The 56,123-nt window shown below is 66.2% G+C and carries 49 protein-coding genes and 6 tRNA genes (2 of these 55 running past the window's edge); 33 read left to right on the top strand and 22 right to left on the bottom strand.

Going from position 1 to position 56,123, the window contains the following annotated elements; translation table 11 throughout:
* Positions 1-679, bottom strand: partial view of a sensor histidine kinase gene (locus N4261_RS19285; RefSeq protein WP_261756887.1) — the beginning only. Its footprint begins 1,262 nt before the window's first position; the window shows 679 of its 1,941 coding nt (coding positions 1-679); its start codon is at positions 677-679; its stop codon lies beyond the left edge, outside the window.
* Positions 680-820: 141 nt separating this feature from the next.
* Here N4261_RS19285 and N4261_RS19280 point away from each other — a divergent pair, with 141 nt between their 5' ends.
* From N4261_RS19280 to N4261_RS19265, 4 genes are all read left to right on the top strand, one after another.
* On the top strand, positions 821-1,564 hold the full coding sequence (locus tag N4261_RS19280; protein ID WP_261756886.1) for a DUF4166 domain-containing protein: 744 nt from the start codon (positions 821-823) through the stop codon (positions 1,562-1,564).
* 1 nt (position 1,565) lies between these two features.
* Positions 1,566-3,125 (top strand): TIGR01777 family oxidoreductase, encoded by a 1,560-nt coding sequence (locus N4261_RS19275; RefSeq protein ID WP_261756885.1) that lies wholly within the window; start codon positions 1,566-1,568, stop codon positions 3,123-3,125.
* The gene (locus N4261_RS19270; RefSeq protein WP_261756884.1) at positions 3,122-4,192 is read left to right on the top strand and encodes a DUF1440 domain-containing protein; all 1,071 of its coding nucleotides are present in this window, start codon (positions 3,122-3,124) and stop codon (positions 4,190-4,192) included. Before N4261_RS19275 ends, N4261_RS19270 begins: the two co-directional genes overlap by 4 nt.
* Positions 4,193-4,739: 547 nt before the next feature.
* On the top strand, positions 4,740-6,389 hold the full coding sequence (locus tag N4261_RS19265) for a lectin (RefSeq protein ID WP_261756883.1): 1,650 nt from the start codon (positions 4,740-4,742) through the stop codon (positions 6,387-6,389).
* 87 nt (positions 6,390-6,476) lie between these two features.
* Here the strand turns inward: N4261_RS19265 and N4261_RS19260 are convergent, their stop codons facing one another.
* From N4261_RS19260 to N4261_RS19245, 4 genes are all read right to left on the bottom strand, one after another.
* A complete protein-coding gene (locus N4261_RS19260) occupies positions 6,477-7,046 on the bottom strand; it encodes a type II TA system antitoxin MqsA family protein (RefSeq protein ID WP_261756882.1) in 570 nt (189 codons plus the stop codon).
* A 21-nt stretch (positions 7,047-7,067) separates the two neighbouring features.
* Positions 7,068-7,526 (bottom strand): type II toxin-antitoxin system MqsR family toxin, encoded by a 459-nt coding sequence (locus N4261_RS19255; protein ID WP_261756881.1) that lies wholly within the window; start codon positions 7,524-7,526, stop codon positions 7,068-7,070.
* A gap of 292 nt (positions 7,527-7,818) precedes the next feature.
* Positions 7,819-8,253: a response regulator gene (locus N4261_RS19250; protein ID WP_261756880.1), complete on the bottom strand. Its 435-nt coding sequence runs from the start codon at positions 8,251-8,253 to the stop codon at positions 7,819-7,821.
* A 109-nt stretch (positions 8,254-8,362) separates the two neighbouring features.
* The gene (locus N4261_RS19245; protein WP_261756879.1) at positions 8,363-8,629 is read right to left on the bottom strand and encodes a MerR family transcriptional regulator; all 267 of its coding nucleotides are present in this window, start codon (positions 8,627-8,629) and stop codon (positions 8,363-8,365) included.
* A 266-nt stretch (positions 8,630-8,895) separates the two neighbouring features.
* Between N4261_RS19245 and N4261_RS19240 the strand changes: the two genes are divergently transcribed.
* Positions 8,896-9,297, top strand: coding sequence for a hypothetical protein (locus N4261_RS19240; protein ID WP_261756878.1), 402 nt, complete (start codon positions 8,896-8,898; stop codon positions 9,295-9,297).
* Positions 9,298-9,458: 161 nt separating this feature from the next.
* On the opposite strand, the gene N4261_RS19235 is transcribed toward N4261_RS19240, so the two are convergent.
* Together N4261_RS19235 and N4261_RS19230 are read right to left on the bottom strand one after the other, a co-directional pair.
* Positions 9,459-9,728: a VF530 family protein gene (locus N4261_RS19235; protein WP_261756877.1), complete on the bottom strand. Its 270-nt coding sequence runs from the start codon at positions 9,726-9,728 to the stop codon at positions 9,459-9,461.
* A 180-nt stretch (positions 9,729-9,908) separates the two neighbouring features.
* Positions 9,909-10,373, bottom strand: coding sequence for a hypothetical protein (locus N4261_RS19230; protein WP_261756876.1), 465 nt, complete (start codon positions 10,371-10,373; stop codon positions 9,909-9,911).
* Positions 10,374-10,628: 255 nt separating this feature from the next.
* Between N4261_RS19230 and N4261_RS19225 the strand changes: the two genes are divergently transcribed.
* On the top strand, positions 10,629-11,918 hold the full coding sequence (locus N4261_RS19225; protein ID WP_261756875.1) for a glycosyltransferase: 1,290 nt from the start codon (positions 10,629-10,631) through the stop codon (positions 11,916-11,918).
* 38 nt (positions 11,919-11,956) lie between these two features.
* On the opposite strand, the gene N4261_RS19220 is transcribed toward N4261_RS19225, so the two are convergent.
* On the bottom strand, positions 11,957-12,559 hold the full coding sequence (locus N4261_RS19220) for an ATP-dependent Clp protease proteolytic subunit (RefSeq protein WP_261756874.1): 603 nt from the start codon (positions 12,557-12,559) through the stop codon (positions 11,957-11,959).
* Positions 12,560-12,842: 283 nt separating this feature from the next.
* Between N4261_RS19220 and N4261_RS19215 the strand changes: the two genes are divergently transcribed.
* Positions 12,843-13,646, top strand: a complete 804-nt coding sequence (locus N4261_RS19215) for an RNA polymerase sigma factor (protein WP_261756873.1) — start codon at positions 12,843-12,845, stop codon at positions 13,644-13,646.
* A 12-nt stretch (positions 13,647-13,658) separates the two neighbouring features.
* Here the strand turns inward: N4261_RS19215 and N4261_RS19210 are convergent, their stop codons facing one another.
* The 4 genes from N4261_RS19210 to N4261_RS19195 all read right to left on the bottom strand — a co-directional run bounded on the left by N4261_RS19210 (position 13,659) and on the right by N4261_RS19195 (position 16,477).
* Positions 13,659-14,579 carry a M14 family metallopeptidase gene (locus tag N4261_RS19210; protein ID WP_261756872.1) on the bottom strand — a complete coding sequence of 307 codons (921 nt, stop codon included), beginning with the start codon at positions 14,577-14,579 and terminating at the stop codon, positions 13,659-13,661.
* A 202-nt stretch (positions 14,580-14,781) separates the two neighbouring features.
* Positions 14,782-14,967 carry a DUF3606 domain-containing protein gene (locus N4261_RS19205; RefSeq protein WP_261756871.1) on the bottom strand — a complete coding sequence of 62 codons (186 nt, stop codon included), beginning with the start codon at positions 14,965-14,967 and terminating at the stop codon, positions 14,782-14,784.
* A gap of 106 nt (positions 14,968-15,073) precedes the next feature.
* A complete protein-coding gene (locus tag N4261_RS19200) occupies positions 15,074-15,688 on the bottom strand; it encodes a Dps family protein (RefSeq protein WP_261756870.1) in 615 nt (204 codons plus the stop codon).
* A 156-nt stretch (positions 15,689-15,844) separates the two neighbouring features.
* Complete coding sequence (locus tag N4261_RS19195; protein ID WP_261756869.1) at positions 15,845-16,477, bottom strand: TetR/AcrR family transcriptional regulator; 633 nt, start codon at positions 16,475-16,477, stop codon at positions 15,845-15,847.
* A gap of 90 nt (positions 16,478-16,567) precedes the next feature.
* On the opposite strand from N4261_RS19195, the gene N4261_RS19190 reads away from it, so the two are divergent.
* Genes N4261_RS19190 through N4261_RS19180 form a run of 3 tightly spaced genes read left to right on the top strand, consistent with a single transcriptional unit; the run spans position 16,568 to position 18,874 of the window.
* Entirely contained in the window at positions 16,568-17,479 is a 912-nt protein-coding gene (locus N4261_RS19190; RefSeq protein ID WP_261756868.1) for an SDR family oxidoreductase, read from the top strand.
* On the top strand, positions 17,476-18,498 hold the full coding sequence (locus N4261_RS19185) for an alpha/beta hydrolase family protein (RefSeq protein WP_261756867.1): 1,023 nt from the start codon (positions 17,476-17,478) through the stop codon (positions 18,496-18,498). The genes N4261_RS19190 and N4261_RS19185 overlap by 4 nt, the downstream gene beginning before the upstream one ends.
* Before the next feature lie 16 nt (positions 18,499-18,514).
* A complete protein-coding gene (locus N4261_RS19180) occupies positions 18,515-18,874 on the top strand; it encodes a hypothetical protein (RefSeq protein WP_261756866.1) in 360 nt (119 codons plus the stop codon).
* A 338-nt stretch (positions 18,875-19,212) separates the two neighbouring features.
* Here N4261_RS19180 and N4261_RS19175 read toward each other — a convergent pair whose 3' ends face one another.
* Positions 19,213-20,403 carry a GNAT family N-acetyltransferase gene (locus N4261_RS19175; RefSeq protein WP_261756865.1) on the bottom strand — a complete coding sequence of 397 codons (1,191 nt, stop codon included), beginning with the start codon at positions 20,401-20,403 and terminating at the stop codon, positions 19,213-19,215.
* A 101-nt stretch (positions 20,404-20,504) separates the two neighbouring features.
* On the opposite strand from N4261_RS19175, the gene N4261_RS19170 reads away from it, so the two are divergent.
* Together N4261_RS19170 and N4261_RS19165 are read left to right on the top strand one after the other, a co-directional pair.
* On the top strand, positions 20,505-22,601 hold the full coding sequence (locus N4261_RS19170) for an NAD(+) synthase (protein WP_261756864.1): 2,097 nt from the start codon (positions 20,505-20,507) through the stop codon (positions 22,599-22,601).
* Positions 22,602-22,736: 135 nt separating this feature from the next.
* Positions 22,737-23,075, top strand: coding sequence for a P-II family nitrogen regulator (locus tag N4261_RS19165; protein ID WP_261756862.1), 339 nt, complete (start codon positions 22,737-22,739; stop codon positions 23,073-23,075).
* Positions 23,076-23,253: 178 nt separating this feature from the next.
* On the opposite strand, the gene N4261_RS19160 is transcribed toward N4261_RS19165, so the two are convergent.
* The 5 genes from N4261_RS19160 to N4261_RS19140 form a co-directional block, all read right to left on the bottom strand.
* Positions 23,254-23,637, bottom strand: coding sequence for a diacylglycerol kinase (locus tag N4261_RS19160; protein ID WP_261756861.1), 384 nt, complete (start codon positions 23,635-23,637; stop codon positions 23,254-23,256).
* 66 nt (positions 23,638-23,703) lie between these two features.
* Positions 23,704-24,225 (bottom strand): RDD family protein, encoded by a 522-nt coding sequence (locus tag N4261_RS19155; RefSeq protein WP_261756860.1) that lies wholly within the window; start codon positions 24,223-24,225, stop codon positions 23,704-23,706.
* Between the two features lie 9 nt (positions 24,226-24,234).
* Positions 24,235-25,041 (bottom strand): DUF3106 domain-containing protein, encoded by an 807-nt coding sequence (locus tag N4261_RS19150; RefSeq protein WP_261756859.1) that lies wholly within the window; start codon positions 25,039-25,041, stop codon positions 24,235-24,237.
* Complete coding sequence (locus tag N4261_RS19145; RefSeq protein ID WP_261756858.1) at positions 25,038-25,535, bottom strand: DUF3619 family protein; 498 nt, start codon at positions 25,533-25,535, stop codon at positions 25,038-25,040. The genes N4261_RS19150 and N4261_RS19145 overlap by 4 nt, the downstream gene beginning before the upstream one ends.
* A complete protein-coding gene (locus tag N4261_RS19140; protein ID WP_261760776.1) occupies positions 25,532-26,098 on the bottom strand; it encodes an RNA polymerase sigma factor in 567 nt (188 codons plus the stop codon). The genes N4261_RS19145 and N4261_RS19140 overlap by 4 nt, the downstream gene beginning before the upstream one ends.
* Positions 26,099-26,365: 267 nt before the next feature.
* On the opposite strand from N4261_RS19140, the gene N4261_RS19135 reads away from it, so the two are divergent.
* From N4261_RS19135 to pbpG, 7 genes are all read left to right on the top strand, one after another.
* Positions 26,366-28,159 carry an acetolactate synthase 3 catalytic subunit gene (locus N4261_RS19135; protein ID WP_261756857.1) on the top strand — a complete coding sequence of 598 codons (1,794 nt, stop codon included), beginning with the start codon at positions 26,366-26,368 and terminating at the stop codon, positions 28,157-28,159.
* A 188-nt stretch (positions 28,160-28,347) separates the two neighbouring features.
* A complete protein-coding gene (ilvN, locus tag N4261_RS19130; protein WP_261756856.1) occupies positions 28,348-28,839 on the top strand; it encodes an acetolactate synthase small subunit in 492 nt (163 codons plus the stop codon).
* A gap of 137 nt (positions 28,840-28,976) precedes the next feature.
* Entirely contained in the window at positions 28,977-29,993 is a 1,017-nt protein-coding gene (gene ilvC, locus N4261_RS19125; protein ID WP_261756855.1) for a ketol-acid reductoisomerase, read from the top strand.
* A gap of 246 nt (positions 29,994-30,239) precedes the next feature.
* Complete coding sequence (gene pssA / locus N4261_RS19120; RefSeq protein ID WP_261756854.1) at positions 30,240-31,085, top strand: CDP-diacylglycerol--serine O-phosphatidyltransferase; 846 nt, start codon at positions 30,240-30,242, stop codon at positions 31,083-31,085.
* A 248-nt stretch (positions 31,086-31,333) separates the two neighbouring features.
* Positions 31,334-33,019, top strand: coding sequence for a 2-isopropylmalate synthase (gene leuA, locus N4261_RS19115; RefSeq protein ID WP_261756853.1), 1,686 nt, complete (start codon positions 31,334-31,336; stop codon positions 33,017-33,019).
* Positions 33,020-33,214: 195 nt separating this feature from the next.
* Positions 33,215-34,756 (top strand): 2-isopropylmalate synthase, encoded by a 1,542-nt coding sequence (locus tag N4261_RS19110; protein ID WP_261756852.1) that lies wholly within the window; start codon positions 33,215-33,217, stop codon positions 34,754-34,756.
* A 106-nt stretch (positions 34,757-34,862) separates the two neighbouring features.
* Positions 34,863-35,948 carry a D-alanyl-D-alanine endopeptidase gene (gene pbpG / locus N4261_RS19105; protein ID WP_435531953.1) on the top strand — a complete coding sequence of 362 codons (1,086 nt, stop codon included), beginning with the start codon at positions 34,863-34,865 and terminating at the stop codon, positions 35,946-35,948.
* 94 nt (positions 35,949-36,042) lie between these two features.
* Here the strand turns inward: pbpG and N4261_RS19100 are convergent, their stop codons facing one another.
* From N4261_RS19100 to hpnC, 4 genes are all read right to left on the bottom strand, one after another.
* Positions 36,043-36,810 carry an IclR family transcriptional regulator gene (locus N4261_RS19100; protein WP_261756851.1) on the bottom strand — a complete coding sequence of 256 codons (768 nt, stop codon included), beginning with the start codon at positions 36,808-36,810 and terminating at the stop codon, positions 36,043-36,045.
* 95 nt (positions 36,811-36,905) lie between these two features.
* Positions 36,906-38,222 carry a hydroxysqualene dehydroxylase HpnE gene (gene hpnE / locus N4261_RS19095; RefSeq protein ID WP_261756850.1) on the bottom strand — a complete coding sequence of 439 codons (1,317 nt, stop codon included), beginning with the start codon at positions 38,220-38,222 and terminating at the stop codon, positions 36,906-36,908.
* Positions 38,219-39,088 carry a presqualene diphosphate synthase HpnD gene (gene hpnD, locus N4261_RS19090; RefSeq protein ID WP_261756849.1) on the bottom strand — a complete coding sequence of 290 codons (870 nt, stop codon included), beginning with the start codon at positions 39,086-39,088 and terminating at the stop codon, positions 38,219-38,221. The genes hpnE and hpnD overlap by 4 nt, the downstream gene beginning before the upstream one ends.
* Positions 39,085-39,936, bottom strand: coding sequence for a squalene synthase HpnC (gene hpnC, locus N4261_RS19085; protein WP_261756848.1), 852 nt, complete (start codon positions 39,934-39,936; stop codon positions 39,085-39,087). Before hpnC ends, hpnD begins: the two co-directional genes overlap by 4 nt.
* 166 nt (positions 39,937-40,102) lie before the next feature.
* On the opposite strand from hpnC, the gene N4261_RS19080 reads away from it, so the two are divergent.
* The 14 genes from N4261_RS19080 to N4261_RS19015 form a co-directional block, all read left to right on the top strand.
* Positions 40,103-41,290 carry an efflux RND transporter periplasmic adaptor subunit gene (locus N4261_RS19080; protein WP_261756846.1) on the top strand — a complete coding sequence of 396 codons (1,188 nt, stop codon included), beginning with the start codon at positions 40,103-40,105 and terminating at the stop codon, positions 41,288-41,290.
* A 15-nt stretch (positions 41,291-41,305) separates the two neighbouring features.
* Positions 41,306-44,446, top strand: coding sequence for an efflux RND transporter permease subunit (locus N4261_RS19075; protein WP_261756845.1), 3,141 nt, complete (start codon positions 41,306-41,308; stop codon positions 44,444-44,446).
* A 619-nt stretch (positions 44,447-45,065) separates the two neighbouring features.
* Positions 45,066-45,152, top strand: a tRNA-Leu gene (locus tag N4261_RS19070).
* Positions 45,153-45,176: 24 nt separating this feature from the next.
* Complete coding sequence (gene tig / locus N4261_RS19065; protein ID WP_261756844.1) at positions 45,177-46,487, top strand: trigger factor; 1,311 nt, start codon at positions 45,177-45,179, stop codon at positions 46,485-46,487.
* Positions 46,488-46,805: 318 nt separating this feature from the next.
* Entirely contained in the window at positions 46,806-47,414 is a 609-nt protein-coding gene (gene clpP / locus N4261_RS19060; RefSeq protein ID WP_290428831.1) for an ATP-dependent Clp endopeptidase proteolytic subunit ClpP, read from the top strand.
* A 173-nt stretch (positions 47,415-47,587) separates the two neighbouring features.
* Entirely contained in the window at positions 47,588-48,853 is a 1,266-nt protein-coding gene (gene clpX / locus N4261_RS19055; protein WP_261756843.1) for an ATP-dependent Clp protease ATP-binding subunit ClpX, read from the top strand.
* Positions 48,854-48,983: 130 nt separating this feature from the next.
* Entirely contained in the window at positions 48,984-51,410 is a 2,427-nt protein-coding gene (lon, locus tag N4261_RS19050; RefSeq protein ID WP_261756842.1) for an endopeptidase La, read from the top strand.
* 166 nt (positions 51,411-51,576) lie between these two features.
* Positions 51,577-54,072, top strand: a complete 2,496-nt coding sequence (locus N4261_RS19045) for a hypothetical protein (RefSeq protein WP_261756841.1) — start codon at positions 51,577-51,579, stop codon at positions 54,070-54,072.
* Between the two features lie 216 nt (positions 54,073-54,288).
* A tRNA-Gly gene (locus N4261_RS19040) sits at positions 54,289-54,364 on the top strand.
* A 96-nt stretch (positions 54,365-54,460) separates the two neighbouring features.
* Positions 54,461-54,534: transfer RNA gene (locus N4261_RS19035), tRNA-Cys, on the top strand.
* 14 nt (positions 54,535-54,548) lie between these two features.
* Positions 54,549-54,624, top strand: a tRNA-Gly gene (locus tag N4261_RS19030).
* Between the two features lie 49 nt (positions 54,625-54,673).
* Positions 54,674-54,749, top strand: a tRNA-Gly gene (locus N4261_RS19025).
* A 225-nt stretch (positions 54,750-54,974) separates the two neighbouring features.
* Positions 54,975-55,059, top strand: a tRNA-Leu gene (locus N4261_RS19020).
* 250 nt (positions 55,060-55,309) lie between these two features.
* A protein-coding gene (locus tag N4261_RS19015) for a penicillin acylase family protein (RefSeq protein ID WP_261756840.1) crosses the window boundary here: on the top strand, positions 55,310-56,123 show its 5' portion. It continues 1,655 nt past the right edge of the window; only the first 814 of its 2,469 coding nucleotides appear in the window; the start codon lies at positions 55,310-55,312; the stop codon falls past the right edge of the window.

Below are 56,123 nucleotides of genomic sequence, written 5' to 3'. Positions count from 1 at the left end.
TGCCGGCCCAGGCATTCGCCACGAACACGCCGTAGCGCAGGATGCCGTAGACCAGCATCAGCGGATACAGCGGCAGCGCCAGCAGCGGGAACGGATAGATCGGCCAATCCATCAGCGCGATCGCATAACCGGCCAGGCAGACCAGGCCCCACAGGCAGGACGCGGTGACCGCGGCCACCTGCGCGCGCGGTGGGCCCTGGCCGTCGCCACGGGCGCCGAGCAGCGTCCGCACCAGCACCGCCACGCCGGCGATGCCCAGCACCACCCAGGAGACGCTGGTGATGACGGCGGCGGTCTCGGCATAGGCCAGGCGACCGATGTCGGGATGGTCGCTGAACCGCGCGGGCAGCAGCACCTGCGATGCCAGGGCCGCCAGACCCCCGAGCGCATAGCCCGCCCGCACCCAGCCCGTCGACACCGGCGCCCGGCAGAACACCACGCAGAAGTGGAAGAACACCGCGGAGGTCAGCGGCGCGGTCGCGAGCAAATGCAGCGCGAGGGTTTCGACGCCGGGCCCGAACCAGTTCGGCAGCTCATTGCCGGTGATCCAGATCGCGATCGCCGCCAGAAAGGCCGCCAGCAGGCGACCGCCGGCCACCCGGTCCGCCCAGGCCAGCAGCACGCCCGCCAGCAGCAGCGTTTCCACCAGCGACAGTCCCATCGCGACCCGAAGCAGCATCTGTATACGTCGTTGACAGTCAGCAGGAGCGCGACTGTATACGACGGACACAGTCCGCCGGCGCGCCGCCAATCAAATCAAGGACTTGGCGCAGGGTTCGGGCGCCGCCGCCCCTGGCCCGCTTCTCGCAATGAGAGAGGCATGAACACCCTGATCCATCGCCTGCCATTCACCCGCCGCGCTGCTGCGAAGGTGCGGCCCGTCCTTCCTGAAACGATCGATGCGCAACCTGCGATCGATGCCCACCCTGCGCTGGAGGCCCGATCTCCTGAGGCGGGTCATGCGGTCCATGCGCCGGATGCCGCCGTTCTGCATCTCGACCAGTTGATGGGACCCGACGCCTGGGCGAGGCTGCCTGCCGCGGTACGCCGCCGCTTCGATGCCCACGCCGCCGCGGTCTGCTACCGGGGCCGCATGGACCTGCGTTGCTCGCGCCTGGGGCGTCTGCTGGCGTGGCTGGCCTGGCCGCTGCGTGGGCCGCTGCTGCCGCATTGTGCGAAGGACGTGGCGGCGGAGGTGACGGTCTCGGCGGACGGGCAGGGCGGCGTGGTGTGGTCACGCCACATGGGGCGTCGAACGGTCCAGTCGGTCAAGCGGGCCCATCCCGAGCACGGCGTGCTGGAGCGCACCCGCGGCGGCTTGGCGATGGCGCTGGATGTGTTCGAAGACCAGGGCGCGCTGGTGTTCCAGAGCCGCCATTACCTGTGGTGCCTGGGCCCGGTGCGTCTGCGCTTGCCGGACTGGCTGAGTCCGGGCTGCTGCCGCGTCGAACACCGCGATCTGGGCGACGGGCGTTTTCGCTTCACCTTGACCATGACCCATCCCCGCTGGGGCCTGACCTTTGAACAGACCGGCGATTTCGTCGATCCGGTCCAGGAGTGCTGACATGCAAATCATCGATGCCGTGCTGATTTTCCAAGCTCTGCTGGGCGCCTTCGACAACCTGTGGCACCACGAGTGGGCCGCCCGGCTGCCGCAACAGCGCGGCGCCCGTCGCGAGCTGGCACTGCATGCGGCGCGCGAGGCCCTGTATGGCGCGCTGTTCCTGGGCCTGGCCTGGTGGGCCTGGCAGGGCGCCTGGGCGGTGGCGGTGGCGGCGGTGTTGATGGTGGAGATCGTCATCACCCTGGCCGACTTCCTGGAAGAGGATCGCACCCGGCAGTTGCCGCCCTTCGAGCGTTGGCTGCACACGGTGCTGACGGTCAGCTACGGCCTGTTCATCGGCCTGTTGGGCCCGCGCCTGCTGGAAGGCTGGCAGCAACCGACGGCTTTGGTGCCGGCCGGGCGGGGCTGGGTGTCCTGGCTGTTCACCGCGTTCGCGGTGGGCGTCTGGCTGTGGAGCCTGCGCAATGTGCTGGCGGTGCGTCGACTGGGCCGTGAGCCCGAGGTCGCGCTGCCACCGGTGGCGCTGCATGCGCCGGCCGTGCTGGTGACGGGCGGCACCGGGTTTGTGGGTCGGGCGCTGGTGCACCTGCTGCGGATGCAGGGCCGGCGTCTGATCGTGCTGACGCGAGATGTGCGCCAGGCGCGGCTGCAGTTTGATGCGTCGATCGCGGTCCTCGGGTCGTTGGACGAGATCGCGCCGGAGACCCGCATCAGCGCCATCGTCCATCTGGCTGGCGCCCGTGTGCTGGGACGACCCTGGACCCAGGCGCGTCGTCGGGAACTGCTGGAGAGCCGCACCCGTGTGCTGCAGGAACTGCATCGCCTGGTGTGCCGGTTGGTGGAGCGGCCGGCGGTGCTGGTGTCCGCCTCGGCGGTGGGTGTCTACGGGGTGCCTGATGCCCAACAGGTTTGCGACGAGCAGACGGGGCCGATGCCGGGCGTTTTCCAATCGGACCTGTGCGTGGCCACCGAGCATGAAGCGATGCGGCTGGAAGTGTTGGGGCTGCGCGTGGTGCGGATGCGCTTCGGCGTCGTCCTCGGCCGCGACGACGGGGCCTGGCCGATGCAGGCGCTGGCGGCTCGTCTGGGGCTGGGCGCGCGGTTGGGGGACGGTCGGCAGCCGGCGCCCTGGATCCATCTGGACGATGCGGTGGGTCTGATCGATTGGGCGCTGCGCCGCGACGAGGTGCGTGGCGCGGTGAATGCGGTGGCGCCGGCGCTCTGCACCCAGGCCGAGTTCTCCGAGGCGCTGGCTGCCTCGGTGGGGCGTCGGGCCTGGCTGCGCCTGCCGGCGGCGCCGCTGCGGTGGCTCGCGGGGGAGATGTCCACCTTGCTGCTGGACGGTCAGCGCGTCTGGCCGGCACGCGCCCTGGCCGGCGGTTATGGCTATCGGTATCCGTCGTTGGCTGGGTCCCTGCGCGCATTGGCGAGTGTGCCGAGGGAAGGAGGCATGGGTCTTGCCACCGCACAGGCACCGAACGCTGGTTCGGCAATCCCAACACCGGTGGCCGTGGACCGAGGTTCGATCGGCGGCGACCGGGTACAGCGAGAACCTGCATGAACTTCAACGACAGCAATCAAGGCGACGTGCCGCTGGGCATGGCGTCCGGCCTGGCCGCCGGTCTGGTCGGCGCCGGCGTGATGACCGCCTTCCAGGCCCTGCTGGCACGCGGGCAGATCACCTCGGGCGTGTCCGGTGCACCTTCGACCGAGAAGGCCGCCAACCGGGTGGCCCGGCTCACCACCGGGCAGTCGATCCGGCGGTCCCGACGTGGCGCGGCGGGTGAGGCGGTGCATTACGCCGTCGGCAGCCTGGTGGGCGGCGTGTACGGCGCGGTGGCGGAAGTCCAGCCGCGGGTGACGCTGGGCCAGGGCACCGCCTTCGGTGTGGCCGCAGCGACGGTGGTGGACGAGACGCTGGTGCCCGCGTTCCGCCTGGGCGATCCGGTCTGGCGCGCGCCGGTCCAGTCCCATCCCTACTCGTATGTGTCGCACATGGTGTTCGGCGCGACCACGGAGGTCGCCCGTCAGCTCTTCCGTCGATTCTTCTCCCGGGTCAAGGCCGGCGCCGCCGCCGTGCAGCAGTCGCCGTCGCGGCCTGTGGTGCAGACGACGGTCGCTGCACCGGATTCGCCGCGCAGCCTGACCCTGGCCTTTTTGCTGGGGGCCACCGCCGGCCCGCGCACCAGCGCCCCGCTGACGGCGGTGAGCTGGGCGGCCCGGCTGGGGTGGATCAACCTGAAGGGCTCACCCCTGGCCTTCCTGGGCACCACGCAGGCGGTGGCGGTGACCACGCCGATGGCGATCGGTGAACTGGTAGTCGACAAGCTGCCCAGCACGCCGGACCGCACGATGCCGGTGGGCGTGGGCGCGCGAGTGCTCAGCGGCGCCGTCTCGGGCGCGGCGGTGGCGGGCGGGCGATCCTGGCAGGGCGCCTTGGCCGGCGCAGCGGGCTCGATCGTCGCGACCTATGTCGGCCATGCGATCCGCACCCGCGTCTCTCGTGCCTTGGGACAGGACTGGCCGGTGGCCGCTGCAGAGGATCTGCTCGCCTTCGGCGGCGCAGCCATGGTGTGCCTGGCTTCGGTGGCGCCGGACGACGCGGAAGCGGTGCATTGGGCCACCTGACAGCGGCTCGACAGCCTTTGGCGATGCGAGGTCGCCAAGGGCGAGGCGCGGCGAGGCGAGGCGCGGTGGCGGATGGGTCCGCCGCTGCGGCCTGCCGTCCGCCATCGACTTTGAGGTCCCGGCGACAGCGACAGCGACAGCGACAGCGACAGCGACGGTGGCATTGACGCTGGCGGTGACGGTGACTGGTGCCGGTGACCGGTGGCCGGTGACCGGTGACCGGTGACCGTGACATCGCCTCTGAGGGCAGATGCGCCGAAGCCGATCGGCAAAGTGTGTCAGATCGCTGGCCACGTCAGCGCGCGGCGGTCGCGACAGGCGATGTCGATGCCCGTGTCTGTCGTGGCTTTCGCGGGATGCGCGTGCGGCGTCCCTCGCAACAAGCGACGCACCTCGACACAACCGGTGTGTCGCGTGCCGCATAGAGTCCAGACGCAATGAGCCGGCCCGGCTGATCCATCGACGCGTGTCGACGCGTGTCGTCGCCTATTGGTGCGTATCGGTGCGGTGAGTCGGGTTCTCGATGCCGCCCTGCTGGAGTCCTCGCATGACCTTGTCTCGCCGTCACTTCCTCAGTACTGCCGCCGCCGCCGGTGTCGCGGCGACTGCCTGGCCTTTGGGCGGTGCAGAGGCGGCCAGTGCCGTCGGCGACGTGGTGGGCAAGATCACCGTGGGCTACCAGGGCTGGTTTGCCTGCAAGGGGGACGGCGCGCCCATCCAGGGATGGTGGCACTGGGCGCAGGACTGGGGCCGCACGCCATCGCCATCGAACCGCGCCATCATTTCGTGGCCGGACATGCGCGACTACGCCGCCGGTTACCCCACCGCGTTCGCCAACCTGGGCAACGGCGCCCCGGCCACGCTGTTTTCGTCCTACGACCAATCCACCGTCGACACCCATTTCCGCTGGATGCAGCAAAACGGCTGCGACACCGCGGCGCTGCAGCGCTTCAATCCGAACGGCGGCGAAGGGGCCACCCGTGACGCGATGGCGTTGAAGGTGCGCAGCGCGGCGGAGTCGTATGGCCGCAAGTTCTACGTCATGTATGACGTGAGCGGCTGGCAGGGCATGCAGTCGGAGATCAAGGCCGATTGGTTGAACAAGATGTCGGCGCTGGTTGCATCGTCGGCCTATGCGCGACAGAACGGGCGGCCGGTGGTGGGACTCTGGGGTTTCGGCTTCAATGACGACAACCATCCGTGGTCCGCCGCCGCCTGTCTGGACGTGATCCAGTGGTTCAAGAGCCAGGGCTGCTACGTGATGGGCGGGGTGCCGACCTACTGGCGGGAAGGCAAGAACGACTCGCGTGCCGGCTATCTCGAGGTCTATCACGCGTTCAACATGATCTCGCCGTGGATGGTCGGCCGCATCGGCGATGCCGCGGGTTCCGACTGGTTCTATGCCAATGTCAATCTCGCCGATCAAGCGGACTGCAATGCCCACGGCATCGACTATCAGCCGTGCGTGCTGCCGGGGGATCTGAGTGCCCGGCAGCGGGCCCATGGTGATTTCATGTGGCGCCAGTTCTACAACATGGTGCGATTGGGCGCGCAGGGCCTCTACATCTCGATGTTCGACGAATTCAACGAGGGCAACCAGATCGCCAAGACGGCGGAGTCGGCGGCCTTCGTGCCTGTGGGCTCGGGCATCCTCGCGTTGGACGAAGACGGCACGGCCTGCTCGGCGGACTACTACCTGCGGCTGACGGCCGACGGCGGCCGGATGCTGAAGGGACAGATCGCGCTGACCGCGAACCGGCCGACGGCGCCGGTCCTCTCCGGCAGCGGTGCGGCCCAGATCGTGACATTGAAGGCGCGTGTGAACGGGCGCTATGTGACGGCGGAGAACGCCGGCGCGGAGCCCTTGGTGGCCAATCGGACCGCCGTGGGCGGTTGGGAGCAATTCGAGCTGGTGGATGCGGGCAGCGGCCTTGTGGCGCTGCGGGCGCGCGTCAATGGACGGCTGGTGTGCGCGGAAAGCGCGGGGGCCTCGCCGCTGATTGCGAACCGCACGGCGATCGGTCCCTGGGAATCCTTCCGATTGATTCGCAACGCCAATGGCTCGGTGAGCTTGCTATCACTCGCGAATAATCGCTACGTGACCGCAGAGAGTGCCGGCGCGGCGGCGCTGGTGGCCAATCGGACGGCGATCGGTCTGTGGGAGCAGTTCGATCTGGCCACGGCAAAGGCTCGGTGAGTTGGCGACTTTTGCTTCATGACGTGGTGAGCATCGTTTGCGGCTGTGTGTGAGCTTGCATTCAAGCGCTGCAACGGGACGTTGACGTCATGAACGCGGTCGAACGTGCCGCTCAGAAGGGCTGGACTTGATTCCTTTGCTGCTGGGTGGCGGGGCAGATGCGCCGCTGACTGGCGCCTTGCGGATGGCTCGCCGCCGGTCCTCGCTTCGCTCTTTCCAAAGTGGCAGCGGCACACCCGCCTGATCGGCCAGCCACTGGAGACTGTCAGGCTTGTCGATGGCCATCCGAAGCAGCAGCGTGGTGCTCTGGTCGGGGTAGGTGACCTCGTTTTCGTAGCGTGAGAAGGCGATCTTGCCCTTGCCAAAGAGCGTGGAAGCCGCCTGCTGGGTGAGCCCGTAACGGATCCGCAGGGCCGCGATCTCCTCGCCCAGCAACAGGCCTGCGTAGGCGGGCGCGGATTTGCGAGCGGCCAGCCGACGCAAGTTCTGATCATGCTGTTCGGAGCGGATGGTTTCCTTGCCGCAGCGGTCGCAAACCGAGGCCAGCAGCTCCACGCGAACCAGCGTTCCGCGCGGGTGGAAATCGCGATGGGTGGTGGTGGGCAACAACTGGCCCTTGCGGCAGACCGGGCAGGGATGCCGGGTGGATTTGTTCATGGCGAGGACCTTTGATCGGGCTCAACGAGAAGGGTGGCAGGAAGCCAAGACGATGGCCACGAGCCCATCGCTCTCCACAGAGAATTTGAGATAAAGCGCCACCCCTTGAGGATGACGATGGCCTCGAACAAAGTCGAAGCTCAGTTGATACACGTCGCACGCAACCCAGCGCCTCCCATTTTCTCCATCCACCTCGCACCATTCCGACTTCAGATAGTCGTTGTGGTGGCTTCGAGCCGGGTCCCTCAAGGCGAGCAGGACCTCGAGCACCTCAGCGTTGGACCACCGGTACTTCTCCCGGTCGCGCCGAGCGCCTGATGTGGCGAACCACAACGCGTCCAAGTCGAACGTCTCGGACCTCAGCAGCGCTTGAAGCGCGGTCAGATCCAGGAGTGCGCCGCCTTTGATGGCGCGTGTCTTCCTGGTGCCTTGGGCCGAGGGGCTGAGCCCCGGATCGCGTCTCCAGTATCGTGGATTCACTTTATCACCGTGATAAATGAAATGCCACCCCGATTGGCTGAGGGGACAGGACTTTGGTGCCTCAGAGAGGGGACGCCTGCAGGAGGCAGGCTCGCGGCCATGAGCCGCGGGTTCTTGAGGAGGTCCTGCATCCTGCACGCAGACGCACGATCGTTATCCGATGTGGATCAAGGACTGCGGGGAGGCGGACATCGGCTTGCCATCGGCCTGGCAAAGCGGAGCGTTCTGGGGGAGGGCCCCAGCCTCACGGCGGGCACCACGTCGGGGGAGAAGGCGGAGCTGGGCCGCCGCGTCAATCCACCAGCACGTTGCGGTTCTTCAGCGCCAGATGAATCTTGTCGCCGATGGTGTCCTTGTTGAAGGGCTTCACCACGTAGCCGGTCGCGCCGAGTTGTGCGGCGCGGATGATGTCTTCTTTGCGGCCCTCGGCCGTGACCAGCAACACCGGCGTGTTGCGCAGCGGATCGGTCTCAGGCTTGGCACGGAGGGCTTCCAGGAACTGGAAGCCATTCATGACCGGCATGTTGATGTCGCTCAGCACGAAATGCACCGGCTCGCCGGACTCGGCGGCCAGCTCCAGGGTGCGCAGCGCGGCCTTGCCGTCTTCAGCCTCCACGATCTTGCGAAAGCCCAGCTCCCGCAAGAGGCCGGAGATGATGCGCCGCATGGTGGAGAAATCGTCCACCACCAGGAAGCAGAATTCTTCGCGCTTGATCGTCGTGACCATATCGGGCTCCGTGAGGCTGGAATCCTAGCCTGAGCCGCGATCTCGCCCTAGCGCGAGACAGGGGGATGCACCGGACCGCAGCACGTGCCGCGGTTTCCCGTGCACCAAGTCACGAAGCCAGCACGCGCTGCGACGGCGATTTGAACTTCAGCGCCGCCAGATGCGCCTGCGGCACCACCGTCTTGCGCACGTTGGACAGCGCATTCAGGATCCGGTGGGTGGGCAGCCCCGCGTCCATCAGCTGGCGCGCGGATTGCAGCAGCACCAAGTCCTGGAAGGTGAAGCGCATCTTGGCGCCAGGCTGCAGCAGTTCTTCATCGATCAGGGTCTCGATCAGGCTGGGCGGAATGCCGGCGATGTGGACAGCTTGCTTCATCGAGAAAGGGGCAACAGCTCGGCTCATGGGGTACTCCGGTTGGTTGCCTCCAGGTTAATCACGAGTGTCATGACGCAGGGCCGGCGGATGTCGCAGGTGGATGTAGGACAACATGAGTTCTCCCCCCACGCACGCTGCTCGTTTTTCGCCACACCCCTAGGTGGGAGCGGCGTTCGTGGGTTCATTCGCGTCATGCAGAATCCGCGGCGCTGCGGCGTGACGCGTCAGGGTCCGCCAGCCCGCTTTCCTTCACCCTCTGAATGACGATGAAACCGATTCTTCCCGTCGCATTGCTGGCAGTGGCCGTCGGCCTCATGGCGGTCGATCTCCAAGACGCAGTGGCGCAGGCCAGCTACAGCCTGAAGGCGGTGGAGTCGCAGCCGATTCCGAGGGCGGAGCACTTCGCGCTCTGGAAAGAGGTGGCGCTCAAGGCCTGTGCCGACTCTCAGGGCCGATTCAACCTGGGCGAAGCGGAATGTCGTCGTGTCATCTCCCAGCGCGGCGATGCCTGCGCGGTGACGCTCAAGGACCAGAGCCCGGCCGTCATTTCCTCGACCGCCGTGGCGCGCGACATCGGACGCAAGTACATGCACTGCGCGACGCCGTTCTACTTCTGCAAGGGCGTCGAAGTGAAGACCGAGGAAGAGGTTCGGGCCAAGTGCAAGTGAGCCGCAAGTGAGCCGCGAGTCAGTGGCGTATGCGCCGCGAGTGAAACACCACTGACCCGCGACTGAGCCGCGTGTGCCTGGGCGCACGCGCGTCGGCGCTGCATGTTCGTGGTGGTGGGGCTCGAGGGCCATCCTCCGCGCACATGGGCGCGGAGCGCCGATCAGCCGCCGTTGCGCCGTTGCTCGCGCAGCATGAACAGATACAGGCTCTCCACCTTGGCGCGTGCCCACGGCGTCTTGCGCAGGAACTTGAGACTGGAGCTGATGCTGGGATCGCTCTCGAAGCAGCGCACGGGGATGCGGTCGGCCAGACCGGGCCAGCTGTAGGCGGTCACCAGGGCATTCAGCATGTCTTCCAGCCGCACGCCGTGCAGCGGGTTGCGAGGTTGGCTGGGGGCGGGGCCGGGCGGGGCGGCGGGGGTATCAGGCATGCGGCGATTGTCGCCGTGGATCGCCACCCGGGCCGCACCCGGATGCGGCAGCTCACCCGAAGGCGTGCGCCTCGTTGCATTCAGGCAGGCGCCCACTGAGGTGTACGCGCCAAACGTCGCGGGGCGCACCGTGCCCGCGACGCGCTGAGCAAGCACCGAGTCAGTCCTGTCCCGCCCGGATCAATGGGTTTTCTTGCGCTTCTGCACATCCATCGGGCTGTCCGGATCCAGGGTGCGCACCAGGTAGCGGGTGCGGGCGTCGAATGAGCCGCGCGCGATGATGACCCCGGGGCGCTCGTCGTGATAGACCGCCACTTCCAGGATGACCGGATCCCTCGATGGGGCAATCAGCCATCCGCCGGGCTGGACCTTGGGCATCGGCGAACAGGGCAGGGGGCCGGTGTGTTCGGCCACGCCCTTCTCGGGATACCAGATCACGCACTGTCCGTTCTTGAGCGGCAGCAACGGCGCCGGGATCCGGTTCTTGGCGGTGACGTTGAAGTAGGAGTTGTCCTGCCCCGGTGCGGCGCGACCGACGTCGCGCTCCGGGTCGGAGGCCTTGCCGACCGATTGGGCCGAGGCCCCCAGCGTGGTCAGCAAGGCGGCGGTGCCAGCAAGGGCGGCGGCGAGATGGCGAAGGCGCATAGGTTCTCCCGAGAGGGTGGTGGCCTCTGACGAGGCGTTTGCCACCAGCAGGCAACCGGCATGCCAGGGGGCGCCGAGAGAGACCCAGGTGCGTGTTGAGATTCAGCGATCATCCCGGCCAGTTCAAGTGGCCGTGAGCACTCTGGCGCCTTGGCATGGGAGGAACTGAGCGGCGCAACCGTGGCAGGAGATGCCACGTCAATGTCGAATGAGGCCCTCGCTGCGCTTTCCACCGCGACAATCCTCGAACCCTTCATGACTGACAGCCTTCGTTTGCCGCACTACCTGGTCGTTACCGTCGGCACTGCCGGCGACCTGTTCCCCTTCGTGACGATGGCGCAAGCCCTGCAGCGGCTGGGCCGGCGCGTCACCGTGCTGACGAATCGGGTGCATGAGGCCGCCGTTCTGGCCGCCGGATTGCCGTGCATCGGCCTGGGCACGGTGGAGGATTACGAACGGCTCATCGCCAATCCGGAGGTCTGGGATCCCCGGCGCGGACTGACCCTGTTGCTGGCGCAGTATCGGCAGGGGATGCCCGAGCTGGTCGACGCGTTGACATCGGCCGCTGCGGGCGATGCGTCCACCGTGGTGCTGGCGCATCCGCTGGCCGTGCCGGGCGCCGCCGTCGCGCGTGAATTGGGGCGGGTGGGCACCGTGGCGGCGATGTATCTGGCGCCGTCCAATCTGCGCAGCTGTGAGGATCCGATGAGACTGGGGCCCCACGCGATTCCGCGCTGGGTGCCGCAGGCGTGGCGGCGCGCCCTGTGGGCGATGGTGGCGCGCGGTTGGATGGATCCCGCTGCGCTGCCCGGGATCAATGAGGCGCGCGGCTTGTACGGACTGGCGCCGATCGCTTCTTTTCTCGGGCACATGGCACAGGCGCCGGACCTTTCGATCACGCTGTTCCCCGCGTGGTTCGGGCGGACTGCCGCCGATTGGCCACAACCGCTGATCGAGGGTGATTTCCAGTTCCCGCCGGCGGCCGAGGCACCCTTGCCCGCACCGTTGGCGCAGTTCCTGGACCTGGGACCGCCGCCGGTGGTCTTCACGCCGGGCAGCGGCAACGTCCACGCCAGTGACTTCTTCGCGCAGGCGCTCGTGGCGACGCAGCGCCTGGGTCAACGCGCCGTGTTCCTGACCCGCGAGCGCGCGCAGGTGCCGAAGCTGCTGCCGGCCGAGGTGATCTGGCAGCCCTTCGTGCCGATGGCCTCGCTGCTGCGTCGATCCGCCGTCCTGGTTCACCATGGCGGCATCGGCACCACCGCCGAAGCCCTGCGCACCGGCACGCCGCAGTTGGTCACGCCGTTCGCCTACGACCAGTTCGACAACGCCGCGAGGGTGGTCGAACTGGGCGTGGGGCTGACGATCCCGGCCAAGCGCCTCAGGGCGCAGGCGCTGGCGCAGCGAGTGAGGCGTCTGCTCGATCCGGCGTTCCGGGCTGCGGCTGCGGACGTCGCTGCGCGCTTCGAGGCGCCTTCAGCGGAGACAGCGCTCGCGGCTGCCGTGGATCGCTTTGTCCGCGCGCATGCCCGTGGATCGCCCTGATCGGCTGGGGCGCTGCGATGGGCGTCGAGCCGTCGCGCTCAGGTGGGGCGGAGTTCCGTCTTCCGCTCGATGATGCGCGAGACCAGTCCGTACGCGACGGCTTCCTCGGCGGACAGCCAACGGTCGCGGCTGATGTCGTCCAGGACGATCTCCAGCGGCTTGCCGGTTTCCCGCGCGATGGTTCGGGCGATCCGTTCGCGCGCCTTGATGATCTCGCGGGCCTGGATGGCGATGTCGCTGGCGGGACCGCCGGCGCCGCCGCTGGGTTGGTGGATCAGGAAACGGGTGTTGGGCAGGCAATAGCGTCGCTCACGGGGCACCGCCAGGTACAGATGCGTGGCGGCGCTGCCGACCCAGCCGGTGCCGATCATGTTCACCGGCGCCGCGATGAAGCGCACGATGTCGTGGATCGCATCGCCGGATTCCAGATGGCCGCCCGGTGAGCTCACCAAGACGTCGATCGGATCCGCGCTGTCGGCATCCAGGGCAATCAGGCGGCGGGTGACGTCCGCAGCGGTGACTTCGGTCACCGTGCCGAAGATCAGCAGCGTACGGGCCTTGAAGGCCTTCTCTTCCAGGTAGGAGGTGCGCGGCTCGGTGGCGCTGGACGGCGCCGTCGGCGCAGGGGTGGGGGTTTCCATTCAGGGGGTCCTTGGGGTTGAACGTCTGCCTTGACGAACGAGAGTGCCCCGGTGTGACACGCCTGCTGCGCATTCTTTCAATCGAGACTTCCCGACGCACAAGCCAACGCCCAACGCCCAACGCCCAACGCCCAACGCCCAACGCCTAACGCCTAACGCCCAACGCCTAACGCCTAACGCTCGCTTCCCGCTTCCCGCTTCCCATTCCCCTCGGTCACGCATCGTTCAGGCGCTACGCCACTGGGCAGTGCCTTGCCCACGCGCCTTGTGGCAAGCTCCGCCCATGCCTGACGACCTGACACCGCTCCTCATGGACGCCAACCACCGCGCCCTGGTGCGTGCCGCCGCCCGGCTCTTGGGACCGATGGACGCCGAGGATGCGGTTCAGGATGCCTACGTCCGCAGCCTGGAGTCGGCACCGGAGGGTGTCCATGTTGCGCAGGCCTGGCTGCTGACGGTCGTCCGTCACTTGGCGGTGGACCGGCTGCGACGCCGCCAGTGGATGCAGCAGTGGTCGATGTCGGCGGATGGCCAGGGGCATGAGGGGATGGCACCCTCGGCCGAGCAAGAGGCGGCCGTGTCGCAGGCGGCCCGGCAGGCGCTGCGGTGGCTGGCGGCGACACTCGCTCCGGAGGACGGCGCGGCGCTGTTGCTGCGCGAGGTGTTCGAGATCGAGCATGCCGAAATTGCGCACGCCACCGGCCGCACCGAAGCGGCGAGCCGTCAACAACTCAGGCGTGCGCTGCTGCGCGTGCAGCAGGGTGCGGACGGCGCGCTGGCCCGGGCTGACAAGGCGCTCGATGCCGGCGAGGAGACGGTATTCCGCCTGTTTGCGCAGGCCCTGATCCAGCGCGATCCGCAGTCGCTATGGGCCATGCTGACCCAGCGTCCGGTCCGGATGCAGTGGGCGCGGGCGTTGGCCGGGCGGGAAGATGCTGCGGCGTCGCCCGCATCGCCGACGACCGGGTGCGGCGTGATGCAGATCGGCGCTCAGTTGGGTCTGGTGCTGACCCTGGACGGGGTCACGCTGTGCGTGCTGCCGCTGGGCGTGCGGCCACAGGCTGAGGCGGACGCGGTGTTGGCGTAAGGCCCGCTGCGCTCACGCGTGGGCCAGGGCGAAGTCGAGCGCGGCCCGCACGGCGGTCACCTGTGCCTTCACGCATTCCTGCGGGGAGGTGCGTGGGCTGTCCGGATAGACCTCGGTGGTGGTGGAGAAGGTCGCGCCGGTGAAGCCTTCGCACAGGCCGGACTGCCGCACCGGAAACGAGATGATGCCCTTGGCGACGACCGGACAGCCGATGATCTGACCGGCGGCGTCGGGCGGTGCAATGTGGGTCACCTGCTCGACCGCGGCGATGACCGCCTCATGGAAGTCACGCCGGAAACCCTCGCTGTTGCCCACCAGGTAGAAGCCGTCCGGAATCGAATCGCGTTGGGGCTGGCCGCCATCGCGGGCGGCCTTGGCGGGATCGAACTCGCTGGCGTCGGTGTCGGTGGTCTCGTGCAGATCGATGTGCAGCAGGAACTGGCCGAGGTAGGGCGTGCCCAGGGCGATCAGGGCGCTGGCTTCTTCCGACTCACGGCTGGCGCCGAACTGACGATTGGGATCGATGGCGTGATAGTTCCAGCGGCAGATGCGCTCATACGCCCACGGGCTCACGCACGGCGCGATCAGCAGGTTCACACGGTCCTCGTAAGCGGCGGCATGCGATTCGGCGAACTCGAGCGCGCCCAGCACGCCGCTGGTCTCGTAGCCATGCACGCCGCCGGTGACCAGGGCCACCGGCAGGTCCGCACGCCAAGGGCGGGACTTCAGCGCCATCAACGCAAAGTCGTCAGGCCCATAGCGGAGTTGGCCATAGCGGACGACCTCAAACCGATCGGCCATGGCATCGACACGGGCCACGACGTCCTCGTCGTAACGTCGTGAACGCACCTGCCGCTCGCGCCAGGCGGTGCGCTCAGGCTCACCCCAGGGCACGCCGGGAGTACCAATCGGATAGAAGCGGGGAAGGGTCATGAGGGCTCTCGCAGATGAGCGTCGGCCAGGCGGGCCCTGCGTCGCTGCAGGACCGATGCGGTCGACAGTGGCTGCCATTAGAGCGCAGGTCTGCATCGCGCGCAGTGGGGCTGTGCGACGGCCATGCGACCGTGGTGCGACCGTGGTGCGACCGTGATGCTGCCGTGACTTCAGGTCGCGCGGTCAGCTCGGCCGGCGCCGCTCACTGCGCGGCGTTCTTCAAATGCGCTTGCACGGCGGCGGCGCTGTTGCCCACGGCCTGGACCGCCGCTTCGAGCTGCTCCGCGGTCACGCCGAATTTCGAGCTCCAGTAGCGGACCTCGTAGTCTTCGCTGAGGTTGATTCGGCTGCGGTCCTGGTTGCCGGTCTTCGTCTTGTCGTCACTCACGTCGGTCTCCTCGGGACGGGATCTAACCAAGGGCGGCGAGCCCCTTCCCAAGTGCGTTGCGGCGCGAGGGAAGGGGCTGGCGGCGAGCGCGTTGGCGCGGCCGGCGTCAGATCGGCGAAGCCGCCACCAGATGCTCGGACAGGAACCACACCTGCAGCTCGTTGGTCCGCACCACGTCGCTGACCAGCAGGTCATCGGTGCCCGCGTCGCCGGCATCGCTGGCCTTTTCGGCATGCTCGCGGGCATAGGTCAGGATCATGGTGTGCGCCTCGATCAGCCGGCTGAGCTGGACGGTGGCGGGTTCGCGACCGCGGGGCGGGCGAGGAATGCGGGTCTCTTCGGCAATGTCCGGCGCCATGGCCAGGGCGACACCGCCGAGGATCTGGATGCGCTCGGCCAGCAGGTCGACGAGTTCGACCTGGGCTTCGAAATGCTTGTCGAACAGCAGATGCAGCTGGTTGAAGGTGGGGCCGACCACCTGCCAGTGATGCTTCTTGTACATGTCGCGCAGGGTGATGGTGTCGGCCAGCACCTGGTTGAGCGAGGCCACGCTCTTCTTCACCACGGCTTCCGAGAGGCCGTGCGGCATCTTGACCACGTCGCCATAACGCTGGGTCTCCTGCGACTGCCCTTGAGGCGATTTGCTGATGGTGGGCGTGGTGGCGGCGTGCGCGGCATCGACGCGGCCAGTCTTCGGCGAGGACTTCTTCTTCGTAGCCATGCGGATCTCCAAATCGGGAGGAAAGGTGACCGCTGGTAGGGCAAGCCTCGCTCCTGGCCTCGGCACTGGGCATCACTGCGCCGACCTCACGGCCTGAAGTTGACAGCGCTGACCTCACAGCGCCGACCTCACAGCGCCGACTTCACAGCTCGGCCGTCACAGCTCCGACTTCAAGCTCTCGAAGGTCTCGCGAAGCAACTTGGCCATCGGCTTGCGAGGACTGGGCAGCTCATTCCAGGTCTGGGTGGTCAGTCGCATGGCGCCCATCGACACCATGGCCACCAAGCGCAGCGCCGGGCGCCGCTCGGGTTGGCGCCACACCTCGCAGAGCTTGCCGAAGAGCGCCTGCTCCTGCTCGCCGTAGAAGGCCTGCTTGCGCGACATGAGGGTGGGGCTGGACCGCATCAGGGTGTCGATGGCCACCATCTCCTCGGTCGTGTAGCGGGCCATGTGCTTGACCATGATGTCTCGCACCGCCTGCAGCGGGGAGGCGTCCGGCGACGTCTTCAGCACGTCGTCGTAGATGGCGCGCCAGTGGGCGTCCTGCCAGAACAGCAGGATGTCGTCCTTGGACTTGAAGTAGGAGAAGAAGGTGCGTCGGGAAATGCCCGATGCCTCGGCGATGACGTCCAGCGTGGTGCCGTCGAAGCCATCGCTGAGGAACAGGCGCAGGGCGGTCTCGGCAATGCGGATGCGCGTCTCGCGACGCTTGCGCGCTCTCAGGCCTTCAGACGACGCATCGTCGGAGTCATCGGCGATGGAGGGGGCGGGGGAGGGAAGTTCCGACATGACGAAGGGTCTTGCGTGAACGCACCGAGTGCACTATAAACTGCACTCGGTGCAAAAATTAATGCACCTAGTTTACCTTGGTGGTTCATCATGGCTCATTGGACAGTGTCTGACATCCCCTCTCAAATCGGCCGCACGGCCGTCGTCACCGGGACTGGGGGCCTCGGGTTTCACGATGCATTGGCGCTGGCTCGTGCCGGCGCGCAGGTGGTCATTGCAGGAAGGAATGCGACGAAGGGGGCGGCGGCGGTGGACGCCATCCGGCGCAGTGTTCCCGGCAGCGAGGTGAGCTTCGAGGCTCTGGATCTGGCCGATCTGGTCAGCATCGAACGGTTCGCGACCCGGCTCGCCGGATCGCGCGGGTCGGTGGACCTGCTGATCAACAACGCCGCCGTGATGACGCCACCGCGACGCGAGCGCACCGCCGACGGTTTTGAGCTGCAGTTCGGCACCAACTACCTCGGCCACTTTGCACTGACCGCGCGCCTGCTGCCGCTGCTGCGCCGGGGCCGCGATCCGCGGGTGGTGACCCTCTCCAGCGTGGCCGCCCGCTCCGGCGCGCTGCACTTTGACGATCTGCAGTCCGATCGGCGCTACCAGCCGATGGCCGCCTATGGCCAGTCCAAGCTGGCCTGTCTGATGTTCGCCTTCGAGCTGCAACGTGTGAGCGAAGCCAATGGATGGGGCGTGCAGAGCATCGCCGCGCATCCCGGCATCGCGCGCACCGATCTGCTGCCCAATGGCGCGGGTCCTGGCAGCGCGCCGGCCTTGATCCGCCGCTTCCTGTGGTTCCTGTTCCAGCCGGCCGCGCAGGGCGCGCTGCCTACCTTGTTCGCGGCCACCGCCCCGCAGGCCAAGGGCGGCCTGTACTACGGGCCGGACCGCCTGGGCGAGACCCGCGGTCATCCGACCATGGCCCGGGTGCCGACGCAGGCCTTGAACAAGCGCGATGCCAAGCGGCTCTGGGTGGAGTCCGAGCGGCTGACGGGAGTCCGGTTTTGAGGCCCGGAGCGTCGGAGGCGGGGCCGGTCTCCAACGTGCGTCGCCGGCAGTTGAGTGCGCTGCTGCTGGCTGCGGCGCTGCCGCTGCCTCGCGCGGTGCGGGCACAGGCTGAGCGGCCGCGATACCGCGTCATCGACTTCGACTGGGTGGATGCGGCGCGGGCGCGGGCCGTCCCGTCTCGGCTGTACTGGCCGGACGCCCCAGCGAACGCGTCGGTACCGCTGGTGGTGTTCTCGCACGGCATCGGGGGGTCTCGCCAGGGCTACAGCTACCTGGGCAAGCATTGGTCGTCGCATGGTGTGGCCAGTCTCCACGTCCAGCACATCGGCAGCGATGCAGCCGTCTGGCGCGGCAACCCGTTCGGGGTGGTGGGGCGGCTGCAGGCGGCGGCCCAGGAAAGCGAAGCCATCGCTCGCGCGGCCGATGTGCGCTTCGCCCTGGACCAGATGCTCTCCGCGCAGACCGGGGCGTGGGGTGCGGCAGTGGACCCGCGCAGGCTGGTGGCCGCAGGTCATTCGTATGGCGCCAACACGACCTTGCTGTCGATTGGCGCGCAGGTGATGAGGCAGGGCCGATTGGTCAACTGCCAGGATCCCCGCTTCGCTGCGGCGGTCGTCATCTCTGCGCCGCCGTTCTATGGCGAGACCGATCTGGCTGCGGTGCTGAGTCCGGTGTCCATCCCGACGCTGCATGTCACCGCCACCGACGACGTGATCGAGATTCCCGGCTATCGCTCGGGCGCGGCCGACCGTTTGGCCGTGTTCGATGCCGTGGGCGACCCGCGCAAGCTGCTCGCGGTGTTCCGCGGCGGCTCCCACAGCATCTTCACCGACCGCTCTCTGACCGGTGGCGCCACCTTGAATCCTCAGGTCAAGTCGGCCACCGCGGACCTGGCGCTGGCGTTCCTGGATCTGACTTTCCGAGACGACAGCGCAGCGCTCAGCGAATGGCGGCAGACGTGGCAGCCCATTCTGTCGCGGGCGCCCGCCACCCGCTTCGCCTCGAGCGTCCACGCATGAATGGCCATCAACCCTCATGAACAAATATCTGATCTACGCCACGTATGGCTGGCTGGCGCTGAGCGGGACCCTGCACTTCCTCGTGGACGTCGTCTCTCACGTTGTCCGAGGAAAGCATCCGCCGGGTCCGGAGACGACGCTGTATTACGGCCTGCATACCGCGTTCTCGCTGGGCCAGGTGGCGTTCGGCCTATTGGGTCTGCTGCTCGCTTGGCGCGCCATGCCGCTCGTGGCGGATCACTCGGTGCTGGCGCTCACGCTGCTGGCGGGCCTGGGGTGGTGGGCCATCACCTTCTTGTTCATGCCGTACTGGGAGCCCAAGCTCAATCTGGGGATCTTTTGCGCGCTGGCCTTGGCAGCGTGGGTGACGCGTTGAGTGCTCCTGAATAGACTGCATGAGCTTCCGCAAAACTTGTTCCCGCCATTGGGGCCGCGGCCACCGGAAAACAAATCGCACTCGGACGTTCGGTGCATGCCAACGTCTACAGGCCCATCGATTGGGCGGCGGATGATCCGGTGCTGGCAGCCATCAAGAACGGTGCTCGCGTCGACTTGATGGAAGCCATTCGTGCCAAGGCCCCCTGAATACGATGCCCTGCTGAAGATCGGCAGTTTCAAGCCTGCAGTTGCCAGCAGGGCGTCCATCCAGCAGTTCCTCCGAACGGCCGATGAAATGGCTGCTGCGGCGTCTCTGCCAATGGCGCCATCGGCACGCTACCCCGGCTCACCCTTGAACGGCTGATGCCGCTCCAGCTCATCGATGTATTCCTCCATCGCCTCGCCCTCCCGCGCGAGGAAGTCGGCCACGGCCTCCCGGAACTGCGGATGCGCCAGCCAATGCGATGAATGGGTGGCCACCGGCAGCAGACCGCGCGCCATCTTGTGCTCGCCCTGCGCGCCGCCTTCAAATCGCATCCATCCGTTCTGCAGACACCAGGCGAGCGGCTGGTAGTAGCACGCGTCAAAGTGCAGATTGGGGATGTAGCGGATCGACCCCCAGTAGCGGCCATAGGCCGCCTTGAGTGCCGCATCAATCGCAATGAGCGAGGCCGCGACCCGTTCACCCTGCGCGTCCCGGGCGATGAACATGACCCAGTGGGCGGGCAGGTCCTGCGCCATGCGGGTGAAGAACTCGCGCTTCAGGTAGGGCTTATTGCGGTGCGCGAGGTAGGTGAGCGTGTAGCACTGGTAGAAAAAGTCCCAGTCGTCCTCGCTGATCTCGGCACCGCGCAGGGTCTCGAAACGGATGCCGGCGTCCGCCACCCGGCGCTGCTCCTGCTGGATCTTCTTGCGCTTCTCGCGCTGCAGCGTCTGCAGGTAATCGGCGAAGCTGCGCGGTTGGCCGTCGCCGGTCCAGTGGAATTGCACCTGCTGTCGCGCGAGCCAACCGTCAGCGGCCATGGCGCGTTGGTCCTGCGCATCGCCAAAGAGCACATGCACCGACGACGCCTCCAGCCGCTGCGACAACGCGCGCAAGCCCTTGACCAGCCAGCTGCGGGCCTCGTCGTCGCGCGCCAGCAGGCGACTGCCAGGGACCGGCGTGAACGGCACGGCCACCAGCAGCTTGGGGTAGTAGTCCAGGCCGTTGCGCTGGTAGGCGTCGGCCCAGGCCCAGTCGAAGACATATTCGCCGTAGGAGTGGCCCTTCAGATAGGCCGGGCAGGCGGCGATCAGCTCGTCGCCCTCCCAGACGCTCAGGAATTGCGCCTGCCAGCCGGTCTTGGGCACCGCGGATCCTGAGGACTGCATCGCTTCCAGATACTCCAGCCGCATGAACGGCGAGGGCAGCGGCGATTGCGCCAGCAAGGCATTCCAGGCCTCGCGAGGCAAGGCGGAGGGATCGTCATCGACGCGGATGAGCGGCTGCGTCGAGGCGGACGGATGGGGGGCGGCGGGTGCGGTCATGCGTGCCGAAATCTTAGAGGCAAGCGCAAATCCCGCGCCGAAGCCGCGCTTTCGGCGGTCGGGCGGTCGGCCCGGCCTGCTTTGATGGCAGGATTCGGCCCATGCAAGCCAAGCCCTTCATCACCGGGACCGCGCCGGGACGGTCCTTCGACAATCTCTACAACCACGACTTCGCGCGCATCGCCGTCGGCGTGCCGCTGTGTCGGGTCGCCGATCCCGCCTTCAACGGCGCGCAGACCGCCGAATTGTTGCGCCAGGCCGCCGCGCAAGGCGCCGCGGTGGCGGCCTTCCCGGAGCTCGGGCTGGCGGCCTACACCAGCGACGATCTCTTCCATCAGCGCGCACTGCTCGACGGCTGCGAAGCCGCATTGGCGGCGTTGCTTGAAGAAACGCGCAGCATGGCAACGGTCGCCATCGTCGGCGCGCCGCTGCGGATCGAGCATCGTCTGTTCAACTGCGCGGTGGTGATGCAGCGCGGACGACTGCTGGCCGTGATGCCCAAGAGCTACCTGCCCAACTACGGCGAGTTCTACGAGGCCCGGCAGTTCAACGCCGCAGACGAAGCCCTGAGCGACGAGATCACGCTGCTCGGCCAGCGGGTGGCCTTCGGCACCCGGCTGGTGGTCGCGGCCAGCGATCAGCCGCTGCTGCGACTGCATGTGGAAATCTGCGAGGACGTGTGGACGCCGATCCCGCCCTCCTGCTACGGCGCCCTGGCCGGCGCGACGGTGCTGGTGAATCTCTCCGCGTCGAATGTGACGATCGGCAAATCGGGCTATCGGCATCAACTGGTGGCGCAGCAGTCCGCGCGCTGCCTGGCGGCCTATGTCTACACCTCGGCCGGCGCCGGGGAATCCAGCACCGATCTGGCCTGGGACGGCCAGGCGCTGATCTATGAAAACGGCGGCCTGTTGTCGGAAGCCGAGCGCTTCCAGCGCCGCTCCCAGCTGATCGTGGCCGATGTGGACCTGGAACGACTGTCCCGCGAGCGGATGCGGCAGACCAGCTTCGGCGACTCGGTGCGGCACCATGCCGCGCTGCTGAGGGAGTTCCGCACCGTCGAGTTCGAGCTGGGCCTGGACCGCAGCCAGCCGCTGGCGCTGCAGCGTCGCATCGAGCGGTTCCCGTATGTGCCCTCGGACCGCGGACGACGCGACGAGCGCTGCCTGGAGGTCTTCAACATCCAGGTGCAGGCGCTGGTCCAGCGGCTGGTGTCCAGCGGCATCCAGAAGCTGGTCATCGGCATTTCCGGTGGGCTGGATTCCACCCATGCACTGCTGGTGGCCGCGCGGGCCATGGACCAGATGGGCCTGCCGCGCAGCCATCTGCTGGGCGTGACCATGCCCGGCTTTGCGACCAGCACCCGCACACGCGACCAGGCGCTGCGGCTGATGCAGGCGATCGGCTGCGACGCGCGGGAGATCGACATCCGTCCCAGCTGCGAGCAGATGCTCAAGGACCTCGGCCATCCGTACGCCCAGGGCGAGCCGGTCTACGACGTGACCTTCGAGAACGTGCAGGCCGGCGAGCGCACCAGTCACCTGTTCCGACTGGCCAACCACACCGGCGCCTTGGTGCTGGGCACCGGCGACCTGAGCGAACTGGCGCTGGGTTGGTGCACCTACGGCGTCGGGGACCACATGTCCCACTACAACGTCAACGCCTCGGTGCCGAAGACGCTGATCCAATACCTGGTGCGCTGGGTGGCGGAGACCGAGCAACTGGGCCCGCAGGGCCGCGCGGTGTTGCTGGACATCCTGGCCACCGAGATCAGCCCGGAGCTGGTGCCGCAGGACGCGAAGTCCCCTGCCGGCACCGCCCCGGCGCTGCAGAGCACCGAAGCCCACATCGGCCGCTACGAGCTGCAGGATTTCAATCTCTACTACACCCTGCGCCATGGCTACGCGCCGGACAAGATCGCCTTCCTGGCGCGCCACGCCTGGGGCGACCGCACGCGAGGGGATTGGCCGGACGGCGACCATGTCCAGCGCAACGACCATTCGCTGGCGGAGATCAAGCGGGTGTTGCGGATCTTCGTGCAGCGCTTCTTCCGCGGCAGCCAGTTCAAGCGCAGTTGCGTGCCGAATGGTCCGAAGGTCGGCAGCGGTGGGTCGCTCTCGCCGCGCGGCGACTGGCGCGCGCCCAGCGACTCGGAGGCCACCGTGTGGCTGGCCGCGTTAGACCGCATTCCGGATTGAGGGTGGACGTTCCGAGGTGCGCAGACACCGCGCCTCCGGTCCGGCCATAGGGGGAGTCCGCATTCGCGTCCGCATCGGGCGCCGCATCCGTGCTTAAATCACGTCAATCTTTGTCACATTTCGCCGGAGTCCGCGATGAAACAGATCACCGCCATCATCAAACCGTTCAAGCTCGACGAAGTCCGTGAAGCCCTGGCCGAAGTCGGCGCCTCCGGGCTCACCGTGACCGAGGTCAAGGGATTCGGTCGCCAGAAGGGCCACACCGAGCTCTATCGCGGCGCCGAGTACGTGGTCGACTTCCTGCCCAAGGTGAAGGTCGAGGTGGTGGTCAAGGACGACGAGGTCGATCGCAGCATCGACGCCATCCTCAAGGCCGCCAAGACCGGCAAGATCGGTGACGGCAAGATCTTCGTCACGGCCGTCGAGCAGGTCATCCGTATCCGCACGGGCGAGCAGGACGAAGCCGCCGTCTGAGTCGGACGGTGGACCGGCGGCATCAAGCAGCCGGTTCTGGCGCGAGAGGCGTGCGGCCGGTATCGGCCCGAGCTTGCGCAGCATCAATGAAAAGGGCGGGACGCTGGAAGGCGTCCCGCCCTTTTTTCGACTGTTGTTGCGGCTTGCGGCTTGCGCCTTGCGGCGTGAGCGGGCAGCGCTACAGCGGCAGATGCTGCCAGAGCGCCGCGCCCCAGATGCCCGCGCACAGCAGCAGGGCCAGCAGCACGGCGGCGCTGGCGATGTCCTTGGCCCGCTTGGACAGATCGTGCAGTTCAAAGGAGACGCGGTCGATCGCGGCCTCCACCGCCGAATTCAGCAGTTCGACGATCAGCAGCAGGATCAACGACCCCAGCAGCAGCGCCACCTGCACCCAGTCGCGACCCAGCCAGAAGGCCAGCGGCGTGGCGACGATGGTCAGCCAGACTTCCTGACGGAAAGCGCTCTCGCCGCTGTAGGCCGCACGCAGACCGGCCCAGGAATAGCCAGCCGCATGCAGGATGCGGTTCAGGCCGGTGCGGCCCTTGTGAGGATTGCTGGTCATGGAGAGATCGTCGCTCAGGCGGGCGGAGAAGGAAGCGGTCCGGTCAGCGGGCGCGTGCGGACAGGCTCAGGCCTTGCTCGCGCGCGGCACCGGACGCTGGGTGATGAGGCGCGTGCCGCAGATCAGGTCGTGCAGGAACTGCCGCTGCGGATTCAGACGCGCGAGCAGCAGGTAGCCGAAGATGCCTGCCAAGAGGGCGCCCACGATCGCGCCCCCGCTGTGTTGCAGATCCAGCAGGTACACGCTGAGCAGCGCCGGCAGGAACCACAGCCAGGACAGCAGGTAGCGCACCAGCGCGCGGGGCTGGGTCAGCGGCTGGCCCTGCTGGTCGACCACCCGCAGATGCCACGCCTTCATCGCCACGGTCTGGCCGCCGCGGGACCAGAACCAGCTGAAGTACACACCCAGCACCAGGAACAGAAAAGCCTGCAGCCCGTGCTGGCCGTCCAGCGCATTGCGCTGCTGGGTAAGGGTGGAATAGAGCCAGCCGGCGATGAACACCACGCCGAACAACAGGACGCCTTCATAGAGGAAAGCCGCCATCCGCCGCATCAGGCCGGGCGGTGCATCGTCGCGAACCAGAGTCATCGCAGCAGTTTAGCGGCTGGCGCCCTTGGGAAGAGGCAGCAAGGTGTGCGGGTCGAGGCCCGCCTCGCGCGGTGATCGCAGGCGGAGTACGGCGCCGCCGGCGGCGCTCGCGCTGGTCAGCGCCGGCTCGGCCCGCTGGGTGAGCAGGACGGTGGTGGCACCGGGGCGGGCCTGGACCACGGTCGGACCGGTGCTGTTGACGGTGAGCGGGGCACGCTGGATCGGGGCCAGCGGCGGACGATGCTTGGCCCGCGCAGCAGGGGCTTCGGCGGACATCTTTTCCGATGCCCGCTCCGACGCCTTTTCAGCCGCTCGCTCGGCGCGATCGGCCAATTCCTGGCGTTTTTCGGGCGGGAGTGCCCGGTAGGCTTCCCACTTGGCCTGCAGCCGTGACTGCTGATCCTCGCCGCGCAGCTCGCTGGCGCGCTGGTAGCCGATGCGCGCCTTCTGGCGCTCGGTCGGCGACATGCGGGTCCATTCGACCATGCGTTCGCGCAGCCGCTGCTGATGCTCGTCGGAGAGTTTCGGGTAGCGGGCCGCGATCTCCAGCCACTTGCCCTTCAGGGCGCTGTCGAGCTGGTCCCATTCCCGAGATAGAGGCGCGAGCGCGTCCTTCTGGGCGGGTGTCAGCGAGGCCCAGTTGGGACTGAGGGCCAGGGCGGCGGCGCCGGTCGGCGCCACGGGCGCCGGCGCGGAGGAGGCCCCGGCCTGCGCCGAAACAGAGGCCGCCAAGGCGACGCCCGCGCCGAAGAGCGCCGTTTGACGGAGCAGGGAACGAAGGGTCGGGCGCCAGGCCATCGACAGGCTTGCGCTCACTCTTTGGACTCTTCCGCGTTGGCGTCGACCGGATTGTTCGGGTCGTTCGGGTTCTCGCTCAGGTATTCGCGGAAGCCCGGATCGCTGTAGGCGGCCGGCGGGAGCGGCTTGGACAGCATTTCGGTGTCGAGCTCTGCGGCGCTGCGGATCTGCTCATACCACTGGCTGTGCTGGATCAGCAGCAGCCCGCCCAGCAGCAGCGCCAGCGGCAGCAGGGCGGCGGCCTTGAGCCAGCGCGGTGTCTTTTCGCCGCCGCCCAGGGCCAGGGTGCCGCCGCCGGTGGCGTGGGCCGTGGTCTGGGTCGCGGGTTGGGCGGCGCGGGCCAGTTGCGCCTTCGCGAGCGCTTGCTCACGCGCGAAGCGCAGGCGCTCCTGGATGTCGCCCGCCAGGGAGTCGCTGTGTTCGGTCAGTCCGGCGGCTACCCGCAGGCCGAAACGGGCCACGCGCGCGTCCAACTCCTGGTGGAGCTGCGTCGGAGGCGAGTTCTTGTTCATAGCGTGATTCCCTTGGCTTTGAGCGTTTTGGCCAGTGCATGCACCGCCCGCGAGCAGTGTGTCTTGACACTTCCCTCCGAGCAACCCATGACAGCGGCCGTCTCCGCGACGTCGAGTTCTTCCCAATAACGCAGCAAAAAGGCTTCTCGTTGACGCGCCGGCAGTGCGGCGACCTCAACTTCGATCAATCCGAGCACTTGGGTGCGGGAAACCTCGTCCGCCGCAGAGAGGGCGCCCATCGCGCCCTCCTGGGTTTCGAGGGTTTCCAGCAGGTCGAAATCCTCGCCCGGGTCGCCGCCTTCGAAATCCGACAGGTTGCTGAACACCGCATTGCGTGTCTTCTGCCGGCGGAACCAGTCCATGGTCGCGTTCGACAGAATCCGCTGGAACAACAGCGGCAGCTCGGCCGCCGGGCGGTCGAAATACTTCTCGGCCAAGCGAATCATGGCGTCCTGGACAATGTCCAGCGCCGCGTCCTCGTCTCGCACCAGATAGACGGTGCGCTTGAAGGCGCGCTTGTCCACCGTTCTGAGAAATTCGTTGAGTTCTTTGTCTGTGGCCAAGGGCTGTCGCCGGGAGGCGGTCGGGCGGGCGAAATCGGGCGGGATTATGGCATTGCCCATGGCCGTCGGGCGGCCCGGTTGGCGCATTTCGCCGCCCCTTCGGGTTTGCATGCATAATCGCCGATTCGTACAACGCAGTATGGTCTCAAGCTGGCCGCCCGACCCGGGCCGCCCTGTTTTTGACGCGACGTTCCGAATCCGCTTCACAAGAGTGAGAGGAGGAGCACCGATGGTTTTTCGTCAGAGAAATTCTCAGAGGTTCGACATATGGACATGTCTGCCGCGGACATCAAACGTGCAGCGATCACGGAAGCTCGCTCACAACCGCACCCCCATTCCGGCTCCTCACAGGAGCTCAACGGTTCCGAAATCCTGGTCCAGAGCCTTCAAGCCGAAGGTGTGAAATATCTCTGGGGCTATCCAGGCGGCGCCGTTCTCTACATCTACGACGCGCTCTACAAGCAAGACGCCATTCATCACGTCCTGGTTCGACATGAACAGGCGGCGGTGCATGCGGCGGACGGCTATGCCCGCGCCACCGGCGAGGTCGGCGTGGCGCTGGTCACGTCCGGTCCGGGCGTCACGAATGCCATCACCGGCATCGCGACCGCGTACATGGATTCCATCCCGATGGTGATCATCACCGGACAGGTGCCCACGCCGGCGATTGGCCTGGACGCCTTCCAGGAATGCGACACCGTCGGCATCACCCGCCCCATCGTCAAGCACAACTTCCTGGTCAAGGATGTGCGCGACCTGGCGATGACGCTCAAGAAGGCGTTCCACATCGCCCGCACCGGCCGTCCCGGCCCGGTGGTGGTGGACATCCCGAAGGATGTCTCGCTCAACCGCACCGCGTTCCACTATCCGGAGCGGGTGGAGATGCGCTCCTACAACCCGGTGAAGAAGGGCCACAGCGGTCAGATCCGCAAGGCGGTCCAGCTGCTGATGGGGGCCAAGCGTCCCTATATCTATACCGGCGGCGGCGTGATCCTGGGCGAGGCCACGGCGGAACTGCGCCAGCTGATCGACCTGATCGGCTATCCCTGCACCAACACGCTGATGGGTCTGGGCGCGATGCCCGGCACCGATCCGCGCTTCCTGGGCATGCTGGGCATGCACGGCACCTACGAGGCCAACATGACCATGCAGCACTGCGATGTGCTGCTGGCCGTGGGCGCGCGCTTCGACGACCGCGTCATCGGCAATCCCAAGCACTTCGCCTCGGTGGATCGCAAGATCATCCATGTGGACATCGACCCCTCGTCGATCTCCAAGCGGGTGCGGGTGGACATCCCGATCGTGGGCGACGTCAAGGACGTGCTGCAGGAGCTGATCTCCCAGATCAAGGAATCGCAGGCGCGTCCGGATGGCGAGGCGCTGAATGCCTGGTGGTCCCAGATCAACGACTGGCGCAAGCGCGACTGCCTGACCTACAAGCAGTCCACCGAGGTGATCAAACCGCAGTCGGTCATCGAGACGCTGTGGAACCTCACCCGCGACAGCGACGCCTACATCACCTCCGATGTGGGTCAGCACCAGATGTGGGCGGCGCAGTTCTACCGCTTCAACGAGCCGCGGCGCTGGATCAACTCCGGCGGCCTGGGCACGATGGGCGTAGGCCTGCCCTATGCGATGGGCATCAAGCTGGCCAAGCCGGAGTCGGATGTGTTTTGCATCACCGGCGAGGGCTCGATCCAGATGAACATCCAGGAGCTCTCCACCTGTCAGCAGTACAAGACCCCTGTGAAAGTGGTCTCGCTGAACAACCGCTACCTGGGCATGGTGCGGCAGTGGCAGGAGCTGGACTACGGCAAGCGCTACTCGCACAGCTACATGGATGCGCTGCCCGACTTCGTCAAGCTGGCGGAGGCCTACGGCCATGTGGGCCTGCTGGTCGAAAAGCCCTCGGACGTGGAGCCTGCGCTGCGGGAGGCCATCCGGCTGAAGGATCGCACCGTCTTCCTGGATGTGCGAACCGACCCGACCGAGAACGTCTGGCCGATGGTCCAGGCGGGCAAGGGTATTTCCGAGATGCTGCTCGGCTCCGAAGACCTCTGACCCCGATGACGGCCTGAAGCGGCTCAGCGTCCGGCGCGTTACCGCGCGCGGGGCGACTGGCCGGCGGAAGGTCCGATTCGCCAGAGCGGCACGGAAATCACCGAGCGCATCATTTCCCCATCGAAGAGCGTGGCCAAGGGCTGCCCGGTTACCGCCGGCAGTCTGAAGAGCGCGAAGGACGAGACCCCATGAAACACATCATTGCTTTGCTCATCGAGAACGAGCCGGGCGCGCTGTCGCGCGTCGTGGCGCTGTTCTCCGCCCGGGGCTACAACATCGAGAGCCTGACGGTGGCGCCCACCGAGGATGCCTCGCTGTCGCGCATGACCATCGTGACCAGCGGCAGCGACGACATCATCGAGCAGATCACCAAGCACCTGAACCGGTTGATCGAGGTCGTGAAGGTGGTGGATCTGACCGAGGGCCGCTACATCGAGCGCGAACTCATGCTGATCAAGGTGAGGGCCGTCGGCAAGGAGCGCGAGGAAATGAAGCGCACCGCCGACATCTTCCGCGGCCGGGTCATCGACGTCACCGAGAAGACCTACACCATCGAGCTGACCGGCGACACCGGCAAGCTGGACGCCTTCATCGATGCGCTCGATCGTGCGTCCATCCTCGAGACGGTGCGCACCGGTGCCAGCGGCATCGGCCGCGGCGAGCGCATTCTCCGGATCTGAGCGGCCCGCCGGCTGTCGCAGATCTGCAGGCTTTCACGATTTCGTACCCACAACGGGCCGGCGGGCGTCCGATTCATCACTGACCCCGTTCGCCGCCCACCCATCCACCTGAACTGATTTTCCCCGGAGAGACCACCATGAACGTGTACTACGACAAGGACGCCGACCTCAGCCTCATCAAGGGCAAGAACGTCACCATCATCGGCTACGGCTCGCAAGGCCATGCCCATGCCCAGAACCTGAACGAGAGCGGCGTGAAGGTCACCGTGGGTCTGCGCCGCGGCGGCGCGTCCTGGTCCAAGGCCGAAGGCGCGGGCCTGAAGGTCGCGGAGATCGCCGACGCGGTCAAGGCCGCGGACGTGGTCATGATCCTGCTGCCCGATGAGCAGATCGCCGACGTCTACAAGAAAGAAGTGGAACCCCACATCAAGCAAGGTGCGTCGCTGGCCTTCGCCCATGGCTTCAATGTCCATTACGGCCAGGTGCAGCCGCGTGACGACCTGGATGTGTGGATGGTCGCGCCCAAGGCCCCGGGCCACACCGTGCGCAACACTTACAAGCAGGGCGGCGGCGTGCCGCACCTGATCGCCGTCTATGCCGACAAGACCGGCAAGGCGCGTGATCTGGCCCTGAGCTACGCCGCAGCCAACGGCGGCGGCAAGGCCGGCATCATCCAGACCAGCTTCCGTGAAGAGACCGAGACCGACCTGTTCGGCGAGCAGGCCGTGCTGTGCGGCGGCGCGGTGGAACTGATCAAGGCGGGCTTCGAGACGCTGACCGAAGCCGGCTACGCGCCCGAAATGGCCTACTTCGAGTGCCTGCACGAGCTCAAGCTGATCGTCGACCTGATCTATGAGGGCGGCATCGGCAACATGAACTACTCGATCTCCAACAATGCGGAGTACGGCGAGTATGTGACCGGCCCGCGCGTGGTGACCTCGGCCACCAAGGACGCGATGCGTCAGTGCCTGAAGGACATCCAGACCGGTGAATATGCCAAGAGCTTCATCCTGGAGAACAAGGCCGGCGCACCGACCCTGATCAGCCGCCGTCGCCTGACCGCCGAGCACCCGATCGAACAGGTCGGCGAGCAACTGCGCGCGATGATGCCCTGGATCAAGGCCAACAAGCTGGTCGACAAGTCCAAGAACTGATCGCTGCAGCGACCCGCCAACGCCCCGTCGCACCCCCGTGCGGCGGGGCGTTGTTGCATCAGGTGTGAGCGATTGTTGGATGAGGCCAAGTGCCCCGAGTGGATCACCGGCGAGGGGCGCTGCGCCACAAGGCCGCTACGGCGCCCGCACAATTGCTCTGCAGTGCGGTTTCCTGCCGGATCGGCGCTTGCGGGGCGGTGCCCGCCGGCCGCGCCGGGCGGTAGGGCTGAGTTATTCTCCGACCCCATGAATTCACCCGAGAACAAGAACGCGGACCTGCTCGACGAGGACGAGTCCGATCTGATCGAGCCGCAGCGCCCGCGCCGCAAGGGCATCTATCTGTTGCCCAACCTGTTCACGCTGGCGGCGCTGTTCAGTGGCTTCTATGCCATCGTGATGGCGATCAGCGGTCGATTCGAGCAGTCGGCCTACGGCATCTTCGCCGCCATGGTGCTGGACAGCCTGGACGGGCGCGTCGCCCGCATGACCAACACCCAGAGCACCTTCGGCGAGCAGATGGACAGCCTGTCGGACATGGTGAGCTTCGGTGCGGCGCCGGCGCTGATCATGTATTCCTGGGCGCTGCAGGGGCTGGGTCGCTGGGGCTGGTTTGCCGCCTTCGTCTACATCGCTGGCGCGGCGCTGCGTCTGGCGCGCTTCAACACCAACCTCGGGGTGGTGGACCGGCGCTTCTTCCAGGGCGTGCCCAGCCCGGCCGCGGCGGCCTTGGTCGTGGGCCTGATCTGGGTGATGGACGACGCCGGCTTCAAGGACGTCTACAAGGATCCGCAACTGGCCTGGGTGGCGTTCGGCTTCACCCTGTATGCCGGTTTGACGATGGTGACCAACGCGCCGTTCTACAGCTTCAAGGACATCAGCTTCAAGCGCTCGGTGCCGTTCATCGTCATTGTGGCGATTGCGCTGGGGATTGCGGTGATCAACCTGCATCCGCCCTCGGTGCTGTTTGCCGTCTTCTGTCTGTATGGCGTGTCGGGCTATGTGGTCTATGCAGTCAAGCGGGCCAAAGGCAAGCCGGTGAGCATGATCGCCACCTCGACCGACGAGCCCGATGAAGCCGGCCTTCACCGATAGCGAACGCTTCTCGCGCGCTGCATGCGACCGGCGCGTTGACGTGACCGGCGCTGGGCGCCTATATTCAACCGCTATGACGTCCCCGGCCCGAATTGCGCTGCTACTACCAGGTGACCTACGGGTTCGCTAGATCGCGCACGTCTGTCCTTTCGACGTTCTCCCCAGATCCAACGGCCCGAATGCAACCCGCAGCGGGCCGTTTGTCATTTCAGAGCTGCGAGTTGCGAACCTGAATCACAGGAACGCCCATGTTGAAGCAACCGCATCTCAAGTACCGAGCTTTCGCCCCGATCTCCCTGCCGGACCGCCGCTGGCCCGGCGTGCAGATCACGCAAGCGCCGCTCTGGCTCAGTACCGATCTGCGGGACGGCAACCAGGCCCTGATCGAGCCGATGGATCCGGAGCGCAAGCTGCGGATGTTCCAGATGCTGGTCAAGATCGGCTTCAAGGAGATCGAGGTCGGTTTCCCCTCCGCCTCGCAGACCGACTTCGATTTCGTCCGCATGCTGATCGAAGACGGTCAGATCCCGGACGACGTCACCATCCAGGTCCTGACCCAGGCGCGGCAGCCGCTGATCGAGCGCACCTTCGAGTCGCTGGTCGGTGCGAAGCGAGCGGTGGTCCATCTCTACAACGCAGTCGCCCCGGTGATGCGCCGCGTGGTGCTGGGCATGACCGAAGACCAGATCGTCGACCTGGCCGTGACCCACACCGCGATGATTCGCGAGATGGCGGCGCGGCAGCCCGAGACCGATTTCCGCTTCGAGTATTCGCCCGAGATGTTCTCCGGCACCGAACTGGCGTTCTCCAAGCGCGTGGTGGATGCGGTCACCGAGGCCTGGGGCCCGACGCCCGAGCGCAAGATCATCATCAACCTGCCGACCACGGTCGAGCATTCCACGCCGAATGTCTTTGCCGACATGGTCGAGTGGATGCACCGCCACATCGAGCGCCGCGAGTCGGTGATCCTGTCGGTCCATCCGCACAATGACCGGGGCACCGGCACGGCCGCGGCCGAGCTGGCCCTGATGGCGGGTGCCGATCGCATCGAGGGTTGTTTGTTCGGCAACGGCGAGCGCACCGGCAATCTGGATCTGGTCAACATCGCGCTGAACCTCTATACCCAGGGCGTGCCGCCCGGTCTGGATTTCTCCGACATCGATGAGGTGCGCCGCTGTGTCGAGCATTGCAACCAGTTGCCGGTGCATCCGCGTCATCCGTATGTGGGTGAGCTGGTCTACACCTCGTTCTCGGGCTCGCACCAGGACGCCATCAAAAAGGCCTTCTCAGCCCGCAAGGAGGGCGACATCTGGGAGATCCCCTATCTGCCCATCGATCCCAAGGACCTCGGCCGCAGCTATGAAGCGGTGATCCGGGTGAACAGCCAGTCCGGCAAGGGCGGCATTTCCTATCTGCTGGAGTCGGAATACGGCATTGAAATGCCGCGCCGCCTGCAGATCGAATTCAGCCAGATCGTCCAGGGCGTGATGGACACCCACGGCAAGGAGCTGGGCGCGGCCGACCTCTGGCAGATCTTCGATCGCGAATATGGCGTCAAGCAGGCGCCGGCGCTGCAGCCGCAGATCGGCACGGCCGAGGATGGTCAGACGACAGTCCAGGCCCAGGCCGACCTGTGCGTGCGCATGATCAAGGTGGACGGGCAGGGCCGCGGGCCGATCGATGCCTTCGTCGAGGGCCTGAACAAGCAGCTGCAGACCCAGGTGCGGGTGCTGGACTACCACGAGCATGCGCTGGGCAGCGGTGCGGACGCGCAGGCGGTGGCCTATCTGGAGCTGCGCGTCGGCGAGGCGACCTTGTTCGGTGTGGGCATGGACAGCAACATCGCGTCCGCCTCGCTGAAGGCGATCGTGTCCGGTCTGCGCCGCGCGGCGCAGCGTGGTGTGCTCAAGCTCGTGCGCCTGCAGACCGTCTGATCCGACGGCGGGGCGACGGATCGGCGGCAGAATCGAGCCCAGCCGCCGTTCCCATCCCCATCCGTCGCTCAGTCCAGAAACCCTGCGCAGCAACCAGGCGCTGACACCCGTGCCGACAGCCATGCCGACACACCGCCGCGGCGCGAGTCCCTGACCCGCCTGTCGCGCACGCCACCGATTGAAGGAAGCCCGTTCATGTCCGACGCACTCATCATCTTCGACACCACCCTGCGCGACGGTGAACAATCGCCCGGAGCGTCCATGACCAAGGACGAAAAGCTGCGTATCGCGCGGCAACTCGAGCGATTGAAGGTGGACGTGATCGAGGCCGGCTTCGCTGCCGCCAGCCATGGGGACTTCGAGGCGGTGCGCGCGATCGCGGAGGCCATCCGCGACAGCACCGTCTGCTCGCTGGCCCGCGCCAATGACCGCGACATCGCCCGCGCCGCCGAAGCGCTCAAGGGCGCGGCGCGGTCCCGCATCCACACCTTCATTGCGACCAGCGAGCTCCACATGGAGAAGAAGCTGCGCATGACCCGTGACCAGGTGCTGGAGCAGGCCACCCAATCGGTGCGCTTCGCCCGCAATCTGACTGATGACATCGAGTTCTCTCCCGAGGACGGCTACCGCTCCGACCCGGACTTCCTGGCCCGGGTCGTGGAGGCGGTGATCCGCGAAGGGGCGCGCACGATCAACATTCCGGACACCGTGGGTTATGCCATTCCCGAGCTGTACGGCGAATTCATCCGGCGGCTGCGGGAGCGGGTGCCCAATGCCGACCAGGCGATCTGGTCGGTGCACTGTCACAACGACCTCGGCATGGCGGTGGCCAATTCGCTGGCTGGTGTGAAGATCGGCGGCGCGCGGCAGATCGAGTGCACCATCAACGGCCTGGGCGAGCGCGCTGGCAACTGCTCGCTGGAGGAAGTGGTGATGGCGGTGAAGACCCGCCGCGATTATTTCGGCTTGGATGTCCGCATCGATGCCAGCCAGATCGTGCCGGCCTCCCGCCTGGTGTCGCAGACCACCGGCTTCGTGGTGCAGCCCAACAAGGCGGTGGTCGGTGCCAATGCCTTCGCCCATGCGTCCGGCATCCATCAGGACGGCGTGCTCAAGGCGCGGGACACCTACGAAATCATGCGGGCCGAGGACGTCGGCTGGAGCGCCAACAAGATCGTGCTGGGCAAGCTCTCGGGTCGCAATGCCTTCAAGCAGCGCCTGCAGGAGCTGGGCGTGCAACTGGAGTCCGAGGCCGAAATCAATGCCGCCTTCCAGCGCTTCAAGGACCTGGCCGATCGCAAGGCGGAGATCTTTGATGAAGACATCATCGCGCTGGTGATGGATGACTCGGTCAGCCAGGAACAGGAACATTTCCGGCTGGTGGCGCTGGCCCAGCGCTCGGAAATGGGCGAGCGGCCGCAGGCCGAGGTGGTGTTCGCCGCTGGCGACACCGAACACCGTACGGAAAGCGATGGCAACGGTCCGGTCGATGCCGTGCTCAAGGCAATCGAGAGCAAAGTGCAAAGTGGTGCCGAATTGCTGCTGTATTCGGTGAACGCCATCACCAGCGGGAGTACAGAATCGCAAGGCGAAGTCACGGTGCGTTTGCAGCATGCCGGGCGAGTAGTGAACGGGGTCGGGGCAGATCCCGATATCGTTGTCGCTTCCGCCAAAGCATATTTAAGTGCTTTGAACAAGCTGCAGAGCAAGACTGAGCGGGTCGCGGCCCAGGGTTGAGAAGGTCCTGAGGACTGGTTCACTTTAAAAAAGTGAACTAAGTCCTTGATCTGCTTGCCGCTCTCGCTGCGATCTTCTAAACTCGCGCCCATATTTGGGGACCGGATTGAAGACCATTGCGACATTGCTGTCAGGTGCCGCTCTGAGCGGTGCCATGCTCCTGGCCGGGCTGACCGTCAGCCTGCTTCCGACCCACTCGGCGCAGGCAGCGACCGCCGCATCGGCCAAAGCCAAGGCCAAAGCTACCTCGGTGCGCAAGGCCAAACCGGCCCCGCGCTCGCCGCGCAAGGTGGCCGCTCGGGCCGCGGTGCGGGAGATCGTGCCGGCCAAGCCGTCCTTCGGTCAGATGTACGGCCTGCACGACACCGAAGACCCGCTCGACCTCAAGTCCAGCGTCGCGCTGGTGCTGGACCAGGACACCAACGAGGTTCTGTTCTCGAAGAATCCCCAGGCGGTGCTGCCGATCGCCTCCATCACCAAGCTGATGACGGCGCTGCTGGTGGTCGAGGCCAACCAGTCGCTGGACGAAAAGATCACCATCTCTGACGAAGACAAGGACACCGAGAAGTTCACCGGTTCCCGTCTGGCCGTCGGCACCACGCTGACCCGCGGCGAACTGCTGCATCTGGCGTTGATGTCCTCGGAGAACCGGGCCGCCCATGCGTTGGGCCGCAACTATCCGGGCGGTCTGGAAGCGTTTGTGGGCGCGATGAACCTCAAGGCGCATGCGCTGGGCATGGTCGACACTCACTATGTCGAGCCCACCGGCCTGTCCAGCCGCAACCAGTCCAGCGCCAAGGACCTGGCCATGCTGGTGAAGACGGCGCATCAATTCCCGCTCATCCGTGAGTTGTCCACCTCCACCGAATACACGGTGGCACTGGGTCGTCGCCTGGTGCGCTTCGGCACCACCAACGGCCTGGTGAAGAAGGCGGACTGGGACATCGGCCTGCAAAAAACCGGCTTCATCAACGAGGCGGGTCAATGCCTGGTGATGCAGGCCCAGATGGCGGGTCGCAAGCTGATCATGGTGTTCCTGGATTCGGCCGGCAAGTACTCGCGCATCGGCGATGCCGAGCGGGTGCGCAAATGGCTGATGAGCAACAGCTCGCCGATCGTGCCGCCAGCGGCAACCGCCACCGCGACGGCTGCTGCCGCCACGGCCACCGCCGCGACGGTGCTGATCAAGTAATCAGTCCGGTGCCGGCCCGTCGGGTCCGGCCGCTCAATGACAAAGCGGGCCTCGGCCCGCTTTTGCATTTTCTGAACCGAACGCGCTGGGCGTGTCAGCCGCGGAAGCCTAGCGAGGTCGAAATCCGCGTCGCGGTCTCCTTCAGGCGCGGCAGCCAGCCTTCCTCCAGCCGATCGGCCGGGGCCGAGATCGACAGCCCGGCCACCAGCTTGCCTTGGTCGTCATAGATGCCGGCGGCCATGCAGCGCACGCCCAGCTCCAGTTCCTCATCGTCGCGCGCCACGCCGCGCTGGCGCACCAGTGCCATTTCGCGCTCCAACTGGCCGATCTCGGTCAGGCTGTTGCGGGTGTGGCCGGACAGGCCGGTGCGGGTCGCATAGGCGCGCACCCGCTGCGCATCGTCGCTGGCCAGGAAGAGCTTGCCGACCGAGGTCAGATGCAGCGGCGCCCGGCCGCCGACCGCGCGAACCACCTGCATCCCGGAGCGCTCGCTGTAGGTGCGCTCGATGTAGACGATCTCATCGCCCTGACGCACCGACAGGTTGACCGGTTGGTGGGTCAGCTTGTGCAGCTCGCGCATCGGGCCGATCGCGGCCTCGCGGACATCCAGTCGGGCCTTGACCAGGTTGCCCAGCTCCAGCAGTCGCATGCCCAGCCGATAGCTGCCCGCTTCAGGGCGATCCACATAGCGGCCCAGCGCCAGGTCGTTGAGGATGCGGTGGGCGGTCGAGGGATGCAGGCCGGTGGTCTCGCTGATGACTTTCAGCGAGACCGGATCCTGATGCTGCGCGAGCACATCGAGCAGCGCAAAGGTGCGCTCCAGGACCTGGATGGCGGGGGACTGCATCTCCTTGGATTTCATGCGAACGATTGTGAAGGATTTCCCGAGGTTTTTACATGGCGAAACCCCGAGCGACGCGCGGACGTCGCTTTTGACCCTCACCGGTACATGGCGCGTCAGCCGTGCCGCATTGCGGAACGGGCGGCGCTCAGGCCGCTCCGAACGGCGCCTTCGAGCGTGGCCGGGTAGGGCCCGTCGAGATAGTCGCCAGCGGCCCAGACGCCAGGGACGATGACATCGCCGGGGCGTTGCAGCCCGGGCGTGCAGGCGAAGGTCGCCCGCTTTTCACTCAGCACGCGCACGATCTGGGGCGCCTGGGGCCAGTCGAAGCAGCGCGTGGCCTGCGCCAGCGCTGCCGCGCCCGCAGCCTCAAGCCCCTTCGCGACCCAGTCTGCAGCCCCACTGATGACGAGGCTGAACAGGCCGTCCTGCTGGTCCAGCTGGCCGAGGTCGAAAGCGAACTGCGCCGGCTCGGTCGACGATTCCCGCAGCGCCACCATCGGTGCCGGCAGCCGCGCGCCGTCGCCCCGCAGATAGACGGTGATGATGGGCTGGAATTCGAACGCTGCGGCGGTGGCGCTCCAGTCCGGTGCCAGGTCCCGCGTCAGCCGCGCCGCTTCCACCGAGGTGCAGGCGAGGATCACGGCATCGAAGGGGGCGCCGTCAACCTGCACGCCCGCACGGTGGGGGCCGCGAGGGCGCGTGGCCTCGTCGATCGTGATCTGCTGCACCCGCTGGGTGAGCAACTGCGCGCCGTGCGAGGTCAGCCAGTCACTCGCGGGATCGGGCAGCAGCGCGCTCAACCCGCGACGCGGCAGCAGCAGATCGGCGCTGCCGGGTCCGCTGAAGAGCGCATCCTTCAGCACCCGAAGGAAGACCTGCGCGCTGGCCTGGGCGGCGGGTGTGTTCAGTGCAGCGACGCACAGCGGGTCGATGAGATCGTCGCGCACGGCCTGCGGCATCGAGGCGCAGAGCGCTGCCACGGTCAGGCGAGGGTCGCAGCGAAAGCCGTTCAGCATCCAGCGTGTGCTGGCGGTCATGAAGCCCAGTCGGTCGCGCCAGGACCAGGCCGAGCAGCCCAGCACGCCGCGGGTGAAGGCGACCAGCGGCGGCCCCGGCGGCAGGCGCAGGGTCTCGCGATCCGGGTAGCGCAGACGCAGCGGCATGCGCAGCAGCAGCGCGTCCGGGGCCAGCCCGATGCGGCGCATCAGGCCCAGGGTCTCGGTGTAGGCGCCGATCAGGATGTGCTGGCCGTTGTCGAGCGCGTCGGAGCCGCCATCGAGGCTTCTCGCGCGGCCGCCGCGTTGCGGTGCCATCTCGAACAGCGTGACGGCGGCGCCAAGCGAGGTCGCCTCGATCGCCGCAGCCAGGCCGGACCAGCCGCCGCCGACGATCGCCAGCCGCGGCGCGTCGCCGGGGGCGGTGGCGCTCATCGGCCGCGCCAGTTGGTCTTCATCGCGATCCACAGCTTGCGCAGCGGGGTCAGCGAAATGCGCTGCTGCAGCACCTGGAAGCGTTCGGCCTCGATCTCGCGCAGCAGGGTGCGGTAGATGTTGGCCATCATGATGCCGGGCTTCTGGGCCTTGCGATCCACCTCGGGCAGCAGCGCGAAGGCCTCGTCGTACAGCCGATGGGCCCGCTCGGCCTGGAAGGTCATCAGCGCCGTGAAGCGATCGCTGTAGCCCCAGGGGGACTCGCGTTTGAGGATCTCGTGGGCCTTGACGTCGAACTGTTGCAGCTCGCTCACCGGCAGGTAGATGCGACCGCGGCGGGCATCGTCGCCCACATCCCGGATGATGTTGGTCAGTTGCATCGCCAGACCCAGCTTGTGGGCATAGGCGATGGTGGCCGGATCCTGTCGACCGAAGATGCCCGAGGCGACTTCGCCCACCACGCCCGCCACCAGGTGGCAATAGCGCTGCAGGCCGGCAAAGTCCAGGTAGCGGGTCTGGTCCAGGTCCATCTGGCAGCCGTCGATGACGGCCAGCAGATGCTCGGCGCGGATGTCATGGGCCTGGACATGCGGCATCAGTGCTTTCATCGCGGGATGCTGCGGCTGTCCGTTGAAGGCGCTCATCACTTCCTTGCGCCACCAGGCCAGCTTGGTCGCGGCGACGCCGGGATCGGTGACCTCGTCGACCACATCGTCCACCTCGCGGCAGAAGGCGTAGAAGGCGGTGATCGCCTCGCGGCGCGGTGTCGGCAGGAACAGGAAGGCGTAGTAGAAGCTGGAGCCGCTTTGCGCGGCCTTCTGCTGCACATACTGTTCCGGCGTGGAGGGGGCGGCGGGCGCGGTCATGGCGCAGTCTTCCGTGGGCGCATCGTCAGGGCGCGCCACAGCAGCGCGGGCGCGTCCGAGGCGCCAAGCGTGGGGCGTTGCTGAAGAGAGGCGAAATGCATGGCGTCGAGTTTGTCGAGAATTCGCAGGCCGCCTTGTACCACCAAGCGCAGCTCCCAGCCGGCACGGCCCGGGATCTGGTGCACCAGCGGCGCGCCCTCGGCCATCAATTGTCGTGCCCAGTCGCACAGATCGCGGATCAACCCGCGCGCGGCCGGGCTGTCTTGCAGCGCCAACAACTGATGTCCCTCGACCCCATGACGGCGTCGGTCCTCGCGTGGCGCATACACCCGACCTCGGGGACCATCCACGGTGAAGTCCTGCCAGAAGTTGATCAACTGCAAGGCGCTGCAGATGGCGTCGGAACGCCGCAGTGCCGTGGCGTCGTCGAGGCCGTAGAGATGCAGCAGCAGTCGACCGACCGGATTGGCGGAGCGGCGGCAGTAGTCCAGCAGCTCGGTGCGGGTGTCGTAGTCGGTCTTGACCAGGTCCTGCTCGAAGGCATCCAGCAGGTCCTCCAGCAGCGGCACCGGCAGCCGATCGCTGGCGATCACCCGGCCCAAGGGCGCAAACACCCGGCGCTCCCAGCGCGGGGAGGGCGCTTGCCCCTGCGCGACAGCGCGAAGGTCGGCGCGGTAGGCGGCCAGGTCGGCCAGGCGCTGGGCGGCGGGGGCATCGCCCTCGTCGGCCAGGTCGTCGGCCGTTCGGGCGAAGTGATAGATGGCCACGATGGCGGGCCGCAACCGGGGCGGGCTCAACCAGGAGGCGACAGGAAAGTTTTCGTAGTGCTCTATGCTCACGGGCGCCATTGTCGACGGATCGCCCTCTGCCCCAGCCTGATGCGAAGACGCACCAGACCGAAGTGATCTGTCGCCGTCTGGTTTGACAGGGTTCTACCCTCTGAATACATTACTGACCGGTCAGTCAGTTACTGCGGCGCGCCTGTTGCGCGCTGCGCCTTTGTCGAGGTGGTTCATGCCCCAACGGTCTCTTGTGTCCCCGCGCGTGAAGCTGTGGAGCCGGGTTTTGATGTGCTTGCCGGCGCTGTGGCTGGTGGCCTGCGGCAAACAGGAACAGGCGCCCGAGCCTGATCGCTATGTCCGCACCCTGGTGCTGACCTCGCAGTCCGCCGGCATGAAGCGCGAATACGCGGCGGAAGTGCGGGCGCGCACCGAGTCGCGGTTGTCTTTCCGCGTCGGCGGCAAGCTGCTGGAGCGGCGGGTTGATCTGGGCGCGGTCGTCAAGCCGGGGCAATTGCTCGCGCGTCTGGACAGCCAGGATTTCGTGCTGGCACAGGACTCGGCGCGCGCCGCCTTGCTGGCGGCCAAGGTGAATCGCGACCAGTCGGGCGCCGATTTCAAGCGCTACATCGAACTGCGTGACCAGGGCTTCATCAGTGCCGCCGAGTTGGAGCGTCGGGATGCCGCCTTCAAGGCCGCCCAGGCCCAGTTCGATCAGGCGCGCGCCCAGGCGGATGTGCAGCGGAACCAGGCCCAGTACGCGACCTTGGTGTCGGATGTGGCCGGCGTGGTGACCAGCGTCGATGCCGAACCCGGCATGGTGGTGGCCGCCGGCACGCCGATCGTCCGGGTGGCCCATGACGGTCCGCGCGACATCGTCTTCTCGGTCCCGGAGGATCAGATCGCCCTGGTGCGCACCGCGGCGTCCACGCCCGGCGGTCTGTCGGTCAAGCTCTGGAGCGATGCGCGCGCCGAGCCTCTGCCCATCCAACTGCGTGAACTGGCCGCCTCGGCCGACCCCGCCACCCGCACCTTCCTCGCGAAGGCTGAACTCCAGGGCGGTGAGGTGCGTCTGGGCCAGACCGCAACGGTGGTGATGAGCGGTACCCAGGCGGACGACGCCATCAAGCTGCCGCTCAGCGCGGTGGTGGAAGCGCAAGGCCGTGCTTCGGTGCTGCTGCTCGATCCGAAGACGATGACGGTCCAGCCGCGCACGGTGCAGGTGACCGGCGCGGAAGGCAATGAATTGATCGTGCACGGGCTCACGCCTGGCATGGAAGTGGTGACTGCCGGCGCGCATGTGCTGACACCGGGACAGAAGGTCAAGCGCTACAAACCCGCCGGTGCGCCGGCGGAAGATGCGCGACCGGTGGTGGGCGGTCAGCCTGCCGCACCCGCTGCGTCCGCCGCATCGCAACGCTGAGCCCGGGAGCCCCTGATGAGCAACCCAAGCCGCGCCGGATTCAACCTCTCGCGCTGGGCGCTGGAGCATGCCCCCCTGACCCGCTACCTGATGGTGGTGCTGATGATCCTGGGCTTCGCTGCCTACTTCCAGCTGGGCCAGGACGAGGATCCGCCGTTCACCTTCCGTGCGATGGTGGTGCAGGCCTACTGGCCGGGCGCCACGCCCCAGCAGATGGCCGAGCAGGTGACCGACAAGATCGAGCGCACCCTGCAGGAAGTGCCCCATGCCGACAAGATCCGCAGCTACACCAAGCCCGGCGAGTCGCTGACCATCTTCCAGGTCAAGGACAACACCTCGGCCGCCGACGTGCCGCAGCTTTGGTACACCGTGCGCAAGAAGATCGGCGACATGCGCGCCACCTTGCCGCAGGGCGTGCTGGGGCCGTTCTTCAACGACGAGTTCGGCGACGTCTACGGCTCCATCTTTGCGCTCTCGACCGACGGCGGTTTCTCCTATGAGGAACTCCGTCAGCAGGCCGAGGCGGTGCGCTCGGAACTGCTGCACCTGCCTGACGTGGCCAAGGTCGATCTCTTCGGCGTGCAGGCGGAGAAACTCTTTGTCGAGGTCTCGCAGAAGCGGCTGGCTGAACTGGGCCTGGACTTCAACCAGGTGGTCTCGCAACTGAATGCGCAGAACGCGGTCGAAAGCGCCGGCGTCATGGACGCGGGCAGCGCGAATGTGCAGATCCGGGTGGAGGGGCAACTCAACTCCGTCCAGTCGCTGAGCGACTTCCCGATCCGCGCCACCAACACCACCACCGGCGTGGCCAGCAGCTTGCGCCTGGGCGACATCGCGACCATCCGCCGCGGCTTTGTCGACCCGCCGAGCACCATGGTCCGCTACCAGGGCAAGCAGGTGGTGGCGCTGGGCGTGTCGATGTCCAAGGGGGGCGACATCGTCGTGCTGGGCAAGGCGCTCAAGACGGCCACGCAGCGTCTGCAAAAGACGCTGCCCGCCGGCGTGACGCTGGCCCAGGTGCAGGACCAGCCGGAGGCGGTGAAGCGCTCCGTCGGCGAATTCGTGCATGTGCTGATCGAAGCGGTCGTGGTGGTGCTGGGCGTGAGCTTCATCAGCCTGGGCCTGCACACCAAGCCGCTGCGCATCGACGTGTGGCCGGGCCTGGTGGTCGGCATCACGATTCCGCTGGTGCTGGCGATCACCTTCGTGGTGATGCTCTATGCGGGCGTCGGCCTGCACAAGATCTCACTCGGGTCGCTGATCATCGCGCTCGGGTTGCTGGTGGACGACGCCATCATTGCGGTCGAGATGATGGTCCGCAAGCTCGAAGAGGGCTACGACAAGATGCATGCGGCGACGTATGCCTATGAAGTCACCGCGATGCCGATGCTCACTGGCACGCTGATCACGGCCGTCGGCTTCCTGCCGATCGGTCTGGCGAAATCGGCGGTGGGCGAATACACCTTCGCGATCTTCGCCGTGACCGCGGCGGCGCTGGTGATCTCCTGGCTGGTCTCGGTCTACTTCGTCCCCTATCTGGGCGCGCTGTTGCTGAAGACCCGTGCCGGCCATGAGGGCGAAAGCCACGAGGTGTTCGACACCCCGTTCTACAACCGGTTCCGCCGCGCGGTGGCCTGGTGCGTCCAACATCGCTGGAAGACCATCGGTGTGACGGTGCTGGTCTTTGTGCTGGGCCTGGTCGGCATGGGCAAGGTGCAGCAGCAGTTCTTCCCCGACTCCAGCCGGCCGGAGATCATGGTTGACCTGTGGCTGCCGGAGGGCTCGACCATCCAGCAGAGCAATGAGGTCGCCAAGCGCTTCGAGGCCCGCATGCTCAAGGAGCCGCTGGTGGGCAGCGTGACGACCTGGGTCGGCTCGGGCGTGCCGCGCTTCTACCTGCCACTGGACCAGATCCTGCCCAACACCAACGTCAGCCAGGTCATCGTGTTGCCCAAGACGCCGGACGATCGCGAGGCCCTGCGCCGCAAGCTGCCGGCCATCCTCGCGGCCGAGTTCTCCGATGTGCGCGGCCGCGTCAAGCTGCTGCAGAACGGCCCGCCGGTGCAGTACCCGGTGCAGTTCCGCATCGCCGGCGACGATCCGACGCTGCTGCGTCAGGCGGCCGACAAGGCCAAGTTGCTGATGCGGGCCAATCCCAACATGGTGGGCGTGAACGACAACTGGAACGAGTCGGTGAAGGTGCTTCGCCTGGACGTGGACCAGGACAAGGCGCGTGCGCTGGGGGTCACCAGCCAAGGCATTTCGCAGGCGGTGCGGATCATGTTGTCGGGCAACACGGTGGGCCAGTACCGGGAAGCCGATCGACTGATCGACATCGTGCTGCGCCAGCCGGTGGACGAGCGCGACACGCTGACCAAGCTGGCCAACGCCTATGTGCCAACGGCGGCGGGCCGCTCCGTGCCGTTGGCGCAGGTGGCCAAGCCGCGCCTGACCTGGGAACCGGGTGTGATGCACCGCGAAGGGCGTGCGTTCGCGATCACGGTGCAGGGCGATGTGATCGAAGGCCTGCAGGGCGCGACGGTCACCTACCAGGTCTGGCCCAAGATCAGCGAACTGCAGAAGGATCTGCCGCCGGGTTATTCCATCTCCATCGCCGGTGAGGTCGAGGAGAGCAGCAAGGGCCAGGGCTCCATCGCGGCCGGCGTGCCGATCATGTTGTTCATCACCTTCACCCTGTTGATGCTGCAGCTGCACAGCTTCTCCCGGGCGATGCTGGCCTTCCTGACCGGCTTCCTGGGCATTGCGGGTGTGTCGGCGGCACTGCTGATCCTCAATCGCCCGTTCGGTTTCGTGGCCATGCTGGGGGTGATCGCCCTGATGGGGATGATCCAGCGCAACTCGGTCATCCTGATCGACCAGATCGAGCAGGATCGCGGCCGGGGCGTGCCCGCGGCGCAGGCCATCGTCGAGTCGGCCGTGCGACGGCTGCGTCCGATCGCGCTCACCGCCGCCGCCGCCGTGCTGGCCATGGTGCCGCTGTCGCGCAGCGTGTTCTGGGGTCCGATGGCCGTCGCCATCATGGGCGGCCTGATCGTGGCCACCGTGCTGACCCTGCTGGCGCTGCCCGCCATGTACGCCGCGTGGTTCCGGGTGGAACGGGATCCGAATGCGGGGATCGCGCCGGTGACGCATTGATGGGGAGCTTTGCGGGCCGGGGGGGCTGCTCCCTGGGGGGGGAGGGCGTGTGGCGGCCATGGTCACTTCCGTGAGTGGCTCAAACCCCTCCCACTTCACCCGCCCGCGCGCGATCAGGCCGACCGGGGAGGCCTTTTCTCCATGTCCCCCTTCGTCGGACTCACGTCCGCCGAATTCCTCCTAATACTTCCGAAAAGGCCTCCCCGGTCGGCCTGATCCGTGACACCGAGCCCTTCGGCGAAACAGGCCACGTGCAGGCTTCGGCGTGGGGTGGCCGGGTTTTCGGCTTTCCGCGGCTTTCGGCGGTTTTCAGGCGGTCTGCCAACGGGCGTGGGTTTATCCCGGCGGCGGGCGGTGCGAAACTGATCGGTTCATTGGCTACAATCGCCGGTTTCCCGGATCGAGGGAGCAGGGCGTGGCCCGTCTGAACGCGGTCCTGGAAAGAGCCTTGAGCAGCCCAGGTGTGTCCTGCAGCCGCTCATGACGTCGCCCGTACCCCGTTCCATTCAGTTCCCGTTAGTTCCCATTACCAAGGGGCTGCCCGCCGTTCTCCCCGTGATGCACCGAGGCCACGTGCCCAGGCAACGCGAGAGCGCAGCAGGCAGCCCTTGTTCACCCAGCGCGGGTGGCGAAATTGGTAGACGCACCAGGTTTAGGTCCTGACGCCTTCACGGGCGTGCCGGTTCGAGTCCGGCCCCGCGCACCACTTCCAACTGTTTCCGAGTCCACTATGGCTGTCACCGTCGAAACTCTCGAAAAGCTCGAACGCCGCATCACGCTCACGCTGGCGGCCGCTGACATCAACAGCGAGGTCGAGACCCGCCTGAAGAAGCTGGCGCGCACCGTCAAGGCCGACGGCTTCCGCCCCGGCAAGGTGCCGATGTCCTTCGTGGCCCAGCGCTACGGCGCTTCCGTGCAATACGAAGTGGTGAACGACAAGCTGGGCGAAGCCTTCAGCCAGTCCGCCAACGAAGCCAAGCTGCGCGTCGCCGGCATGCCCCGCATCGAGCAGAAGGACAGCGCCCCCGAAGGCCAGCTGGCTTTCGACGCCACCTTCGAGGTCTATCCCGAAGTCAAGCTGGGTGACCTGGCCGAGGCCGAAGTCGATCGCATCTCCGCCGAAGTGACCGAAGAAGCCATCGACAAGACGGTCGAGATCCTGCGCAAGCAGCGTCGCTCGTTCGCCCAGCGCGCTGCCGCCGATGTGGCCGCCGACGGCGACCGCGTCACCATCGACTTCGAAGGCAAGATCGACGGCGAGCCCTTCGCCGGCGGCAAGGCCGACGCATTCCAGTTCCTGCTGGGCGAAGGCCAGATGCTCGAAGCCTTCGAGAAGGCCGTGCGCGGCATGAAGGCCGGGGAATCCAAGACCTTCCCGCTCGCCTTCCCCGAGGACTACCACGGCAAGGAAGTGGCCGGCAAGGAAGCCGACTTCCTGGTCACGGTCAAGAAGATCGAAGCCCAGCACCTGCCTGACGTGAACGAAGCCTTCGCCAAGGCCCTCGGCATCAAGGAAGCGACCGTCGAAGCCCTGCGCGCCGACATCAAGAAGAACCTCGAGCGCGAAGTGAAGTTCCGCGTGCTGGCTCGCAACAAGGGCGCCGCCATGGACGCGCTGGTCTCCAAGGCCGAGCTCGATGTGCCCCAGGCGCTGGTCGAAGGCGAAGCCGAGCGCATGGTCGCCAACGCCCGCGAAGACCTGAAGAAGCGTGGCGTGAAGGATGCCGACAAGGCGCCGATCCCCGCCGAACTCTTCAAGGAACAAGCTGAGAAGCGCGTCCGCCTGGGTCTGGTCGTCGCCGAGCTGGTGCGTGCCAACAACCTGCAAGCCAAGCCGGAACAACTCCAGGCTCACATCGAAGACATCTCGCAAAGCTACGAGAAGCCGGCTGAAGTCGTGCGTTGGTACCTGTCGGACCGCGAACGCATGGCCGAAGTCGAAGCCGTCGTGATCGAGAACAACGTCACCGACTTCGTCCTGGGCAAGGCCAAGATCAACGACAAGCAACTGCCGTTCGATGAGCTGATGGCTCAGGCCTGATCCGTGTCGCGGCAACGCGCCCGCTGAGGGGATCGAGCTCGATCCCCGCTGCTGGTTCGATGCCTCACACCAAGGCGCCGCGCCGAGAGGCCGGCGCCTTTGTCATTTCTGCGTCCTGATTGGGACTGAGGGACTCACCGCTTGTGAGTGCCGATCCTGCCCCCACTTCCGGGTGACACAACCGTACTTCCGGGTGACTCAGGCCGAGTTGTCTGGCGGCCCGAGGGTGTCGCTGCCGTGCTCCCGGGACATCGCCGGCAGGGGCTTGGGCTGCGGGACATAATCGTCGACGTGACGCGAACCACAACAGAGGATTTCATGAGCGCGCTGGAAACTAGCAATCTGGGCATGGTGCCCATCGTGATCGAACAGTCGGGCCGCGGCGAGCGCGCCTATGACATCTACAGCCGTCTGCTGCGTGAGCGCATCGTCTTCCTGGTCGGCCCGGTCAATGACGCCGTGGCCAACCTGGTGGTGGCGCAGCTGCTGTTCCTCGAGAGCGAGAATCCGGACAAGGAAATCTCGCTCTACATCAACTCGCCGGGCGGCAGCGTGTCGGCAGGGATGTCGATCTACGACACCATGCAGTTCATCAAGCCGCAGGTGTCCACGCTGTGCATGGGCATGGCTGCGTCGATGGGCGCGTTCCTGCTGGCCGCAGGCGAGAAGGGCAAGCGGTTCTCGCTGCCCAACGCCAAGATCATGATCCACCAGCCGCTGGGCGGCGCCCAGGGACAGGCCACGGACATCGAGATCCATGCCCGCGAGATCCTGAAGACCCGTGAGCAGCTCAACCGCATCCTGGCGGAGCGCACCGGCCAAAGCCTGGAGAAGATCCAGGCCGACACCGAGCGGGATTACTTCATGTCCGCCAAGGAAGCCGAGGGCTACGGCCTGATCGACGCCGTGATCGAAAAACGGGGCTGATCGGTCCTGCGCCGGCGCGTCGGAGCCGGGTCCACGCGCCGGCGGTGTCAGATTTCATGGCACCGCAATAAACCGCTCTTAGGGGCTTTTATCCCCCCAAGGGTGGTCCCGGCAATTGAACTATCATCAATGCAGGCACAACGCCTGTATCTAGCAGCACCACAAGCACTCCCATGGCCGAGAAAAAAGGCAACTCCAGCGAAAAAGTCTTGTATTGCTCGTTCTGCGGCAAGAGCCAGCACGAGGTCAAGAAGCTGATCGCGGGTCCGTCGGTATTCATCTGCGACGAGTGCATCGAGCTGTGCAACGACATCATCCGTGACGAAGTGCCCGCCGAGGCCGCGTCCGGACGCGCCAGCAAGTCCGACCTGCCCGTCCCGAGCGAGATCAAGACCACGCTCGACCAATACGTCATCGGCCAGGATGTGGCCAAGCGCACCCTGGCCGTGGCGGTCTACAACCACTACAAGCGGCTTCGCCATGCGGCGGACACCAAGGACGGCGTGGAGCTGTCCAAGAGCAACATCCTGCTCATCGGTCCGACCGGTTCCGGCAAGACGCTGCTGGCCCAGACGCTGGCACGCGTGCTGAATGTGCCCTTCGTCATCGCCGACGCCACCACCCTCACCGAAGCGGGTTATGTGGGCGAGGACGTCGAGAACATCATCCAGAAGCTGCTCCAGAACTGCAATTACGACGTCGAGCGCGCCCAGCGCGGCATCGTCTACATCGATGAGATCGACAAGATCAGCCGCAAGGCGGACAACCCCTCCATCACCCGCGACGTGTCGGGCGAGGGCGTCCAGCAGGCGCTGCTGAAGCTGGTCGAAGGCACGATGGCCTCGGTGCCGCCCCAGGGCGGCCGCAAGCATCCGAACCAGGACTTCCTGCAGATCGACACGACCAACATCCTGTTCATCTGCGGCGGCGCCTTCGATGGCCTGGAAAAGGTCATCCAGAACCGTTCCGAGCGCTCCGGCATCGGCTTCGGCGCTGCGGTCAAGAGCAAGAGCGACAAGAAGGTCGGCGAGCTGTTCCGCGAAGTCGAGCCGGGCGACCTGATCAAGTTCGGCCTGATCCCGGAACTGGTCGGCCGTCTGCCGGTCATCGCCACCCTGGGCGAACTGACCGAGGACGCGCTGGTCCAGATCCTCACCGAGCCCCGCAATGCCCTGGTCAAGCAGTACCAGCAGCTGTTCTCGATGGACGGCGTGGAACTGGAAGTGCGTTCGTCGGCGCTGATGGCCGTGGCCCGCAAGGCCCTGGCACGCAAGACCGGCGCCCGCGGCCTGCGCTCCATCGTCGAGCATGCGCTGATCGACACCATGTTTGAACTGCCGTCCCTGGATGGCGTTGCCAAGGTCGTGCTGGACGAGCACAACATTGACGAAGACTCCAAGCCGCTGCTGGTCTATCGCGAAGCCAAGGCCAGCGCCTGACGCGTGAGACACCTGCTGCGATCCCCCCTGTTCCGCACCGCCGCCGGTCGACCCGGCGGCAACGGCCCCTGAGCAGCACCTTGTAATCGGCCACTCGGGCCCTAAATGGGCCAGAGAAAGAGAGGTTTTCATGTCCGGTCATCCGATCCTCCCCGCGGAACCCATCACCCTCCCGCTGCTCCCGCTGCGTGATGTGGTGGTGTTCCCGCACATGGTGATCCCGCTGTTCGTCGGGCGTCCCAAGTCCATCAAGGCCCTGGAAGCCGCGATGGAAGCGGGTCGCCAGATCATGCTGGTCGCCCAAAAGGCCGCCGGCAAGGACGAGCCCAAGCCCGACGACATGTTCGAGATGGGTTGCGTCTCCAGCATCCTGCAGATGCTGAAGCTGCCCGACGGCACGGTGAAAGTGCTGGTCGAAGGCCTGCAACGCGCCACCACCAACAAGATCGAAGACGGCGAAGAGCATTTCGTCGCCGAAGTCATGCCGATCCCGCCGGAAGCGGACGATCAGCCTGAAGTCGAAGCCCTGCGCCGCGCCGTGACGCAGCAGTTCGACCAGTACGTCAAGCTCAACAAGAAGATCCCGCCGGAGATCCTCACCTCCATCGCCGGCATCGATGACGCCGGCCGCCTGGCTGACACTATTGCCGCCCACCTGCCGCTCAAGCTCGACGCCAAGCAGTCGGTGCTTGACCTGTCCGAGGTCGGCAAGCGGCTGGAGAAGCTGCTCGACCTGCTCGAGCATGAAGTCGACATCCTGCAGGTGGAAAAGCGCATCCGTGGCCGCGTCAAGCGCCAGATGGAGAAGAGCCAGCGCGAGTACTACCTGAACGAGCAGGTCAAGGCCATCCAGAAGGAACTGGGCGACGGCGAAGATGGCGCGGACATGGAGGAGCTGGAAAAGAAGATCCAGGCCGCTCGCATGCCCAAGGAAGCGCGCAAGAAGGCCGAGGCCGAGCTCAAGAAGCTCAAGCTGATGTCGCCGATGTCCGCTGAAGCCACGGTGGTGCGCAACTACATCGACACCCTGGTCAACCTGCCCTGGGCCAAGAAGACCAAGATCAAGCACGACCTGGCCCATGCCGAGGAAGTCCTCAACGAGGACCACTACGGCCTGGACAAGGTCAAGGAACGCATCCTGGAATACCTCGCGGTCCAACAACGCGTCGACAAGGTGAAGGCGCCGATCCTGTGCCTGGTCGGCCCTCCGGGCGTGGGCAAGACCTCGCTGGGGCAGTCGGTGGCCCGTGCCACCGGCCGCAAGTTCGTCCGCATGGCCCTGGGTGGCGTGCGTGACGAGGCCGAGATCCGGGGTCACCGCCGCACCTACATCGGCTCGATGCCGGGCAAGGTGCTGCAGAGCCTGTCCAAGGTCGGCACCCGCAATCCGCTGTTCCTGCTCGACGAAATCGACAAGCTGGGCATGGATTTCCGCGGCGACCCGTCCTCGGCCCTGCTGGAGGTGCTGGATCCCGAGCAGAACCACACCTTCGCCGACCACTACATCGAAGTCGACTACGACCTCAGCGATGTGATGTTCGTCGCGACCTCGAACTCGCTCAACATTCCGCCGGCGTTGCTGGATCGGATGGAAGTGATCCGTCTGTCCGGCTACACCGAGGACGAGAAGGTCAACATCGCCCAGCGCTATCTGCTGCCCAAGCAGCGTGGCAACAACGGCGTGAAGGACGAAGAGCTCGAGGTCACCGAAGGTGCAATCCGCGGCGTGATCCGCTACTACACCCGTGAAGCCGGTGTTCGTTCGCTCGAGCGCGAGATCTCCAAGATCTGCCGCAAGGTGGTCAAGGGTCTGCAGCTCAAGGCCTACGACGGCAAGGTCGTCGTGAACGAGGACAACCTCAACGACTTCCTGGGCGTGCGCAAGTACGACTTCGGCCGCGCCGAGAAGAAGAACCAGGTCGGCCAGGTCGTCGGTCTGGCGTGGACGGAAGTGGGCGGCGATCTGCTGACCATCGAAGCCACCGCGATGCCGGGCAAGGGCACCATCATCCGCACCGGTTCGCTGGGCGATGTGATGAAGGAGTCGGTCGAAGCGGCACGCACGGTGGTGCGCTCGCGGGCTCGTCGCCTGGGCATCAAGGATGAGCTGTTCGAGAAGCGCGACATCCACATCCACGTGCCCGACGGCGCCACGCCCAAGGACGGTCCCAGCGCGGGCATTGCGATGACCACGGCCTTCGTCTCGGCGCTCACCGGCATTCCGGTGCGTGCGGATGTGGCGATGACCGGTGAAATCACGCTGCGAGGCGAGGTGACGGCGATCGGTGGTCTGAAGGAAAAGCTGCTGGCCGCGCACCGCGGTGGCATCAAGACCGTGATGATCCCGGAAGAGAACGTCAAGGACCTGCAGGACATTCCGGAGAATGTGAAGAACCAGCTCGAGATCGTTCCGGTGCGCTGGATCGATCGGGTGCTGGAGGTCGCGCTGGAAAGCTATCCACAGGCGCTGCCTGAAGAGGAAGTCGCCGCCGCACCGCCGGCGGAGAAGGTGGCGGAAGCCGCCAAGCCCGACGCCGGGGATTCGCTGAAGCACTGATCGCCAGCGCAGCGGAAGGGATCGCCCGAGAGGGGTGTCCTTCCCGCCAAGCCGGAGACCTTGCCCAAGGCCCATCACGCTCACGCGTGATGGGCTTTTTCTTTGTCCTGGCCGTCGCGCGATCGCTTGCCTTGAACCCTGCCTCGACCTGCGCAACTCATGGCGCATGAACTTCCCGCCAAGCGCATCGCCGGATTTTTCCTACCCGTTTTCTGCTGCTGGTGTCGGTGTGAGCCTGCACCACCGGCTGGAGGGCGCGGTCCAGCCCGATCCCCACCAGCGGCTGCACGACCTGCGGATGTGGGCAACAAAGTTGGCCGAACCGGATCACTGGAGTGCAGATGCCCACCGTACCGTCGGGCATGTGCTCAGCCGCTTGCCTGAATGGCCTGGTTGCATCCTGGTGATCAAGACCGTCGAGCGGCACTTGCCGCTCGCGCTCGCAGAGATGAAGGTGGGCGAGATAATGTTGAAGCAGGGCGCCGATGACTGGACCTGGACCGCCGGAGCCTTTGATGGCCAAGGGAGACTCCAACACGCCACCTTCCAAGGTGGGAACAGCTTCTTCCAGGGCACGGTGTGGGCCCTGGCGATGAACGGGCAGCTCAGCCCGCAGGACCCGCATCAAGGCCAGTCGTCCATCAAGCCGCCGCGCGGCCATCCGTTCATCAACGAGGCAGCCGCACGACGCGCCGCCTCCGCCCTGCTGTGCGACACCATCGATCGGTGTTCGAAGCCCCGCGTGCGCTCTGAGTTGCTGGACGTGTTGCTGTCGGAAGGCCGGCTGCCGCTGACGCCGTATCCGGTGGTGTGTGCGGCGGCTTCGGACGATCGAGGGAGGCACACGGCCGATGCCTTGGCGCATCTCGGCGGTTGCGGCACCTCGCTCGATGCAGGGTGCGCGACCCGCGGGAGCGCGTTGCCCTCATTGTTGGCGCAGCAATTGAAGCAAGTCCGCGACGCGCTTTATTCCGGCAGCCTGGCCCTCGCTTTCGACACCATCGAATCGATCCGGCCGAAATGGCAGGTACCGATGAAGCTGGTCGGGCACGTGTGTACCCACGCGCTGAGGTCGGGCATGGAGACCCGCGCGGTCAGCCTGCTCGAATACCTCGCGGCGGGGCCGGACGCGTTGTTCCTGCCAGAACTCGGCTACAGGCCGACCCCGCGCGTCCTGACACTGCACGAGTGGGCGTTCCTGTCGCTTGAAGCGGCGCCCGAGGGGGCGTGTTATCGCGACGTTCCGTTGAATGACGGAGAACGTGGTGCAGTGGCCATTGCCCTGCACAGCGGCCGCATGGTCGACATCGACGTCGCGCGCGTGCTGCTCGCCGTCCATGCGGCCCGTGGCAACCTCCGGGCGGGCGCCAGCCTGATCATGGCGTCGGACATTCCGAAAAAGGAGCTGAGGCTTCTGTTCGATGACCTGAGCCGCACCGGATTGAAGGCGGTGCAGTCCCCGAAACAATCGCTTCACATGACGCGGACCCGATGGGACCTGGTGCCGGCGGCCCGCTCCGCGGGCGGCGAGGTGTCGGGGCCTGTCGCGGATCGCCGACTCCGCAGCTGGCCGTTGTGCGAGGTGTTCACGCTGCCCACAGTGGAGACACTGAATGCCGTCGAGCATCGGGTCCCGTGGCGTGCCCAGCGCAACCTTCAAAGCAGCATGGGGCGGCAAGAGATGCTGGCCCTGCTCGATTCGCGTCCGGGACTGTCCGTGGTGTATTACGAGCGACTGGCGATCGACGTGATCCTGTTGGAGGGTGCATCGAACTACGAGCAGGCGGTCAAGTTACTCCTTGAGCGTTTTCAGCAGCTACCGGAGTCGACCTGGAGGGAACTGGCCCGGATGGCTTCACACGGTGGCGGCGATGCCTGGAAGCGTGCCAAGCTGTTGTTGCGCGAAATGCAGGATCGCGGTGCGACGATCGGGGCGGATACGTTCCACGAGATGGTCAAGGCCATTCGCACGCATCAGGACCTTTCGGAGGCCGAGGGGCTGTTGTCGCAACTGACCGAGCAAGGCATGCCGGTGGACCGCCGCACCATCGAGTTGTTCATGATCCGTGCGGCGTATGTGTGCCAACCCAAACTGGTCGGCACCCTTACCGGTCAACTGGCCGTGCTCGGCCAGTTGGATCCGCTGGTCGCGCAGCAGGCTTCCCTGTTGCTCGACTGCCAGGCGATGCATTTGAGAAAAGCACTCGCCACGCATGACGCGATACGTCGGGCTGGCGGAACGCTGCCCCACTACCTCGTTCGTATCCTGTTGAAGCGCTTGAGCACGAAGGACCGATGGACGGACGTCGCCGCAGTTCTGCGCGCCTCACTGAATGGCGGGGATGGCATCTACACCCCTGAGTTGGGGTTGTTCAGAGAGGCTTCAGGGCGGCAGAGATTGATCATCACCGCCAGCAACCTGCTGCGTCCGGTGGAAGGCGATCTGACGCCGCCCAAGATCATCCCGGTCGAGGGCGCTGGCGTGATCGCACTGCACCACCTCGAGCAAAGGTTGCCTTTGAAGTCGAGGGTCCACCTCGTCAATCGAGAGCTTCGCTACTGTGATGAACTGACCCGCTGCCTCTCGGCCCTGGGACTCGGTCTGAAAACCCTGTATTCCAGTCAAGGCACCGCAGGTGTGCAACAGCTGGTCAATGCCTGACGACGATCCCGTTGATCCGAATGAAAGGCCGGTGCCGCTCGGGCCGACAATGGCACCTCCGCCGATTGTTCTCAGAGTGATCATTCAAGAATGACGCAGCTCTTGCGCGAGGGTAAAAATTCGGTCTATACTCTCGGCTTCGGCGCAAACGGTGCTACCGCAAGAAAGCAATCGCAAGATTGAGTTCAAGCAAGGCAGGCAGTGCGTTGAAACCATGCGGGAATAGCTCAGTTGGTAGAGCGCAACCTTGCCAAGGTTGAGGTCGCGAGTTCGAGCCTCGTTTCCCGCTCCAGGTTTCAGTATGGAAGGATGGAAGCTCAGGCTTCCATTTTTTATCGAGATCAGCCCACCAAAGCTGGTTTCCACAGAATCCCGTCCAGGGTTCTGGGGCGCGATAGCAAAGCGGTTATGCCCCGGATTGCAAATCCGGTTAGTCCGGTTCGACTCCGGATCGCGCCTCCAAAAAATTGGACATTGCGGGAATAGCTCAGTTGGTAGAGCGCAACCTTGCCAAGGTTGAGGTCGCGAGTTCGAGCCTCGTTTCCCGCTCCAACGTCACCAAAGGGTGGTTGGATGCGATTGCATTTGACTGTCCTGCGATGCGGGAATAGCTCAGTTGGTAGAGCGCAACCTTGCCAAGGTTGAGGTCGCGAGTTCGAGCCTCGTTTCCCGCTCCAAACATTCCAAAAAGGGAAGTCGACACGACTTCCCTTTTTTCTTGCCCGTTCGACCCTGCGGGTCCATTTCTCCGGCCTGTCTTTCAGGCCTGTCTCGCGTGCTTATCTTGCGGCCTATCTCGCGGCCCATCTTTCGGGCATGTCTCTAGGCCCAGCCCCGTGCCTGTCGTTGGACGCATCGAGGTCTTTCGGTAACATCCTCGCTTCGGTCCAGAAGTGTCGATGGCCGGCGTGGCGAAATCGGTAGACGCCGGGGACTTAAAATCCCCTTCTTTCGAGAGTGCGGGTTCGAGTCCCGCCGCCGGCACCATCCAGGTCGTTCCCCGCGAAGGCCTCCCACTGCTTGGGCGGGCACCTCTTCGCCCAGGCTTCGTCCAGGCTTCACCTCATTGAGGCCCTCCCTCCTCATTTCCGTTTGCAGCGGCGTGCCCGCCGTCCCTCCGGTCTGCCGTCGACGCGGGGGACAGACGTCGCACCGCGACCGTGCTGCACTTTCACCTCATGCCTGAGACCGCAGCCGTTCGTGTGCTGCGACGACATCAGGCAGAAGAGGAGACTGAATGAAGCAAGCCTTTCGCGCCGCCGTGACCGCAGTCATCGGCTTGTTGTCTGCTGCCTTGCTGGTGGCCTGCGGCGATGACGGCTTGTTGCCTGACGACGCGACCTTCTCCGCCGAGATCCGACGCACCCAGTTCGGCATTCCGCACATCAAGGCTGCGGACGAAAAAGGACTCGGCTACGGCGTCGGTTATGCCTTTGCGGAGGACAACTTCTGTCTGCTCGCCGATGTGGTGGTGTCGGTGAATGGGGAACGGTCCAAATACTTCGGACCGACCACCACCTACGACCCGAGCGGCCGCGGCCAGCAGCTGAACCTGAGCAGCGACTTCTATTTCAAGTCCCTCAACGATCCGGCGCTGGTGCAGGCGACCTGGGACCGCCAGTCCACCGAAATCAAGGACCTGGTCACCGGCTATGTCGCGGGCGTGAATCGCTATCTGCGCGACAAGGGCGTGGCCAGCCTTCCGGCGGCCTGCAAGGATCAACCCTGGGTGCGGCCGATCACGACGCTGGACATCATGCGTTTGATGCGCCGCTATGCGGTGGAGGCCAGTGGCGCCCAGTTGATGGATGCGCTCTACGCGGCACAACCTCCTGCGGCCGCACTTGCCGTCAATGAGCGAGCGACGCTGTCCAAGCGCGCCGCTGCGGGTGCCGTGGCCGGCGCTGTGAAGGGTGCCGCAGCAACGCCAGTGGCGGCTTCAGCCGCTGCGTATATTCCCCCGGCGCCTGGTTTCTGGGCCCAGCGTTTCGACACCAGTCGACTGGGCAGCAATGGCGTGGCGCTGGGCAAGGACAGCACCGCGTCCGGCT

Origin of the sequence: Roseateles amylovorans (genome assembly GCF_025398155.2) — a bacterium.
GTDB classification, from domain to species: domain Bacteria; phylum Pseudomonadota; class Gammaproteobacteria; order Burkholderiales; family Burkholderiaceae_C; genus Roseateles; species Roseateles amylovorans.
The sequence above is the reverse complement of the archived record's forward strand: the minus strand, read 5'-3'. Positions and strand labels throughout refer to the sequence as shown.

What these genes read in the sequence shown, in the direction of transcription:
- leuA (WP_261756853.1), top strand. Translation starts at nt 31,334, where the DNA reads ATGTTGAAGCAACCGCATCTCAAGTACCGAGCTTTCGCCCCGATCTCC.
- N4261_RS19190 (WP_261756868.1), top strand. Translation starts at nt 16,568, where the DNA reads ATGGCTCATTGGACAGTGTCTGACATCCCCTCTCAAATCGGCCGCACG.
- N4261_RS19235 (WP_261756877.1), bottom strand. Translation starts at nt 9,728, where the DNA reads ATGCCTGATACCCCCGCCGCCCCGCCCGGCCCCGCCCCCAGCCAACCT.
- N4261_RS19175 (WP_261756865.1), bottom strand. Translation starts at nt 20,403, where the DNA reads ATGACCGCACCCGCCGCCCCCCATCCGTCCGCCTCGACGCAGCCGCTC.
- N4261_RS19250 (WP_261756880.1), bottom strand. Translation starts at nt 8,253, where the DNA reads ATGGTCACGACGATCAAGCGCGAAGAATTCTGCTTCCTGGTGGTGGAC.
- N4261_RS19195 (WP_261756869.1), bottom strand. Translation starts at nt 16,477, where the DNA reads ATGTCGGAACTTCCCTCCCCCGCCCCCTCCATCGCCGATGACTCCGAC.
- N4261_RS19210 (WP_261756872.1), bottom strand. Translation starts at nt 14,579, where the DNA reads ATGACCCTTCCCCGCTTCTATCCGATTGGTACTCCCGGCGTGCCCTGG.
- clpP (WP_290428831.1), top strand. Translation starts at nt 46,806, where the DNA reads ATGAGCGCGCTGGAAACTAGCAATCTGGGCATGGTGCCCATCGTGATC.
- N4261_RS19230 (WP_261756876.1), bottom strand. Translation starts at nt 10,373, where the DNA reads ATGCGCCTTCGCCATCTCGCCGCCGCCCTTGCTGGCACCGCCGCCTTG.
- N4261_RS19215 (WP_261756873.1), top strand. Translation starts at nt 12,843, where the DNA reads ATGCCTGACGACCTGACACCGCTCCTCATGGACGCCAACCACCGCGCC.
- N4261_RS19045 (WP_261756841.1), top strand. Translation starts at nt 51,577, where the DNA reads ATGAACTTCCCGCCAAGCGCATCGCCGGATTTTTCCTACCCGTTTTCT.
- N4261_RS19165 (WP_261756862.1), top strand. Translation starts at nt 22,737, where the DNA reads ATGAAACAGATCACCGCCATCATCAAACCGTTCAAGCTCGACGAAGTC.
- N4261_RS19240 (WP_261756878.1), top strand. Translation starts at nt 8,896, where the DNA reads ATGAAACCGATTCTTCCCGTCGCATTGCTGGCAGTGGCCGTCGGCCTC.
- ilvC (WP_261756855.1), top strand. Translation starts at nt 28,977, where the DNA reads ATGAACGTGTACTACGACAAGGACGCCGACCTCAGCCTCATCAAGGGC.
- hpnD (WP_261756849.1), bottom strand. Translation starts at nt 39,088, where the DNA reads ATGACCGCGCCCGCCGCCCCCTCCACGCCGGAACAGTATGTGCAGCAG.
- pssA (WP_261756854.1), top strand. Translation starts at nt 30,240, where the DNA reads ATGAATTCACCCGAGAACAAGAACGCGGACCTGCTCGACGAGGACGAG.
- N4261_RS19225 (WP_261756875.1), top strand. Translation starts at nt 10,629, where the DNA reads ATGACTGACAGCCTTCGTTTGCCGCACTACCTGGTCGTTACCGTCGGC.
- N4261_RS19110 (WP_261756852.1), top strand. Translation starts at nt 33,215, where the DNA reads ATGTCCGACGCACTCATCATCTTCGACACCACCCTGCGCGACGGTGAA.
- N4261_RS19155 (WP_261756860.1), bottom strand. Translation starts at nt 24,225, where the DNA reads ATGACTCTGGTTCGCGACGATGCACCGCCCGGCCTGATGCGGCGGATG.
- N4261_RS19280 (WP_261756886.1), top strand. Translation starts at nt 821, where the DNA reads ATGAACACCCTGATCCATCGCCTGCCATTCACCCGCCGCGCTGCTGCG.
- N4261_RS19260 (WP_261756882.1), bottom strand. Translation starts at nt 7,046, where the DNA reads ATGAACAAATCCACCCGGCATCCCTGCCCGGTCTGCCGCAAGGGCCAG.
- tig (WP_261756844.1), top strand. Translation starts at nt 45,177, where the DNA reads ATGGCTGTCACCGTCGAAACTCTCGAAAAGCTCGAACGCCGCATCACG.
- N4261_RS19200 (WP_261756870.1), bottom strand. Translation starts at nt 15,688, where the DNA reads ATGGCTACGAAGAAGAAGTCCTCGCCGAAGACTGGCCGCGTCGATGCC.
- hpnC (WP_261756848.1), bottom strand. Translation starts at nt 39,936, where the DNA reads ATGGCGCCCGTGAGCATAGAGCACTACGAAAACTTTCCTGTCGCCTCC.
- hpnE (WP_261756850.1), bottom strand. Translation starts at nt 38,222, where the DNA reads ATGAGCGCCACCGCCCCCGGCGACGCGCCGCGGCTGGCGATCGTCGGC.
- N4261_RS19180 (WP_261756866.1), top strand. Translation starts at nt 18,515, where the DNA reads ATGAACAAATATCTGATCTACGCCACGTATGGCTGGCTGGCGCTGAGC.
- N4261_RS19100 (WP_261756851.1), bottom strand. Translation starts at nt 36,810, where the DNA reads ATGAAATCCAAGGAGATGCAGTCCCCCGCCATCCAGGTCCTGGAGCGC.
- N4261_RS19075 (WP_261756845.1), top strand. Translation starts at nt 41,306, where the DNA reads ATGAGCAACCCAAGCCGCGCCGGATTCAACCTCTCGCGCTGGGCGCTG.
- N4261_RS19135 (WP_261756857.1), top strand. Translation starts at nt 26,366, where the DNA reads ATGGACATGTCTGCCGCGGACATCAAACGTGCAGCGATCACGGAAGCT.
- lon (WP_261756842.1), top strand. Translation starts at nt 48,984, where the DNA reads ATGTCCGGTCATCCGATCCTCCCCGCGGAACCCATCACCCTCCCGCTG.
- N4261_RS19275 (WP_261756885.1), top strand. Translation starts at nt 1,566, where the DNA reads ATGCAAATCATCGATGCCGTGCTGATTTTCCAAGCTCTGCTGGGCGCC.
- N4261_RS19170 (WP_261756864.1), top strand. Translation starts at nt 20,505, where the DNA reads ATGCAAGCCAAGCCCTTCATCACCGGGACCGCGCCGGGACGGTCCTTC.
- N4261_RS19245 (WP_261756879.1), bottom strand. Translation starts at nt 8,629, where the DNA reads ATGAAGCAAGCTGTCCACATCGCCGGCATTCCGCCCAGCCTGATCGAG.
- N4261_RS19145 (WP_261756858.1), bottom strand. Translation starts at nt 25,535, where the DNA reads ATGAACAAGAACTCGCCTCCGACGCAGCTCCACCAGGAGTTGGACGCG.
- N4261_RS19270 (WP_261756884.1), top strand. Translation starts at nt 3,122, where the DNA reads ATGAACTTCAACGACAGCAATCAAGGCGACGTGCCGCTGGGCATGGCG.
- N4261_RS19160 (WP_261756861.1), bottom strand. Translation starts at nt 23,637, where the DNA reads ATGACCAGCAATCCTCACAAGGGCCGCACCGGCCTGAACCGCATCCTG.
- N4261_RS19265 (WP_261756883.1), top strand. Translation starts at nt 4,740, where the DNA reads ATGACCTTGTCTCGCCGTCACTTCCTCAGTACTGCCGCCGCCGCCGGT.
- N4261_RS19220 (WP_261756874.1), bottom strand. Translation starts at nt 12,559, where the DNA reads ATGGAAACCCCCACCCCTGCGCCGACGGCGCCGTCCAGCGCCACCGAG.
- ilvN (WP_261756856.1), top strand. Translation starts at nt 28,348, where the DNA reads ATGAAACACATCATTGCTTTGCTCATCGAGAACGAGCCGGGCGCGCTG.
- N4261_RS19080 (WP_261756846.1), top strand. Translation starts at nt 40,103, where the DNA reads ATGCCCCAACGGTCTCTTGTGTCCCCGCGCGTGAAGCTGTGGAGCCGG.
- clpX (WP_261756843.1), top strand. Translation starts at nt 47,588, where the DNA reads ATGGCCGAGAAAAAAGGCAACTCCAGCGAAAAAGTCTTGTATTGCTCG.